The sequence below is a fragment of the Nocardiopsis yanglingensis genome, assembly GCF_045809185.1.
GTDB classification, from domain to species: Bacteria; Pseudomonadota; Gammaproteobacteria; order Xanthomonadales; family Xanthomonadaceae; genus Stenotrophomonas; species Stenotrophomonas yanglingensis.
Genome location: NZ_JBJNRH010000001.1, coordinates 59,837 through 116,647, shown reverse-complemented (window position 1 = coordinate 116,647; position 56,811 = coordinate 59,837). Strand labels below are relative to the sequence as shown.

The window sequence follows — 56,811 nt, the reverse complement described above, 5'->3', positions numbered from 1 at the left end:
CCTTGACGCCACCGAGCATGCCCTGCAGCCAGAACGAATCACGCATGCCCTGGGTGACCGTGTTGCCATCGCGGTTGGCGCCGAAGAACGGGGTGGCCAGGTCCTTGAAGAACTGCGAGCGGTCGCCGCCGGTGCCCTTGCGGATGCCGTCGAAGACCTCCAGCGGAGTACCGGCCGGGTTGGCAGCGGTCTTCAGCATCAGCGGCGGCACGGCGCCGACCAGCACCACCTTGGACACGCGCTTGCTGCCGTGGCGGCCGATGTAGTGGGCCACTTCGCCACCGCCGGTGGAATGGCCGACCAGGATCGCGTCCTTCAGGTCCAGTGCTTCGATGACTGCAGCGAGGTCATCTGCGTAGGTGTCCATGTTGTTGCCGTCCCAGGTCTGGCTGGAGCGGCCATGGCTGCGACGGTCGTGAGCGATCACGCGGAAGCCGTTCTGGCCCATGAACAGCATCTGCGGGTCCCAGGCATCGGACGACAGCGGCCAGCCGTGGGCGAACACGATCGGCTGGCCGGTACCCCAATCCTTGTAGAAGATGCGGGCGCCGTCGGCGACGGTGACGAAGTTGCTCATTGCAGGTTCCTTGGCGGAAGGGAGGGAAGGCACAGACAGTTGTGCCGGTGCCTCCGGCAGTACAGCGCAGCGCCAGACCGGCGACTTGCACAGCTGTGCTGGATTACAACGGATGTGACGCGTATCGCTCTGGCACGAAGCCGTTCCCGCATCGAGGATGGCGGCAGCCCTGTGGAGGAGCCTGCAATGTCGAAGGTGTGTTGGAGCTTGTTGTGGTGCCTGCTACTGGCCACGGGGGCGCATGCTCAGACCAACGTCTACAAATGCGTGGACGGGCCGCTTCCGGTCTATCAGCAGACGCCGTGCCAGGGGCGTGCGGAATGGCGCTGGGAGGTGCCGGCGGAGCCGCCCTCAACAGGTGCGACGGGGGCCAGGGCGGCGAGTCCAACTCCAAGCCGTCCGCGTGTGGTGCAGCAGGGGCGTGCGCGGGGGGCGCTGATACCCATCAGCACGGATCCCACCGCCTGTGAGCGTGCGCGGCAGCAACGCGGGAAGGTGCTCGCCAAGACCAAGCGCCTTGACTTCGTACAGCGGCGGCAGCTGGATGACGCGGTGTACGACGCGTGCCGCTGAATCCAGGAGTGCCAGAAGCGACAACGGCACCCAAGGGCGCCGTTGTCTGCAAATGCCAGGTGCTTGGACCTCAGCGACCGTCGCTGGCAGCCGCCGGTGCCGGCGAGGGCACGCTGTCCGGCTTGGGCAGGCTCAGCTCCGGGTTGCCCTGTTCGGCCTGCAGGATCTGGATGCGACGCTGCAGGGAATCCAGCTGGCTGTTGGTGCTCTGCACGTCGCTGCTCAGGCTGACCGCCTGCTGCTGGGCCTGCTGCAGGGCAGCGCTGACCTGGGCCGACTGTGCCTGCTGCTGTTCCATTTCCTGCTGCAGGGTGCGCAGGCGTTCCTCGTTGTAGGCCACCAGGCGCTCGGTATAGCGCTTGCCGGCTTCCAGGCGGGTGGTGTCGATGTAGACCTGGGCCAACTGCTCGGACTGCTGCGCGAAAGTGCGGTAGACACGTTCGGCGTTGTCGACGGCGTCGGTCTTGATCACCCGCCAGAAGTTCTTCTCCTGGAACAGGGCGACGTAGTAGGTCAGGGTGTTGGCATTGAACAGCAGGCTGGCGCCGTAGTTGCCGTTGTAGGTGGTCCGCAGCTCCGTCAACTGGCGGGCATCCATCAGCTGCTTGAGCTCATCAACGGTATTGCGCACTACCGGTGCGGTACGTGCGGCCGGCTCTGCGGCTGCTTCGCGGTCGCCACGGGCAGCCATCGCCGCCGGTGCCACCAGCATCATGGCCACGGCCAGCAGTGCCGCGCCGCGCGCGTGCCGGGCGAAGACCGCGCCCCCTGAAGTTTCTCGCATGTCTAGACCATCCACGGATGAGTGTGGGTTGAGATGAAGGTGGTTCCCCGCCGGGAGTCTAGCATGTGCACGGGCGCCGCCAAGGGCGCCCGTCACGGGTCAGTAGACCAGCTGCGCCGCGCTGCACTGGATCGACTGCACATTGACGTCGGTGCGGCCCAGTTCCAGGCCCAGCACGCTGGCCAGCAGGTTGGTCAGCAGGGTGCCGACGCTGTTGAGGACGGGCTTCAGCGCAGCGAGGATAGGATTCAACAGGGTACAGAGCAGGCCACTGCAGGAGACGCCGTTGCCAGGAGTGGTGACGCCCCCTCCGGAGCTGGGGTCGCCCAGACCTCCGGCCTTGGTCTGCAGGTATGACGCAAGGTTCTCCCGGACGCATTTGTTGTAGTCCAGAAGCAGGTTGCCGAGAATACTGTCGCATCGATTGACGAGCAGGCCACCCACCACAATGCTCAGCAGTTTGTCGAGCAAACCGAAACCCTCTCCCGTTACGGTCGCACGATAACTGTCCCAAACCGAACCGTCGGTCCACTTTGTTCCCAGACCACTCGGAACCGGAACACCGTTGTGCATCACCCAGTCGCCCACGGGATTCAGATTCTGGCTGGGATCACCGTTGCGGAGAAGGGGGATGACATTCTTCACGTCATAGCGCCCGCCCCCGGGGTGGGCTGCAACCAGGTACTGATTGGCCAATGCCAATGCCGTTTGCCTGCCGTCGGTGTCACCTTGTGGGGTCGACACCATGTTCGACAGCACGCGCAGCAGTTCATTGACCAGATCCGACACCGCGTCGCCCACCGCAAGCGGGTTGATCCGGGTCGAGGCAGTCTCGCCGGCAGCCAGGGTCAGGTTCTGCGAGCTGGTCAGGGCGGGAAGAGTGATCTTGTCATTGATCAAGGGTTGTCCGAGCAGCTTCAGCAGCTGTTCGTTCTTCAGGGTGGCGTCGCAGACATTGCTCTTGGAGAAGCGTTGCGCCGGGTCGACATTGCCGACACAGGCGCGCAGCACCGACGAATCGACCTGGATGGTGGCCTTGGGTGGACTGGCGCCGCACTGGATGCCGGTCAGCGTGCCCATCGCGTTGGCGACATCGACATGCAACGGCAGGTGCAGGCGTGTGCCAAGCAGATTCAGCAGCGGCCCAAGTGCGAACAGATTATTGCTGTCCACGTCCACCAGCAGGCGCACCTGCGCGTTGTACGCACGCGTGCCGACGCCGCCGATGGCGATGGACGGCGGTTCGACCACGCCTGCTTCGATATGGATGCCCAGCAGGTCCAATCCCTTGACCGCCACGCCGTTGCCGTCATTGGCGATGGAAATGGCGGTGCTGATCAGGTTGAGGACGTTGACCTTGGTTTCCAGTGCGCTGCCGACCGTGCCATCCGGCGAAACGACCTCGGCGAACAGGCCGCCGCCACCGGACTGGCTGCCCAGCACGATGTTGAGCTTGTTGATGTCCAACTGGGTGGCGACCAGGTCGGACAGGGCGCGCAGCTGCACGCCGACGGTGGTATCGCGACCAACCACGGTGGCGGTGGCATCGACCAGCTGCGCCAGCGAGATCTTGTTGACCGACAGCAGGCGATTGAAGTCGGCCACGCTGAGATTGGCGGTGACCGGGATGTTGAGCGCCTTGAGCAGGCCCGATGGGGTGATGTTGGCCTGGGCCAGACCGTCATAGGAGAGCACGGTCGCGTTGGTGACATCCAGGCCGATCATGCGCAGTGTCGACAACAGCACCGAGTTGCCGTTGGTGCGCAGCAGCTGCGAGCCCACCGCGAACACCGCTGTGGGCTCCGAGCGGCGGGCAACGGCTTGTACGCTGACGGTCGGCAGGCTGGTGTTCTGGCCGAAGAAGGGAAGCACACTGCGCTCGGCGACAACCTGCACTGCATTGCGCGGGTTGGCAGCATCGACAGTGGTGATGAAGCGGTTCGCAGTGGCGCGTGTGGCGCTCCAGTTGCCACAACGGATCTGCAGGCTCCCCGCAAACCTGTTCTGGGTGAGCGCGCTCTGCCGCGCGGCACTGTTGTCGCTGTTGTCCGAGGTACACAGCTCCAGTCGTTGCGCACCGGCCAGCGCGGCCAGGTCGGCGACTTTCTGCGCGTCACGCTTGGCCCAGAACAGGTAGCCGATCTCGATCAGGCCCAGCATCGCCAGCAATGCCAGCATGACCAGCATCATGGTGACCGACATGCCACCGCGCGGGCGGCTGAAACTGAACTGGCGTGGGCGTTTCATGGCCTACCTCAGCGTCCGGATGAGGATGTTCCCTTGGACTTGGCGACATCGGTTTCAAAGAAGTCCGGGATCTCGTGTTCGAAACTCTTGATGTAGCGGGCATAGCTCAACGTGGCCTGGTCGCCAAGGATCGGCAGGCGTTGCCCGGCCTGCTGGCCCGATGCCTGCAGGCGGAACAGGCCGCGGGCGGTATCGCCGATCTGGCTGCGTACAGGGCGGACCACTGGTGTCGCGGCATCAGTGGCGGCGATCGCCGCCGGTGCCGGCGGTGCGGGCGCGGACAGATCCACCGTCGTCAGCGCCTCGGACTGCAACGGTTGCGAGGCCGGTGCAGGGCTGCTGCCGCCGAGCATCTGCCCGGTCAGCGGCTGTTGCTGCGCCTGCGCGGCGCCTGCAAACGACAGGCAGGCCAGCACAGGCAACAGGCGTCGGGTCAGGTGCGTCGCGGTCATGGTGTGTTCCCGTTCGGGTGATCGGAGGCGCTGAAGCGTTCCAGCATCGAAGGCGGCAGGCGCTGCGGGTCGCGCTCATCGCGTGTCTGGCGACGCGGCTCGACGGCCAGCCGTGCAGCGCTGACCGTGGGGGCAGCGACGGTGCGGGCAGGCGCGGGGGCGACCACTGCTGCAGCTGCCTGTCGTTGCTGCAGGCGGGTGCGGATCTGGGTGGCCTGCTGCTGGATGCTGCGCAGGGTGTCCTCGTTGAGGCTGGCCTGCTGGGCCAGGCGCTCGGCGGTGGCGGTGTCGCCGCGCAATACGGCCCACAGGGCGAGGTTGGCAGTGGCCTTGGCGTTGCCCGGGGACAGCTCCAGGGCCTTGGCCAGCGGCTCACGTGCCTGATCGAACTGTCCGGCACGCAGGCGTGCGTAGCCGAGGTCGCCCAGATAATCGGTATTCAAGGGTTGCAGCTGCGTGGCCCGCGCCAGTGCCTGTTCACTGCCTGCATCGTCATCACGACGTGCGGCGATCAGGCCCAGGCCGTGCGCGGCGGCTGCCGCCTGCGGGCCGCTGGAAAGATCGCGGTACAAGGCGATGGCGGCATCGGCCTGCCCGGTCTCGCGTAGTGCGTCGGCCTGCAGCAGTCGTAGCGCCGGTGGGTCGCCGTAGCGCTGACGGAAGGCATCCACATGGGCCAGCGAGGCATACCAGGCACCCTGCAGCTGCATGCGCGCGATCAGCTCCAGGTAGGCATTGCGGCTGTCCTGCGGTGCCGGTTCGGGTGCGGCCAGGCTGGGCGCCCGCAGGTACTTCGGCGTGGTGGACGCACAGCCGCTGGCGACGGCGGCGAGGGCAAGCAACAGGCAGGAGGTGCGCAGGGCAGGCATCAGGGCGATCCCATCTTGGACATGGTGGTGGCCAGCGCAACCAGCGCCGGACCGGCAAGGACCAGCATCAGCGCTGGCAGCAGGGTCAACATCATCACCACGGTCATCTTCACCGAGAGCTTGCCGACCTTTTCCTTCAGGGTGTTACGGCGCTGTTCGCGCAGCCGGATGCTGAACTGCCGTAGCGGTTCCTGCACCGCGCCGCCGTGAGCGTGCACCTGCAGGATCAACTGCATCAGGCTGGTCAGGTCATCGTCGGCATAGACTTCGCTCAGGCGCCGCAGCGACTGCGCGCGGGTGCGGCCGTGGGTGTAGGCGACGTTGGCCTCCTGCAGCTCGCCACCGAGTACAGGCAGTGCATCGCGCAGCTTGTCGCCCAGCGTCTGCAGGCTCTGGTCCATGCTGAAGCCCACGCCCTGCAGCAGGCGCAGCAGATCGATCAGCAACGGCAATTCGTTCTCGACGGCGCGCCTGCGTCGCTTCACCCAGGCGGACAGGATGAACTTGGGCAGCAACAGGCCGGCAGCAAACGCGCCGATGATCACCATGATCCTGGCCAGCCCTGTGACGCTGCTGAATGTCAGCACCAGTGCCAGTACCAGCACGGCCAGCAGCAGGCGCAGGCCGAGGTAGATGGCCGTGCCGCGGCGGGTGTTCCAGCCGGCCAGGTCCAGCAGCAGGCGGTCTTCGTTGGTCAGCAACGCGGCCTCCAGACGACCGCCGCTGAGTGCCCGGCCGAAGCGCTCCAGCCAGCCCAGAGAGTCGCGCTGCGGCGCCGCTTCGCCGTCACGGGCGTCTTCCCGCGGTTGCAGGGCGGTCTTCAACGTGGCCGATGTACGGTGCTCACGATGACTGCGTACCCAGCCGCCGATACCGAGCAGGGCGACACCGGCGGCCAGCACCAGCAGGGAGAGGGCGAACCACGCGCTGGCGCTCATCGGTCGTCTCCGGAGGGGCGGGGGTGGTTCATAGCGACTTGGCCAGGCGATACAGCAGGAAGCCACCGACAAGCTCCAGGCCCAGTGCAATCAGCAGGATCTTGTGGCCGAGCGGATCATGCAGCACCGGCTGGAAGAAGTCCGGGCTGGCGATCGCCATCAGCACCGCGCAGGCCGGTGGCAGCAGGCCGAGGACCCAGGCCGACATGCGGGTTTCGGAGGTGGTTGCGGCCAGTTCCTGCTGGGCCTGTTCCAGGTCGCGCATGAAATCACCCATGCGCTGCAGGATCTGGTCGGAGCGGCCACCGATGCGTACGCTGACGCCGATCACCACTGACAGCACTTTCAGTACGTCCATCCGGTAGGGCTGTGCGGCCAGCGCCAGCGCCCTGTCCAGGTCCATGCCGCTGCGCGCGTAGCGCACCGTGGTATCCAGCAGGCCGCGCAGCGGCGCGCTGGTCTGCATCGACGCGACCTGGAACGCGGCCTGCAGGCTGTTGCCCAGTGCGGTCAGCCGTACCAGGTTGTCCAGGAAGTCGGGAAGCATATGCAGCAGCTGGGCGCGCAGTTTCGAAGTGCGCCGCATCACCCACAGCCAGCAGCCCAGCAGGTACAGCAGCAAGGTCAGCGGGAGCATCCATGCGGTGCCGAGCCGCAGCATCGCCACGACCGAAAGCGCCAGTCCAGGCACCAGCAGCATGATCGGAAGCTTCCAGCCCGTCTGCAGGCCCGCACGCTGCAGCAGGCCATCCAGCGGCAGCACACGGCGCGTGCCGCCGGCCGTTCGCGCCGGATCGTTGGCAGCGGCGACGGATGGCCCGGCGGGTGCTCCACTGCTTGCACTTCCTCGTGCGAGTTGCTGCTCGGCATGTTGCAGCGATGCCTGACGTTGTTCGCGGCTGCTGGCCGTACCCCACAGCCAGACCGCCAGCGCCAGCAGCACCGAGATGATGCTCAACATGCCCAGCAGCAGGCCGGTGCCCATGTTCAGAAGTCTCCGTACAGCGACTCGCGCAGCTGCTGGCGGAACGGCTCCAGCTTATGCGAGTGCGGATGGAAGCCCAGCCCGATCCAGCGATCCGTCTCTTTGCCGTTGCCGTCGATCTGCAGCTCGTGGCGGAACATTTCCTGGGTGGTGATCAGGTTGTCGCTGACGCCGGTGATCTCGGTGATAGAGACCAGTACACGACGGCCGCTGCCCAGTCGAGAGATCTGCACGATGAAATCGATGGCACTGGCGATCTGCCGGCGCAGGCTGTCCTCGCTGCCCTGGAAGCCGGCGAAGCCGGCCAGCATCTCGATGCGGTACAGGCAGTCACGCGGCGAGTTGGCATGGATGGTGGCCATCGATCCGTCATGGCCGGTGTTCATCGCCTGCAGCATCTCCAGCACCTCGGCGCCACGTACTTCGCCGACCACGATGCGGTCCGGGCGCATGCGCAGGCTGTTGCGGACCAGGTCACGGATGCTGACCGCACCCTGGCCTTCGGCGCCGCCGATGCGGCTCTCCAGGCGCACCACGTGCGGATGGTTGAGCGACAGTTCGGCGGTGTCCTCGACGGTGATCACGCGCTCGTTCGGGGGCACGTAACTGGCCAGTGCGTTGAGCAGGGAGGTTTTGCCGGAGCTGGTACCACCGGAGACCAGGATGTTGCAGCGGCCCAGCACCATCGCCTTCAGCAGTGCCTGCATCGGCGCATCGAAGGTGCCCTTGGCCAGCAGCTCGTCGGGCGTGAACGGATCCTTGCGGAACTTGCGGATGGACACCATCGGTCCGTCCACCGCCAGCGGCGAGATGATCGCGTTGAGGCGACCGCCGTTGGGCAGACGCGCGTCGACCATCGGATTGGAGTCATCCAGGCGACGCCCGAGCGGGGCCAGGATGCGGCGCAGGATGCGCAGCAGGTGGGTATCGTCGGTGAAGCGTTGGGTGGCGCGCTTGAGCTGGCCGCCCTGCGAGACATGCACGTCCTTGAAGCCGTTGATCAGGATGTCTTCGATGGACGGATCGTGCAGCAGATCGTCGAGCGGGCCGAATCCGGTCAGTTCCTTGACCAGACCTTCGGCAACCACCTGCATCTCTTCCTCGTTGATCGGGATTCGCCATTCCTGGATGAAGCCCACGGTCTGCACCTGCACCCACCGGGCGATGGTGTCCGAGGCCCAGGAGTCGATGTCAATGCGCTCGTCCTCGATGCTGTTGAGCAGGTGCTCATGCGCCGCCGACAGCACCTTCTGGTACTGCTCGGTCTGCGCGAACGGCACGTGCCCCGGCGGGCCGTCGGGCAGCACCGGGCGGGTGGCGGCATGCGGGAACGGGGTTACCTTGTCTTCCATTGCGATCCACCCAGGGCAAGGGAGAGTCTTTCCCGCAGTCCCTGGGCCTGGACCGGGCAGGCGGCCGGATCCAGGCGCGAAACGAGCGGGGCGAGGGCACGCAGGTAGGGGTCGCGCGGTGCATCCTGCAACAGCAGGTGACCCTGGCTGGCGGCAAGGCGCACACGCGGACGTTCAGGCAGCGTGGCCAGCAGCGGCACTTCGAAGCGGCGCGCGATCTGCTCCGGGCTCATGCCGCTGCTGTCGTCGTGGCGGTTGATCACCAGCTGCAGGCGCTTCTCGCGCTCGCGCTGCCCGGCCAGGTGCTTCAGGGCCTGGTCGAGCGACACCAGGGTGGCGATCGACGCGTCGGTGACCAGCCAGATTTCGTCCGCCTGGTCGAGCAGCAGTGGTGGCAGCTGCCGCAACGGACAGCCACCGGCATCGCACAGAACACTGGCAAACACGCCGCGCAGGCGCTGCAGCAATGCGCCGGGATCGGACGGTGGCACCGCATCGCTGCCGCTGGCGCGGTCCAGCAGCACCAGCCCGGAATCGTGACGTGCCATCGCGGTGCGGGCGAGGGTGGCATCGATGCGGCTGGCATTGCGCAGCGCGTCTTCGTAGTGGAAGCGGCTGTCCAGGTTGAGGTACAGCGCCAGATCGCCGGAGGGCTGTGCCAGCTCCATCAGCAGGCCGTCCTGCTGCAGCGCTTCGCCCTGGGCCAGTGCGCGCGTCTGTTGCGCCAGCACCGACAGGTGTGCGGCCAGGGTACTGGTGCCGACGCCGGCACGTACGCCCAGCAGTACGATCAATCGTGCCTTGTGCGCATGCTGTGCGGCGGCGGCTGGTCGTGGCGACAGCGCCCGGCGCAGCGCTGCTTCGATGCCGGTATTGTCGCTGTCCAGGTCCAGGACATCACGCAGTCCCACGCGCAGGGCCATCACCACGCCTTCCACCTGGCCGGCGCTGGTGGCGCCGACCGCAACCAGCATCAGGTCCGGCTCGGTCTGCTGCAGTTGCTGTGCAAGCAGGCTGGAGGCGGCGGCATGTTCGGGACGGAAGTCGAGCAGCACCAGGCTCTGTGGCCCGCGTTGCAGGTCCTGGGCGGAGGTCGGTGTGCTGCTGTCCTGCCAGTGCAGGGTGGTGGTCGGCGGCAGCTTGGCCGCCAGCCGGGGCAGCAGTTCGCGATCCATTCCGTACAGGACCAGATTCATCGGTGGTCCTTGCGGATGCAGCGGCTGGGCGGTGGCGTAGGGCATGGGCGTGGTATCGCAGGCATCATGGAATCAGCGTGAGAAGCCGGGCACCGGGTCCTGGCTGATCGGGCCAAGCAGCCACGCACCCCATTCGGGCAGGTTCGGCTTGGCCTCGCGCTCACCAGGCAGTGGCAGCTCGGTGTTGCGTGCCAGCGGCTGCACCAGCCGTGGCGTGACGATGATCACCAGCTCCTTGTCCTGGCGCTTGTAATCGAAGTTGCGGAAGAATGAGCCGATGATCGGCAGGTCGCCCAGCAGGGGGATCTTGCCGACATTGGAGACGACGTTCGAGCTGACCAGGCCGCCAATCACGAAGCTCTCGCCGTCGCCGAGCTCGACCGTGGTGTCGGCGCGGCGGGTGGTGATCGAGGGAATCTGTACGCCGTTGAGCGCGATGGCATTGCTGTAGTCCAGGTCGCTGGCTTCCGGCGCCACCTTCAGCGCGATGCGGTTGGGCGACAGCACCGTCGGGGTCACGGTCAGGCCGATACCGAATGGCTTGTAGGTAATGGTGGTGGTGCCCAGCCCCTGTGGCTCCAGGATGGGCAGCTCGCCACCGGCCAGGAAGCTGGCACTCTGACCGGACAGCGCAACCAGGGTGGGCTCGGCCAGCACGCGCGCCATGCCGTTGCTCTGCAGCAGGTCGACATCGGCGTTCCACAGGCCCTTGGTCGAGCCGAACACCAGACGGAACGCAGACGAGATTGGCGACTCGGCTTCATTGCCGGAGTTGCCCTCCTTCATGCCTGGCAGGATGCCGGTATTGCCCGGCAGCTGGCCGCCGGGACGCGCGAAACCATAGGCGAAGTTGCCATTTCGGTTCTGGAAGCTGATGCCGATCTGCTTCAGCGCGGTCTTGTTGAACTCGACCACCTTGACCTCGACCTGGACCACGCCGCCGCTGTTGACGGTGGAGGCATCGGCGAGCATGCCATCCTTGCCCAGCGCCATGGCGGCGGGCTTCTGCTCCTGCATGTGCGACAGCACACTGTCAGTGCGTCCCTGCAGCAGGCCCTGGTTGTCCTGCTGGGTGAACACCAGTCCGTTCGCCCCTGCATCGGCGGCGCCCTGCACCGCGCTCTGTACCCGTACCTGCAGGCGCTGTGGCTCGGTCTGCTTGCGATGCCAGAGCAGCAGCGTGGTGGTACCCGGTGCCTTGCCGACCAGCAGCGCCTGGCGCTGGCCGCGCAGCATCACGATATCGGCCACGCCCGGATCGGCAATGGCGACCCGCTCCAGATCGCCCGGCAGGGTCCAGGGGCGCTGTTCACGTGCCTGCAGTACCAGGTCGTCGGCAGCCACGCTCGTCGCCGGTGCCAGCAGCACCAGCAGCAGGGCCAGCCAGCGCTGGCGGGGGGAGGGGCGTGGACGGTGGCGACGTTCGGTCATGGATGCGCTCGATGCAGGTCAAAGGGAACCACGAGGGGCGGAGCTGTCACCGCGGATGATCTCGATACCCGACGCGCGTGGCACGCTGCGTCGTGGCGCCGGCGCGCGGGCCGGCGCGTCCGGGTTGCTGCGGGCGGGCGCGTTGCTGCGGCCGGCCAATGCATCGCCGTCGATGCCGGCGAACGCGTGATTTTCTGGCCGTTGCAGCGCAAGTTGCTGTTCTGCATCCAGGCCGCGCAGCGGATCGATCACCCCGCGTGCCTGCGGGAACAGCGCCAGATCGGGCTGGCCGGAATCGGCAGGGTTGCGCAGGGCCAGAAACAGCTTGCCCTGCTGCGCACCCAGCAGCAGGCGGTTGGCATCGGCCACCGGTACCGCCAGGACCGCGCTGCGTGCGGGTTGGGTCGTCTCGCTGCCTGTGCTCTGGCTGCTGCTGCCGGTGATGTCGGCGGCGCGTGGATCGTTGCGGGTGTCGGCCTCACTGCTGGCCACCGCAGCATCGCTGGCAGGGGCAATGTCCTGCTGGCCATAGCTGAGCACCCTCAGGCGCGACAGCAGCAGGCGGGTCTGCGCGGCTTCGCCCGGGCTGTTGACGTTGGGCTGGGCGTTGCGAAGGTTGAGGAACACGTCGACGAAGTCACCCGGCAGGATACGGTTGCCGGCGCCCACCAGTTCGTCGACCGGCACGGCCAGCGCGCGCTCGCCCGCGCGCAGCTGCAGCGAAAAACCCTGTGCGAGACTGCCAGCACTGATCGCCGTGCCTTCAGCGATATCCTGCACCGGCACCTTGCCGACGACCGCGGACATGCTGGTGGCGGCACCGGCAACCGGCGCGCTTCGCTGTGCGAGGCGCACGCCATTGGCGCTGATCGGTTCGCCGGCCGGCAGGCGCGCCACGGCTTCGACCACCGTGATTGACTGGGCCTCGCTGTGCACAACCGGGGCAACCGAGGCGGGCGCTGCTGACTTGCGCCCGATCATCAAGGCAACCAAGGCCAGCAGCACGGCCAGCCCGATCAGGGCGACGGCAGCGATGCGGGTCAACTTGAGCATGGAACCGTCTCCTTGAGTGTTCGTCAGTTGCCGCTGCCGAGGTCGAGCTGGGCGACGGCGACGCTGCGGATGGGAGCCTGCATCACCCACTTGTAGAGCGTGGCGGTGCCGGGCAGGAAGGGGTGGCTGGCGTAGTCGTAGCTGACCGTCACGGTCATGCACTGGACCGTGGCGAGGCCGGCGCAGGGCGCCTGCGCGGATACCGTGATGGCGTTGCTTCCCCCATTGCTGCAGTCGACGGGCTGACCCGAGAAGTTCAGCAGCCACTGCATCGAACTGCGTGCCGCAACGCAGGCCGCTGTACGGCGTTCATTGGCAGTGCCGTAGCGCAGCGACGCGCGCGCACCCTCGGCCGAGGCGGTTGCCAGCGTCTGCTGAGCCGCCATGATCATCACGCCGGAGAAAGTGAACAGCAGCAGTGGCAGCAGGCCCAGCATCAGCATCAGCGCAAATTCAATGCTGACCACGCCTCGTTGCAACCTTGGACGATGGATGTTCATGTCAGGCCTCCGTACGTACGGAAGAGGATCCAACCGATGGCTGCCATTGCCAGGTAGGCCGCGTAGGGAATGCCTTGGCGTCCCTGGCGGGCGCTTTGCATCCCGCGCAGCGCCGGGTGTGAATGCCATTGCGAACTCGCCCGGATCATCTGCGCCTGCAGGCCGATGGGCAGTACTGGACCCAACCGGCGTGACACCAGCACCACCGCTGCATGTGCGCCGGCTGCGATGCTGGCCGCGATCCAGATCGGCAGCAGCGCCTGCCAGCCCAGCATCAACCCCAGTACCGAAAAAAATTTGACATCGCCGGCGCCCATCCAGCGCAGCGCATAGAAGGGCAGCAATGCGACCAGGCCGAGCGCCGCGCCGGCAACGTGGGAGCTCCACGGCAGGCGCGGCGCACTGAACTGGCCGGCGATGAGCACGACAATGGTGATCGCGCTTGCAGACAGCAGCCAGGCATTGGGCACCCGACGGGCGTACAGATCGCTGATCGCGATCCGCAGGCACACACCGATGGCCAACAATCCCAGCAGTGTCATTACACACACTCCATCGTCCGTCAGTGGACGGTCAGCAGTTGCTGTTCCTCATCCAACCTGGGATGCGGCTCAGGCAGGTGTGGTGCCTGAGGCCTTGTTGGCAAGCTTGGTGAGATTATCGAAGAGCGTTTTGAAGAACTCCTTGATCTGCGTGTCGCCCAGTGCGATCAGGACACCGGCGATCACAGCGGCCAGCAACCCGTACTCCAGGGCGGTTACGCCATCTTCTTCCTTCAGGAACTTGCGGATCGATGCGTTCATGACCTTCGTCTCCCTCAACCTGTCTGCTGCAGGACACCTGTTGGGCGGTGGCCCGGCTCCGCCGGGATCGTCCGTGGGCCTCCGCACGTCCTGGCGGAGGAGGCACGGCGGGATGGACCCGCTGTGCTCAAGCGGGGTGATCGTTTCCAGGCGGGACGTCGTTCGCGCAACGACGACCCCGCGGCCAAAGGCCGGTGGTCGAAACATCGTGCGATACGTGCATGGTCATGCTGTCCCCCTGGGTGAGGCCATCGCTGGATGGCCGGATCACCGTGTTATCGACTTTGCCTGAATGGCGGCCGGCTGCAACCGGAACCTATATGCAAATTCGGCAGAAATTCGTTGGACCTTAAAACTTCAGTCGGTTTCTGTGACGAAAATCCGTTCCCGGGCAAAACGATTCATCGACGTGCAGATAATGTGATTCCAGGCTCCGGCGCATGCGAAAACCGTGCCAAACGCGACAACTTTCCGTTCACGTCTGTATCCATCTTATTCAAGTTGCGAGGGATGTTTATCCTCGTAGATTATCGGGCATACTCGCATTCAAGTATTCGCGTTTCTTTATGGGGCGAGCACGTCGTTGGCGGCGTCGCTCGTCCCGGAGATGGAAGCAATTCCATGAGAGGTGCTTGCCCTGTCAGGCAGTGGGGGCCGCATCGCACGACGGATAAACGGGGGACGACACTGTCATGGTCGATGGTGGGGTAGAAGACAGCGACGACAGCGGCCTGCGGTCGATCGACCTGGCGACGCTGAGCGGCGTACTTCGTGTGTGCGATGTCGAGCTGCTTCTGCTCGATGGCAATGGCCCCCGGGCGGCCTTCGCTTCGCGCGTGCATGAAGAGGCCTTGTTCTGCAGCATCAGCTGTGGATTCCACTGTCGTGGCCGTTTCATGCTGCCGCCGGACTGGGCGATGCTGGGCTATCTGCACGCAACGGATGAAACGCTGAGCTGGTGCCACGGTGTACCGCTTACCCCCGGCATGGCGTTGACGGTGATGCCGGAAGGCATCAGCGAGTTCACGCTGAGTCCGGGTACGCACATGACGCTGATGCTGGTGCCGGTTGCGCGGGTGCAGCGAAAACTGACCGAGTTGAGCCTTCGCAGTACGCCGCCGGCAGGCCAGGCGTTGTCGTTGTTCAATGTCGCCAGCGAAACCACTCCTCTTGCACAGCATTACCAGCAGCTGCACCTGCAACTGGGGCAGGGGGCGAGCCTGCAACCGGAAGAAACCGAGAAGCTGCTGCACGAACACGTGCAGGCCCTGCTCGGCGCCGGTGCTGCAGATCGGCCTGGATGCAGCCGTGCACGGCGCACCCATTATCTGATCGCGCAGCGGGCAGAGAATTTCATGCGGCTCAACCTGCGCCGCAATATCTACATGAATGAGATCTGCGATGCCGCTGGCGTCAGTGAGCGTGGGCTGCGCTACGCCTTCGAGGATCTGTTCGGTACATCGCCCAATCGTTACCTGTCGATGCTGCGCCTGTGCGCGGCCTGCCGCAGCCTTTCAATGGCCGATTCCAGCCGTCGCTCGGTCAAGGCGATTGCCCTCAGCTGCGGCCTCTGGGACCTGTCACGCTTCGCCGACAACTACCGCAAGGTGTTCGGTGAACTCCCGCGTGACACGCTGATGCGCGCGCCCGCGCAGATCGGCCAGCCGGCCTGAGCCAAGCGCCTCAAGGGTTTCCCGGTCGTTTCTGCCGGAATTGCATATCCGCTTGCCGATATGGTTGCCGCTTCTGCATAACCGGCTGCCGATTCCGACCGTGGATTTGCCGGAATGCGCGATTGCCGTGCCGGAATGAAGTGCGCAGCCGCCGTTGCAAACGCTGAAATGTCAGTCACCTGCCTAACGGCAAGTCCACTGACATTCCAGTTGTTCGCCTACGGGGGAAATGCTCATGAACCGCATCTACCGGCGTGTATGGAACCGCCAGCTCAATGCTCTGGTTGTGGCCTCGGAACTGGCCACCGGCGATAGCGGCGGCAGCGCTGCCCGCGACCCGCGCAGCGCCCTGCTGATGCCCACCGCCCTGGCCCTGGCCCTGCTGTGCGTGCTGGCCAGCGGGCATGCAGGAGCATCCGAGTCCAATCAGTCTCTACGTGACCTGCAGGCGCTCGCAGCCAAGTACGCGCAGCCGATGCCGGTCAAGGTCGATGCCGAAGTGGCATTGGCGGCCGCCTCGCGTCAGGCGCAGAGCACAACGGCAATCAGCGCTGATGCGCGTGTCGGCCTGCAGCTGAGCACCAACGCGTTGCCTGTGGTGCGCGACGTGCTGCCGGCGACGGTGCAGGTGAAGCTGGGTGCGAACACCGCGCCGAAGCAGGTCGCCGTTCCGACGCTGGGGGCCGATGTCCGTGCCAATGTCGGGCTGGGTCATGCGGCGTCCAATGTGGCGAAGATTGATGCATCGCTGGCGGCCAACGTTGCACCGTCTGCGCATGGGTCGCTCGGTGTGGCTGCGGATGCGCAGGCGAAGGCCAGGGTTGGCGTCGCCGGTACCCAGGTGGCCTCGGTCGATACCGGTGCCAAGGCGGCTGCCGCTGTTGCTGGCTCGCTGTCCGGCCTCAAGGCGTCGGTTGACGGCAAGGTGGATTCGCAGCTGAAGCTGGCGGGCCACCAGATCGATGGTCAGGGACAGGTCAAGGCGGCGGCAGCGGTGACGCTGCCGGCCAAGGAGGAGCTGCCGGGCGAAACCCACGATCGTGCGATCACCGCAGCCTTCGATACCGGTGTTGCCGGCAAAGTGCGCGTGCAGGCGCCGGATGGCCAGGAAGTCGTAGCCGACCGCAATCTGAAGCTGGCCGGCCAAGCGACCGTGGCAGCGCAGAACAGTGCGCTGGGCGTCGGTGGCCTGGTGGGCGGCGTTGTCGGCGCGGCAGGTGGCGCCGTGGGTGGCGTGCTTGATGGCACGGTAGGCAACACGGTTAGTGCGGTCGGCGGCGCCTTGCACGGCACGGTTGGAACGGTAGGCAGCGCAGTGGGCAGCACGCTCAATGGCGCCGTTGGTACGGTTGGCGGAGCCGTAGACGGCGCACTCAATGGCACGGTCGGTTCGGTCGGCAGCACAGTCGGCGGCGCGCTCAACGGTGCGGTTGGCACGGTGGGTGCAGTCGGCGGCACCGTGGGTGGTGCGCTCAACGGCACGGTCGGCTCGGTCGGCAGCACAGTCGGCGGTGCGCTCAACGGTGCGGTTGGCAGCGTCGGTGCCGTTGGCGGTGCCGTGGGCGGCACGCTCAACAATACCGTGGGTGCAGTGGGCAGCACCGTTGGCGGTGTGCTCAACGGCGCGACCGGCGGCAGCACCGGCGGCCTCGGCGGCCTGCTGGGCAACACGCTGGGCAACGTCGGCGGTGCCGTGGGCAACCTGCTCAACGGCAACCTCAATGGCACCATCGGCAATCTCGGGAGTGCCGTGGGTGGCCTGGTCGGTGGCACGCTGAGCGGCCTCGGCCTGACCAAGCCCTCGGCGATTCCGCCGACCAGTCCGAAGGCGCCGGCGGCGGCCGACCCGAATGCGGGTTTGATCATCGGCACCGGCGGGCTGGTTGGCAACGTCGGTCAGCTGATCGGCCCGACCACCACCAGCCTGTTTGGTGGCAACGGCTACCTGAGCAACGGCAACCTCAAGCTCAGCAACGCCAACGTGATGCAGACCTACTCGACGGTCAACGTGCTCGGCCTGCCGTTGGTCAACCTGTCGCCGGTCGGCAGCACCCTCAATGGCCTCGGTGGCGCCGTCACCGGCGGCAGCTCGCACCTGACCCTGATTGGTGGCGTCACCTCCGACAGCTACATCTACAACATCAACAACGGAAATCCGGGTGGCCTGCTGGGCCTGCTGCTGCCGAAGGACTCGCCGGCGTGGGCCGCCAAATGCCTGGACATCGCCCTGGCCGACATCTCCTGCTGGGCCGTCAACGCCGCGCAGGACTACCAGGTGCTGATGGGTGACGGCGCTTTCGCCAACGGTTCGAAGGAAGTGGTGATCGGTGCCAATGCACGGCACGAACTGCCGAAGGTCGACGCCAATGTGGCCTTCCCGGGCGCCGGTACCAATGACCCGAGCAATCCGACCGGTGTGCCGACCGCTGACTACGCGGCACGCATGGGTCATTCGGTGATCGTCGGCGACAGTGCAGTGGGTACGGCCAACGGGCAGACCCTGCTCGGTGCCGAGGCGACCTCGAACCAGGCCAATTCGGTTGCACTGGGCTATCGCTCGGCCGCGCTGCGCGGCGCCCAGGCCAGCTACACCGCTTACGGGCTCACTGCACCGCAGGTCTCCGCCGGTGAAGTGTCGGTGGGCACCGCCGGTGGTGGCGAGCGCCAGATCACCAACGTCGCTGCCGGTAGCGTCAACACCGACGCGGTCAACGTGGCGCAGTTGAAGGGTGCGATCAGCCTGATCAACGGCGTGGCCGATGCCGCAGTGACCTACGACCTGGATGGCGCCGGCAATCCGAACTACCGTCGTGTCACGCTTGGCGCGGGCACCGGCACCACCACCATCGGCAACCTGGCCGGCGGCGCGGTCACCGCCGGCAGTCTGGAGGCGGTCAACGGCGGCCAGCTGGCCGCGACCAACGCCGCCATCGCCAGCTTCTTTGGCGGCCGTGCAGCGTTTGATCCGGCCAGTGGCGCCTTCACCGCGCCGCTGTTCGAGATCAGCACCATCTCCACCGGCGGCGCCATTGCCAAGGGCCTGTATGAGAATGCCACCGATGCATTCGCCGCGGTGGACGGCTCGCTGGTCAACCTCAACACGCAGATCACCGACATCCGTAACGGTGGCACCAAGTACCTGCGGGTGAACTCGACCGGTACCGAGGCCCTGGCCAGTGGCACCGACTCGATTGCAGTCGGCACCAATGCCCGCGCCACCGCTGCCAACAGCATCGCGGTGGGTGCCGGCAGCCTGGCCGATCGTGCCAACAGCGTGTCCATCGGTGCCGCCGGTGCCGAGCGCCAGGTCACCAACCTGGCAGCGGGTACGGCCGCCACCGATGCGGTCAACGTCGGCCAGCTGCAGGCCTCGGAACAGGGTGCCCTGCGCTATGACCTCAACGGCGATGGCAGCGTCAACTACGCCAGCGCCACGCTCGGCCAGACCGGTACCGCCACCACGTTGCGCAACCTTGGCCCGGGTCAGGTGAGTGCCACCAGCAGCGAAGCCATCAACGGTGCCCAGCTGTTTGCGGCCAACCAGGCGGTGGCCACTCATCTTGGTGGTGGCGCTGCGGTCAACGCCAGCGGCGTGTTGACCGCACCGACCTACTCGATCAACAACGTCGCGGCCAACGGCACCATCACCAAGGGCAGCTACAACGACGTCGGCACTGCCTTCGATGCGGTCAGCAACTCGCTGGCCAACGTCGCCGACCAGACCGGTGAGATCGACAAGCTGGCCGTGAAGTACGACGTCGATGGCAGTGGCAACGTGCTCAACAGCGTGACGCTGACGGGTACCGGCACCGGCGCGGTGAAGATCACCAACGTCGCCGCCGGCAGCATCCTGGCCGGCAGCAGTGATGCCATCACCGGCGACCAGCTGTTCAGCACGAACAGCACCATCGCCAATTACTTCGGCGGCACCACCGCGTACAACGGCACCACCAACGTGTGGACTGCGCCGAAGTTCAGCATCTCCAGCATCGCCACCGACGGCACCTTCACCAGCGGCGACTACAACAATGTCACTGCCGCCTTTACTGCGGTGGACGGCTCGCTGAAGGTCCTCAACCAACGCATCACCAACAATAGCGGTGGCAGTGCCTACCTGGCAGTGAACTCGACCGCAGCGCCCGCAACGGCTGCCGGCGCAGAGGCGGTGGCGGTCGGCCCGCAGGCCAGTGCGGCCGGTGCCAACAGTGTGGCGGTTGGCAACGGCGCCAGCGCCAGTGCCGGCAACAGCGTGGCGCTGGGTGCCGGTTCGGTGGCCAGCGTCGGTGCACAGAGTGGCTACACCGGCGCGTATGGGCAGACCGGCGCCAGCAACTCGGCCGGTGAGGTTTCGGTCGGCAGCACCGGCAGCGAGCGCAAGATCACCCATGTCGCCGACGGTTCCGATACGTACGACGCAACCAATGTCGGCCAGCTGAAGAACGGCGTGAACTACGCCATCGACGAATCGAAGAAGTACACCGACCAGAAGATCCAGAACATCACCAACGTGGCCGGCAGCTTCCGTGCCAACAACACCAACAACCTGGCCGATCCGTCCGCCAGCGGCGCCAACTCGGCCGCCGGTGGTGCAGGCTCGACCGCGGCCGGTGCCAACTCCACCGCGCTGGGCAATGGTTCGCAGGCACAGGCCGACAACTCGGTGGCGCTGGGTGCGGGTTCGGTGGCGAACCGGGCCAACACGGTCTCGGTCGGTGCGGCCGGTGCCGAACGCCAGGTGGTCAACGTGGCCGACGGCTCGCAGGCCACCGATGCGGTCAACGTGCGCCAGCTGCAGGCCTCGCAGCAGGGCACGATCCGTTACGACACTACGGTGAACGGTGCGACCAACTACAACAGTGTCACGCTGGGCAGCACCAACAGCGGCCCGACCACGGTGCGCAACGTCGCCGCCGGCACCGCCGGTACCGACGCGGTCAACGTGGACCAGCTGAAGTCGGGCATGGCGCAGACCCTGGACTGGTCCAAGGCCTATACCGACGAGCGCATGGGCGGCTTCGAGCGCGACCTGCGCAAGACCGACAACCGCGCCTCGGCCGGTATCGCGTCGGCGATGGCCACCGCAGCCCTGCCGCAGCCCAGCGAAGCAGGCCGCAGCATGGCTTCGGTCGCCGCCGGCAGCTACAACGGCGAGTCGGGCGTGGCGGTCGGTATCTCCGGTGTCTCCGAGGGGGGGCGCTGGATCTACAAGTTCAGCGGTTCGACCAACAGCCGTGGCGAGGCCGGTGTGGCCGTGGGTGCCGGTATCCAGTGGTGATCGCCGCCGCCGGGCCGCAACCGCGGCCCGGCAGCGCGGAAACGTCCATAGGGGGAATGACATGAAACAGCATCGCATCGCCCGTAGCGGCCAGATGGCCGCCATGCTGGGCCTGGCTTTGGGGATGGGACTGCTGGCCGCCTGCCGCAGCCATGCGCCGGCCGCCGAGGGTCCTGCCGAAGCCACCGCCGTGCACTTCCCGGAGGCCTCCAAGGCCTCGCTGAAGGAAGGCATCTATCCCGACGTCGCCGACCTGCGCCGCTTCGCGCCGGGCATGAGCAAGCGCCAGCTGTACACGCTGCTGGGTACGCCGCACTTCAACGAAGGCATGTGGGGCGTGCGCGAGTGGAACTACCTGTTCAACTTCCGCACTGCGCAGGGCGCGGAGTATTTCACCTGCCAGTTCCAGGTGCGATTCGACAACAAGGGCATCGCCCAGGGCGGCTACTGGAAGCCTGAATCATGTGCGGCGGTGCTGGAGCCGCCGCGGCCGCCGGCCCCGCCCGCACCGGCGCCGTTGCCGGAGCAGCCGCTGCGGCTGTCCGCCGATGCGCTGTTCGGCTTCGACAGTGCGGTACTCAGCGCTGAGGGCCAGCAGGCGGTGCAGGGCATCCTGGCGCAGGTACGCGAGGCTGCGCAGGTGCAGTCGATCCGGGTGACCGGCTACACCGATCGCATTGGCAGTGCCAGCTATAACCAGACGCTGTCGCAGCGACGTGCCGAAGCGGTGCGCATGGCGCTTGTGCAGGGTGGAGTGCCTGCTGCCAGCATCAGTGCCGAAGGACGTGGCGCGGCGGAGCCTGTCGTGCAGTGCGACCAGCGCAATCGTCGCGAACTGATCGCCTGCCTGGCACCGAACCGGCGGGTGCAGATCGCCGGGGTAGCGCAGCCACGCTGAGTTTCCTGCGCCGGGGCAGGGCCCCGGCATCCCGAGTCCCCCCTGACCGTCGGCAGGACGTGGTTACGTCTCCCCCGTTGATCACGCCTGCCGGCGGCTCAGGTTTTCCATGGTGCACGCGATGAACGCCCAATTCCTGCCTCTTTCCATGAAGACGGAAACCACACTGAGTGTGTACGGCCAGCTTGGCAACCACGCGGTGGTGCGCATTCCCGGGCGGCGCCTGCCGGGGTTGATCCTGCAGGCCGATACCGTGGCAGGGTTCCTGGCCCAGCTGCAGGAAGCCCAGGCCTGCCTGCGCAGCGGCCGCGCGCAGCGCACCGACGCCGAACTGGACATGCTGATCGACGTGCTGCAGCAGTGGTATGCGCTGATCGAGTCGCGTCTGGCAGACGCTGGCGAGGCGCTGTAGAAGAAAAAGGGGACGGAGGGGATCAAGTCGTTTCCGGCACAGCCTGGGCAAGAACGACTTAATCCCCTCCGTCCCCTTTTTTCTAGGCGCGGGCGCGCACCAGCCAGCAGGCGGCATCCACGCGTACCCGGTCGCCTTCGATGAACGGGCTGAATGCCGCCAGCGCCGTGTTTCGGAGCGAGGTGGCCCGTTCTTCGGGCAGGTTCCGCAGCGCCAAGCCCAATGGGCCCAGCTCTCCCACGTAGGTCGGCAGCGCATCGCGCGCGATCGAACACGGAAGGTCCACCGCAACCACCTCCACATCCTTCCAGCCGGCGGCCTGCAACAGACGCTGCACGCGTTGGCCATCGGCGAAGGCGAATTGCCCCGGGGCGCCAGGTACGCGCGGCGGAAGCTCCAGTGCATCGCCGATCGCGCGCTCGGCCGTGGTCATGAATGGATTCTCGTCAGCGCTGCGCCAAGCGATGAAACGCAGGCCGGCACCGGGCCGTGCGGCGCGGTGCAGGTTGGCGAAGGCCGCGCCGGTATCCTCGAAGAACATCACACCCAGCCGCGACTGGATCCAGTCGAAGTGCGCGGACGGCAGCGGATGCTGCTGCGCGTCGGCGCCGATGAAGTCCGCGTCCAGTCCCGCCGTTTCAGCGCGCTGCCGAGCCAGAGCCAACATCGGCGCGGAGATGTCCAGGCCGGTGCTGTGCGCGGCAGGGCGAGCGGCGGCTGATGCCAGCAGGCTGGCGCCGGTGCCACAGCCGATATCGAGCAGGTGCGTGACGGTTTGCGGCAGCTCGGCCACCAGCAGGTCGGCCATCGGCTGGAACAGGCCATCGAGGATGGCCTGCTGGGCGACCCAGATCTGGCCGCCAGGGCCATTCCAGAGCGCATTCTGATCAACGGGGGATGTACTGGCCATGGCCTTGTCCTGCCGGGAAGTTGCCCATAGGTTGATGCTTGAAGGCGACTTGAGGTCAAGCCCATGCGTGAACTGGATATCGGCGAGGTGGTCAAGCGCAGTGGCGTGCCGGCCTCGACCCTGCGCTACTACGAGCAGCTCGGGTTGTTGCAGTCGCTGGGCCGTCGCGGCCTGCGCCGGCAGTACGACGAGCAGGTGCTGGAACGACTGGCGTTGATCGGCCTCGGCCAGGCGGCGGGGTTGTCGCTGCAGCAGATCGGGTTGTCGCTGCCGCCCCAGCGCGGATGCATTACGCTGGATCGCGAAGCATTGCTGGCGCAGGCCGAGGTACTGCAGCGGCAGATCACCCAACTGCAGCGGGTGCGCCGGCATCTGCAACGCGCGGCGGCCTGCCCGGAAGCGCAGGATGCGCGGCAGTGCGGTTCATTCCGCAAGTTGCTGCGCGCGCAGCAGCGGATGGCTGGGTGAGGGAAGCGCATCCACGCATGGCGTGCCCGCTCAATCGCGGGTACTGACTTCCCAGGTGGCGTGCAGCACGCCCGGCACGTGCTCCATCCGCGCCAGCACCACGTCCAGCTCATCGGCACTGACGGCGGTACTGACCAGCACCGCAATCACATCGGTGGGCGCATCGGCATGCTCGACCACCTGCACATCACCAACCGGGTACTGCGCCGCTTCCAGCGCATCGACCAGGCGCTCGCGCACCCGCGGCACGGCTTCGGCATCCACGCTCAGGCGCACTTCGTAGGTGGCTTCGGTCGCCGCCTCGTTGATCGGGATGCGGTTGATCGCATTCACCAGCGGCCGCAGCAGCGTGTTGCCGGCGATGATCAGCACGGTCAGCAGCACGCCTTCGGCCAGCATGTCCGCGCCCGTACAGCTGCCCACCGCCGCCGAGCACCACAGGGTGGCGGCGGTGTTCAGGCCGCGCACGTTCATGCCTTCCTTCATGATCACGCCGGCGCCGAGGAAGCCGACGCCGGAGACCACGTAGGAGATCACCCGCACCGCCTCGGCACTGCCGGCGATGCGCATGCCCAGGTCGACGAAGGCAGCGGCGCCGACAGCTACCAGCACGTTGGTGCGCAGGCCGGCGGTGCGTTGCCGGTACTGGCGCTCGGCGCCGATCAGCGTGCCCAGCACGAAGGCAGCCAGCAGGCTGACCACGGTGTCGGCGAAGGGGCCGGCCTGGAAGGTTTCAATGAAGCGCATGGTCGGAGTCTACCCGGTCGAAGTGACAGTAGATCCACGCCATGCGTGGATTTCCAGCGTGCCAGAAACGACTTAATCCCCTCCGTCCCCTTTTTGCAGGATCAGTCGGTGTCCTCGACGCGCTCGCCCATCAGTTCGCGCTGGCGCTTGTCCAGTTCCTCGGCGTAGCGCTTGCGTACGAAGGCTTCGGAGACCACGCCCAGCACCTGGCCGTCGGCGGCGACCACGGCCAGTTCGTCGGCCTGGGTCTGGTCGAAGCGCTGCATCACGCTGACCACGTCCGCGGCTGGCGACAGCGACACGTCCCGGTTCTCGGCCAGCTCGCCGATCATGGTTTCCGGCTTCACGCCGTCGCCGTAGACGCGCGGAATCTGCACGATGCCGGCGTAGTGGCCCTCGCTGTCGATCAGGATCACCCGGCTGCCCGAGCCCAGCGGGAAGCGCTGGCGGAACGCGGCGGCGTCGAGGTCGGCCGGCGTCGTGGCCACGCCTTTGCGCATCAGCCGGCCGGCATTGAGGTTCTGCACCCAGCCGACATCGCGTGCGCTCTTGATGGTCTCGCCACGCAGGTGCATGCGCCAGGTCGAGAACGAATAGCCGAACCACTGCCGCACCAGCGTGCTGGAGACCAGCACTGCACTCATCACTACGCTGGTCAGCAGGAAGTCGTGGGTGCCTTCCAGCACCAGCATGGCCATGGTCATTGGCGCACCGACCACGGCGGCGGCCAGCGCCGCCATCCCGGCCAGTGCGGCCGAGGTGGCGTCGATCACCGGCACGCCGGTGGCCATCGCCAGCAGGCCGGCAAACAGGGCGCCGACCAGGGTGCCCATGAACAACGAGGCGAAGAACAGGCCGCCACGAAAACCGAACCCGAGCGAGATGCCCGAGGCCAGGCACTTCAGGGTCAGCAGCCCGCCGATCCAGATCAGCGGCAGATGCGTGGTCAGGTCCAGGTGCAGCGCGCCATGGCCGGACGACAGCACCTGCGGGCTGGCCAGTGCCAGCGGAATCAGCAGCAGGCCGCCCACCACCGGCCGGCCCCACAACGGCAATGGGCTGCGCTTGACCGTGCCCTCGATCGAGGCGATCAGCCGCATCACCGCGATGCCGACCATCGCACAGCAGCAGCCGAGCAGGCCATAAATGGCGTAGTCCGCCGCACGCACGTCGATGGTCGAGGCGGCAGGCAGCAGGTAGGCCTCGATGCCGGCCTGGTCGGCCACGAACGCGCCGGCCAGTGCAGCGACCGCCACCGGCGCCAGTGCGGCCGGGGTATAGGCGCCAATGACAATCTCGAAGGCATAGAACGCACCGGCCAGCGGTGCACCGAAGGCGGCGGCGATGGCACCGGCGGCACCGGCGCCGACCAGGATGCGCACATCATTGCGGCGCAGGCGCATCACCCGGCCCAGCTGCGAGCCGCTGCCCGCTCCCATCTGCGTATAGGAAGCCTCCAGCCCGACCGAGGCGCCGCAGCCGTTGGACAGCAGGGTCTGGGTCAGCACGATCAGGTTGTCGCGCATCGACATGCGGCCGCCATGCAGGGCGTTTGCTTCCACCGCATCGAGCAGGGGCCGCTTGAGCCGGGTCGCGGCCAGGCTGACCAGCCCGACCAGCAGCCCACCGAGCGGCAGCACCAGCAGCGCGGTCCAGGTCAGCGAGGGCAGGGAGCTCAGGCGCATGCCTTCGTCCAGCCCGTACAGGGCGCCCTGCAGCCAGCGTGCGATGCCGGACTGCAGCAGGGTCAGGTAGCCGGCGATCAGGCCGACCAGCAGGGCAAGCGCGATGAACCACAGGTCGCTGCCGCGCAGGCGCAGGCGCAGGCCCTGGAAGGCCAGATGCAGGCGCGATGGCGAAACAGGCAATGACATGGTGGCGGCATGATACGCCGCCACCGTGATCGCCGCCGTCACTGCATCGGGCGGTTACTGCGTCAGAAGCGGTAGCGGCCCTGCACGTAGAAGGTGCGCGGCGCGGCCACCATGCGGCCGGCATTGCCATCGACGTTGCGGGTGTACCAGCGCTTGTCGGCCAGATTGTTCACGCCCAGCGCGATCTCGCTGTCGCCCAGGCCTGGCACCTGCCAGGCCACCTGCGCATTCCACAGGCGTACGCCCGGCACGCGGCCCACGCGTGCATCGGCGGTCTCATCCCAGGTGTTGGCCGCATCGGAGAACTGGCCGCTCTGGTGGGTGCTGGAGACATTGAAGGTCCAGCCGGCCAGCGCGTAGCGGGCACCGACGCTGTCGGTGTCGCGCGAGTAGAACTGCACGTCCAGGCCGCGGTTGTCACCGGACTGCTGGATCGCCTTGGTCCAGGTGTAGTTGGCATACAGCTCCAGTCCGGCCAGTGCGCTGTCCTCGGCGAAGTGGTACTCCAGCGCGCTCTCCACGCCCTTGTGGTCGGTGGCGCCGATGTTCTGGAAGGTCGGCGGGGTGATGCCCGGCACCTGCAGGATCTGGTTGTCGAAGCGCATCTTGAACACGGTTACTTCCGCGCGCAGTGCGCCGTCCTGCCAGCGCGCACCGAGTTCGGTGGTCTTGGCGATTTCCGGGTTCAGCGGGTTGCTGGCGGTCTGCGAATTCAGCTGGATGTTCTGCACCGGCCCGAACGAGGTGGTGTAGTTGCCGAACACGGTCAGCTGCGGAGTCAGCAGGTAGGCGATGTTGAGCGAGGGCAGGGCCTTGTCGTTGCGGCTGCTGAAGGTTGCCGTGCCACCCGCCTGGCGGCGGTCCATGTCGATCCACTCCATGCGCATGCCCGGGGTGACCCGCCACTGGCCGATCGCAATGCGGTCGTCGATGTAGAAGGCATGTGCGTCGGTGGCGTTGTCGAAGCGGGTGGTGGTGCTGGCCGCGCCGGTGCGGCGGGTGACGGTGTAGCTGCGGTCGTTGCCGCGCTCGCGCAGGAAACGGTAGCCGGCGGTGATGTCGTGCACGCTGGCGCCCCAGTGCAGGCGCTGGGTGTAGCGCGGCTCGATGCCGAGCACGCGGTAGTCGCGCGGCTGCACGGTCAGCTGGGTATTGGCGGCGTTGATCAGCGAGCTGGCACGGCTGCTTTCGTTGTAATAGGCCAGCACCTCGAACTCGCTGTTGGCCGACAGCGTGTTGGTGTAGCCCAGGTCGATGCCGGTGCGGTGGCCCTTCCAGAAATCGGTGGGGCGGGTGTTCTGGAACGGGTCGGCCTCGTACTGCGTGCGGGTCAGGCCGCCCGGGGTCAGCGAGCGCACATCGTAGTAGGACAGCTTGGCACGCAGTTCCTGCTGTTCGTCGATGGCATAGGCGAACTTCAGCGCCAGGTCGTTGAAGCGGTCATCGCTGCCCTGGCGCCAGCCGCGGCCGTCCTGGCCGGAATACAGCAGGGCCGCGCCCAGGCCGTTGTCGCCGGTACCGCCGAGGAAGGCGTTGTACTGGGTGCTGTCACTGCCGCCATGGTCGTAGGCGGTATAGCGCACGCCGGCTTCGCCGTGCAGGCCGGCACCGGTGGGAATGGCACGGGTGCTGAAGTTGATGATGCCGCCCACGTTCTGCGGCCCATAGCGCACCGCGCCGCCACCGCGCACCACGTCGATCGATTCGATGTTGGACAGGCTGGTCGGCGCGAACGACAGCTGTGGCTGGCCATACGGCGCCACCGCCAGCGGCACGCCGTCCAGCAGTACGGTCGAGCGCGGCGAGTAGCGCCCGGTCAGGCCACGCACGCCGATGTTCAGCGACACCGAGCTGCCGGCGGTGCCGGAGTTGTCGGTGACCTGCACGCCCGGGATGCGGCGCATGGCATCGCCGATGCTGGCCGCGCCACTGGCCTCGATGCGCTGGCGGTCGACCACCGTGCGCGCGCCGGCGAAGCTCTTGACGCTGTCATGCAGGCCGGTGCCCAGCCAGCTACCGGAGACCTGGATGCTGTCCAGCGTGGTGGCGCCGTCCTGGGCGAATGCGCCGGTGGCCGGGAGCAGGCACAGGGCGAGGGCGGCGGCCAGGGGCAGGCGGGCCGGTTGCAGGGCGTGGATGGGCATCGGTGCGGGCTGTGGAAGGTCGTAAATGAGAATTATTGCTGATTCCATTCGCTATTGGAATGCGTCTGCGGTTCATGCCGAGGCCCCGGTGATAGAGTGTCCGATTGCTTCCTGACTCGCTGAGATCCGCCATGTCCCAAGCCGCTTTCTATCCCGTCGGAACCCCTGGCCAGCCGTGGGGAGCGGCGGAACGGGAGCTGTGGCGTGGCCGCCAGCAGCGCCTGCGTCGCTATGACGAGGAGGTGCTGCCGCGCATCGAGGCGCTGGCCTCGCGCTTCGACAAGGTGGCCTATGGCCAACTCGACTACGCTGGCGAGACCTACACCCTGTTCGCCCTGCGCAGCCGCGACTGGAACCCGGCGCTGCCGGCTGCCCTGGTCACCGGTGGCGTGCACGGCTACGAGACCAGCGGCGTGATGGGCGCGCTGGAATTCTTCGAAAAGCACGCCGCCGACTACGCCGGCAAGGCCAACCTGCTGGTGGCACCGTGCGTGAATCCGTGGGGCTTCGAGCGCATCAACCGCTGGAACTTCGATGCAATCGACCCGAACCGCAACTTCCACGCCGATGGCCCGGCCCGTGAATCGACCGCGCTGATCGAGCTGATCACCCCGATCAAGGACCAGTTTGTACTTCACATCGACCTGCACGAGACCACCGACAGCGACGAAAGCGAGTTCCGCCCGGCGCTGGCCGCGCGTGACGGCAAGCCGTTCGAGCCGGGTCTGATTCCCGATGGCTTCTACCTGGTGGACGACAGCGAGAATCCGCAGGCGGCGTTCCAGCAGGCAGTGATCGCCGCGGTGGAGAAGGTCACCCACATCGCCCCGGCCGACGACAAGGGCGAGATCATCGGTTCGCCGGTGGTGGCCCATGGCGTGATCGAGTACCCGCTGGTGAAGCTGGGCCTGTGCGCCGGCATTACCGGCGCGAAGTACACCACCACCACCGAGGTCTACCCGGACAGCCCGCGGGCGACCCCGCAGCAGTGCAACGACGCACAGGTGGCGGCGGTGTGCGCGGGCGTGTTTTCGGGGCTCGCCCATCGCTGATCGGTTCGGTAGTGCCGGCCGCTGGCCGGCAGCCACTGGACAATGAAATTGCCGGCCAGCGGCCGGCACTACCTCACCCCAGCGCGTCGGCCCACCAGAGTGCGGCCGGTCCCGGCGGCGTATCACGGCGCCACAGCAGGTCGCTGTGGATGCGCCGCGGCCAGCCGGGCAGTACCAGTTCCACCAGCCGGCCACGGTCGTAGCGCTGTACCAGCGCCCGCGGCAGTTCGGCCCAGCCGATGCCGTCCTCGGCCATTTCCATCACCATCAGATAGTCGGTGGCGGTCCAGGCCAGGCCAGTGACCACGCGGGATTGATCCACTTCCGCGCTCAGGCGCACCTGCCGGTGCCGCGCCAGCTGTGCGGCGGCGCGACGCCCGGCACTGGCCAGCGGGTGTTCGCGCGCCACGTACACCGACAGTTCGCTGTGGTGCGCCAGCGGCCGTGCCACCAGTCCGTCCGGATAGTGTTCCTGCCGTGGCAGCAGACCAAGCGCGGCGCGACCACTGCCGACAAGCTCCAGTACGTCCTCGCCCTCGGCATCCAGCCATTCCAGTTCGATCTCCGGGAACGTCTCGGCGAAGCGCTGCAGAATCCGTTGCTCGGGATCGAGCTGGTAGACATCGGAAAACACCACGGTCAGCCGCGATTCGACCGGTGCGGCCAGACGCACGCTCAGCTGCTGCAGGCGGGCATCGGCCGCGAGGATCTCCTGCGCGTGGCCCAGCACCTGGCGCCCGGCCTCGGTCAGCTGCGGGTAGCGTCCGCTGCGGTCGAACAGGCTCATGCCCAGGTCGGCTTCCAGATGGGCAATGGCGGTGCTGACCGTCGACTGGGTCTTGCGCAGGCGTCGCGCCGCCGCCGAGAACGAGCCCAGCGCCGCGGCCTCCACGAAGGCCTGCAGGGATTCAGGGGAGTAGGGCATTGATCCATCGCTCCTATCGATGGTATCCATTTTGATACCACCGTAAAAGGCGATGATACTGGCTTCCGTCGCCCCCGTCTGCGGGGCGTTCCGGATCCTCCACGCACGGCGTGGATCTATTGAAAAGGCGGCGCGGTCCCCGCCCTGCAAGGAGCTTCACATGTCCCGTACTGTTCCCGCCCGTGGCGCGCTGGTCGCCTGGGTCTGCCTGACCGTGGCGATCGTCGCCGAAGTGGTCGGCACCTCGTTCATGGCCCATGCCGCCCGCGATGGCGGCTGGACCGGTTACCTGATCATGGCCGGCGCGCTGGCGCTGTCCTACTTCTTCCTCGCGCAGTCGGTGCGCCGCATCGCCGTCGGCGTGGCCTATGCGGTCTGGGAAGGCCTCGGCCTGACCCTGCTGACCGTGGTCGGCCTCACCGTCTTCGGTGAAAGCCTGTCGCTGCAGCAGCTGGCCGGCCTGGTGCTGGCGGTGGTCGGCATCGTCTGCGTCACCCTCGGGGAGGCGCACTGATGAATACCTTGGCGTTGTTTTTCGTGATCTGTTCGGCCTTGATCGATGTCGCCGCCAACATGATGGTAGCCAAGTCGGAAGGCTTCCGCCGCTGGCGCTGGGGCGTCGCCGCGATCGTCCTGGTCTGGATCGCCTTCGCCCTGTTGGGCCAGGCGGTGCGCTACATGGACCTGGCCACGGCCTATGCGATGTGGGGTGCGATCGGCGTGATCGGTACCGCCACCTGCGGCCGCCTGTTGTTCGGCAACCGCCTGCGTCCGATCGGCTGGGTCGGCATTGCGCTGGTCACTGCTGCAGTGCTGCTGCTGAGTACCGCGAAGTGATGCATCGTTGCGCCAACCAAGGTTGGCGCCTACCAGAACCACGGTTGGCCCCTTCCAGAGCGTGAGCGGCCGCAAGCAAGCGCCCCGGGGATGATCTCCCCGGGGCGTTGCTGTTTCTGAAGCACTCAGAAGCGTGCGGTGAAGTTCAGCCGCGTGGTGCGCCCTGGGCCCGGCATCAGGCTCATCGCCAGCGTGTCCATGTAGTAGGTGTTGCGCAGGTTGCTGACCACCAGCTCCACTTCGCTGCGCGGCGTGAACTGCCAGCGCGCATAGAAGTCATAGATCGCGGTCGGCAGGTAGATGTTCTGCAGGCCGGTCGAGCCGGTGGTGTTCCAGGGCTTGTCCAGTTCGTGGGTGGGGCCGCTGTTGTAGGTGCGGCGGATGCCGGTATCCAGTCGCTTGTCGAACAGGCGGAAGCCCAGCGTGCTGTGAATCGAGTACTTCGGTGGGTTCTGCGCGTTGACAAACGAGGTGCCGAAGCCGCCGTCCACGCAGTCCGGCGTGGTGTCCAGCTTGCTCCACTTCGCATAGGGGTCTTCGCGCAGGCGCTTGGCGGTGGCCGCATCGCAGGTACGCGCGCGCTGGTAGTAGCTGGCCGACAGGTCCAGGTAGGCGATGCCGGCGTCATAACCGGATTGCAGCTCATAGCCAGACACCGTGTAGTTGTCGACGTTGTCGACGTAGAACGCCCAGTTGCTGGAATCGAAGCGACGGGTGATCGCGTTGTCGATATCGTTCTTGAACCAGGCGACCTTGAACGCCAGGCGATCACCGTCACGCCAAAGGTCCTGCTTGAGCAGGCTGAAGCCGATGTCCCACGAGCGGTTCTTCTCCGGCTTCAGGTCAGCCACCGGTGCCGAGGTGCTGTTGCCCAGCGTCGACTCGAACAGGCTGGGCATCTTCCAGCCCTGCGCGTACTTCACGTAGAAGAACATGTCCTCGTCGAGGTTGAAGCGTGCTTCGGCATAGGGCGCGAAGCCGTGGCCGGAGCGCCGGATCGCCGGCTTGTAGCCCCAGGCAGTGGGAATCTGCTTGGTATAGAAGCCGTTGGCACCGCGCGGATCAGGAATGAAGCCGTCGAAATCGTAGGCCTGGCCCAACGTGCTGTCGCCATAGGGCGTGGCGCGCAGCGAGTCATAGGTGTAGTTGCCCTGTGCATCCGGGTACCACTCCTTGTACCAGCCCGGCAGCAGCTGGCCGCCCTTGCTCAGCCGCGCGAAGGTGTAGCGCAGGTCGCGCGATTCACTGACGAAGGCCACGCGGTTGCGGTCGCGGGTGCGGTAGTCGGTGAAGCGGCCGCCTGCGGTCAGCGACAGCCAGTCCCACGGCTGCCATTGCAGCGAGGCGACAACGCTGGCCTCGCGGCGCGTGCCCGAGCGCAGGTAACGGTTGTTGTTGAAATCCACCGGCAGCACCGGTGAGTTGGGCGCGGTGTCCTCGTGCTGGAAGGACGCGCCATAGCGCAACGTCCATTCGCCCAGATCATTGCTGAAGCGCGTGGTGTTGCTGCTGTCCACGCCCCAACGCTGGGTCTTCACGTCCGACTGCAGGCCCGGGCCATAGGTTTCGCCCAACGTGTCCGGCATCTGGTCGTTGGGCACGTCCTTGAACAGCGGCGTGTTGGCGATATTGCTGTTGAACATGCGGCTGGTGGCGGTGGTGAACCACAGGGTGCTGCTCAGATCCAGCCACGGGTGCGCCTCGGGCCGGTAGCGATGGCGCAGCGAGGTGGCGTTGACCCGCATTTTCCCCGGCTCGAACTGGAACATGGTGTTGGCCTTGTCCACGTAGGTCACCCATTCGTTGGACTCGCCCACGCGGCCGATCGCCGACGGCATGATCTCGCCGAAACTCGAATTGAAGTAGCGGTGGCTCAGCTCCAACCGCTGGTCCGGATTGGGCGTCCAGGTGAATTTCAGCAATGCCGATTCGTTGTCGGTATGCGTGTTGAGCACTTCATCGCCTGGATGGAAGAGCTTGGATACGGCCTGGCTGGACATGCCGGTGCCGCCGCTGGACAGGTGCTGGTTGTCGTAGCGATGCGCACCGTTGCTGCCGGCGAAGAAGTTGCCCTGGCGGCGCCGCGCATAGGCCGCGACCAGCTGCCAGTCTTCGCCACGCTGGGCGAAGGCCACGCTGCCATTCCAGTCGCGCGGGTCGCGCAGGCTGTTGCGGTTGTCGCTGCCACGCGCGATCTGCTTGAAGGTGCGGGTGCGGTCGATGCTGTTGTCGGCCACGCCGCCGCGCATGCGCAGGCCCCAGGTCTGGCCATCATCGAGGATGTCATCGACCTTCAACGTTTCCATGTAGACCACGCCGCCGATCGCGCTGGCGGCGTTGGCGGCCAGGCTCGGCCCCTTCTCGATGCTGACCGCACTGATCAGATCGGGGTCGAGATAGCTGCGCTGCTGCACGCCGGCATAGCCGCGGTACACGTCGATGGCCTGCTGGCCGCCGTCGATGATCACCGGCACCCGGTTCTGGCCCTGCAGGCCGCGGATGTTGACGTCCAGCGCACCGCCGTTGCGAACGTCAGCGGTGTGCACGCCGACTGCGCCGGCCAGCACATCGCCAATCGACTGGCCGCGGAAGCGTTCCAGCTGCTGACGGTCCAGGTGCACGCGCGAGCCGCTGTCGCGGTAGACGGCGTCGGCATCGGCCAGGCCCCACGGTGACGCACCTTCGCTGGCCTGGCCGGCTACACGCAGGGTGCCGATCTGGCGCACGCCGGCTTCAGCGTTGGGTGCCGCCTGCAGCACCACGCCATTGGCATCACGCTGGAAGGTCATGCCGGTGCCGGCCAGCAGCTGCGCCAATGCGGCGTCCATGCCGAGCGTGGCCTGTACGCCGTTGCTGTGGCGGCCGCGGGTCAGGCGCGCATCGGCAGCGATGGACAGGCCAGACTGCTGGCCGAATGTGGTCAAGGCCTGGTCGAGCGGTCCGGCCGGAATCTGCCAGCGAACGGCGGCAGCGGTGTCCTGTGCATGGACCGTGACAGGCAGCAGGCAGGGGGTCGCCAGGGCCATGCACAAGGCGATGACCAGGGGACGAGGGGAAGGGCAGGGCAGTTTCATGGGGGCGGCAACATCCGCAATGGGTTCCCTTGTAGTGCCCGGTGAGCGCGCAGAAAGGGAACCGCGATTTCAAAGCGGACGCACGATGGTCCACCACGGCCAGCGCTGCTCGATGCGGACCGGCAGGGCACGGGCCAGCAGTTGCAGGGCCTGCAGGCTGTCCAGGCGCGGCAGCACCGCCGTGACTTTCAATGCAGCAAGCGCCGGATCACAACCGAGATAGCCCTGGTGGTGACGGGCCAACTCGTCGATGATCCGTATCAAAGGTGTGTCCTGCACCTGCAGGCGTCCCTCCTGCCAGTCACCGCGCAACGGATCCGCAGCCACCGGGGAGAGTCCACCCATCGGGCCGAGCTGCACCGCACCGCCGGCGGGCACGTCCAACGATGCGCCGAACAGCGGCAGGCAGCGCACCACACCCTCGAACACATCCAGGCGGCTGCCCTGCGCCTCGCGACCGACCGCGAAGCGGGTGCCGATCGGCTGCAAGCGTGCGCCCGGCACATGCACGGTCAACGGCTGGCCGGCGAACGCAGGGTGGTGGCCGGTCTGCAGCAGCAGTTCGCCACGCAGCAGATGCAGGGCGCGGCGGCCGCTTCCGATGTCGATGGTGACTTCGCTGTCGGCATTGAGCCACAACTGGCTGCCATCCATCAGCGTCCAGTGCCCGGTATGTCCGGCAGCGGTGCGCTGTGTCTGCAGGCCGCGTTGTTCGCGCAGCCCGTGCAGGCCGAGGAGGGAGACCGCACCGATGCCGAGGGCGCCACCGAGACTGCGAAGCGCGCGACGGCGGCGACGTCCGGCAGCATCCAGCGCCGTGGCAGCAGCCGGTGCCGACAGGGGAGCAAAAGACTGCCAGACCGTCTCGACCCGGCGCCACGCGTCGGCATGATCGGCATCGGCCTGCAGCCAGGCGTGCCAGCGCTGCTGGTCGCCGTCGCTCCAGCCCTGCTGGCGCAGCGCGAACCATTCGGCAGCCTGTTCCAGGGCCGGGCCAGCCAATGCCGCACTCATGCCGCCGCGTCGCCGGACAGGCGCAGGCAATGCAGCATCGCCTGCGCCATGTACTTCTTGACCATGCGCTCGGACACGCCCAGTTGTTGGCCGATCTCCGCATAGCCCAGGCCAGACAGCCGTGCCAGCAGGAACGCACGGCGTGGGCGTTCGGCCAGGCCGGACAGCATGTCGGCGATGGCGTGCAGCAGCTGCAGCGCCTGCGTGCGTTCTTCCGCCGATGGATGCACTGGCTCCGGTTGCGCAGCCAGTGCGGCCAGGTAGGCACGCTCCAGGTCCGCGCGCTGCCAGTGGTTGACCAGCAGGGCGTGCGCGATGGTGCTGAGGTAAGCGCGCGGCAGCCGCAGTTCGGATGGATCGACGCGACGGCTGAGCAGGCGCAGGAAGGTGTCCTGGGTAAGGTCGGCGGCGCAGTCGGCGTTGTGGGTGCGGCGGCGCAGCCAGCCCAGCAGCCAGCCATGGTGTTCGCGGTAGAACCCCGCCAGCGCAGTGCTGGAGGCGGCGGGCACGGCCATCGGCATCGATCATTAATGAGAATGATTCCCATTATAGGGTGATCGAGCGGCGCACGACAAACCCTGCGCGCGCAGCAGCAGGCCGGAGGCGTGCATTTGCGATGCCCGCCGCGCTCGCCGACACTGCGGTTTTCCACAAGGAGTGCCCGCATGTTCAGCCACATCACCGTTGGAACGAACAACATGGACGTCGCGCATCGCTTCTACGATGCCCTGTTCACTGCATTGGGCGCCCGTCCGGGTGTCTTCGATGACAAGGGGCGGCTGGTGTACTTCAAGGACGGCCGCATGTTCATCGTCACCGCACCGATCGACGGTCAGCCCGCATGCCATGCCAACGGCGGCACGATTGGTTTCACCCTCGACAGCGCCGAGGCCGTGCGCGGCTGGCAGGATGCGGGCGTGGCCCATGGCGGCACCGCCATCGAAGACCCGGCGGGCATCCGCACCATGGCCGGCCGCCAGCTGTTCCTGGCCTACCTGCGCGACCCGGATGGCAACAAGCTGTGCGCGGTGCATGTGATGTCGTGATTGGACAGTAAGCGCGTGGCCGCGTCGCAGGCGGTCCGCGCGTGGCTGCGCTTGCAGGCACGCACCGGCGCGCGCGTGATAACACGGATTGGTGGGCCGGGCCTGTGACCGCAGGCCGCAACTTCATGCTCTGTCCACTGCGGTTCAGCCAAAATCGGTCGGCTAACCCTTTGATCTACCGGAGAACGCCGCCCCATGGAAGCACTGGAGCCGCAACAATCCCCGGTGCGCACCCTTCGACCTGTGTTCGCCTTCGCGGCGATCGTTGTCGTGGCGTTCGCGCTGTTCGTCAGTCTGTTCCCGCTCGGTGCGGGCCGCCTTCTGGTCAAGGCGCAGGACTGGGCCGCACTCAATGTCGGCTGGTACTACCTGCTGGCCATGACCCTGTACCTGGTGTTCGTGGTCGGCGTGGCGCTGTCCAAGTACGGTGGCATCAAGCTCGGTGCCGACCATGACGAGCCGGAGTTCAGCTATCTCTCCTGGGCCGGCATGCTGTTCGCCGCCGGCATCAGCATCACCCTGTTCTTCTTCTGCGTCTCCGAACCGCTGACCCATTACCTGCAGCCGCCGCAGGGCGACCCGGCTGCGGGCGAGGCCGGTGCGCGCCAGGCCATGCAGCTGCTGTTCCTGCACTGGGGCCTGCATGGCTGGGGCGTGTTCGCACTCGCTGCGATGGCGATGGCCTACTTCGCCTACCGCCACAACCTGCCGCTGGCGCTGCGTTCGGCGCTGTACCCGCTGATCGGCAAGCGCATCAACGGCCCGATCGGCTACACCGTGGACGCGCTGGGCATTGTCGCCACCGTGTTCGGCATCGGCGCCGACATGGGCTTCGGCGTGCTGCACCTCAACGCCGGCCTGTCGCACCTGTTCAACATCCCGCACTCCAACCTGGTGCAGATCATCCTGGTGGTCAGCATGATGGGTGCGGCGGTGGCCGTGGCCGTTTCCGGGGTGGAGAAGGGCGTGCGCTGGATGGCCAACATCAACATGCTGCTGGCGATCGCGCTGGTGCTGTTCATGTTGTGCGCCGGCCCCACCCAGTATCTGCTCAGCACGCTGATGCAGAATCTGGGCGACTACCTCGGCAGCGTGGTCGGCAAGAGTTTCGATGTATACGCCTATGGCGGCCGACCGGAATGGCTGGGCGGCTGGACGGTGTTCTACTGGGCCTGGTGGATCGGCTGGGCGCCGTTCGTCGGCCTGTTCATCGCGCGCATCTCGCGTGGCCGCACCATCCGCGAATTCGTGTTCGGCGTGCTGCTTATCCCGCTCGGCTTCACCCTGGCCTGGCTGTCGATCTTCGGCAACAGTGCGCTGGACCAGGTGCTGCATCACGGCCAGCAGCAGCTGGCACAGCTGGCGGTGGATGATCCACCCACCGTGCTGTATGCCCTGCTGGATGGGTATCCGTGGAGCAAGGCGGTGATCGCGGTGACGGTGTTCGTCAGTTTCATTTTCTTCGTGACATCGGCTGACTCCGGCGCGGTGGTGCTGTCCACGCTGTCCTCGCACGGCGGTGCGCCGGAGGATGATGGTCCGCGCTGGCTGCGCGTGTTCTGGGGCACGGTGATCGCGGTGCTGACCGCCGGGCTGCTGCTGGCCGGCAGCATCGATGCGCTGAAATCGGCGGTGGTGCTGGCGTCGCTGCCGTTCTCTGCGGTGCTGCTGCTGATGATGTGGGGCCTGACCCGCGCCTTCAGTGACGAATCGCACCGCAAGCGCGCGCTGCAGTACCGGCCCTCGCCGCTGATCGGCGATGACCGCCACCACCAGGGCTGGCGCCAGCGCCTGAGCCAGGCCATGCACTTCCCGGTGCGCGACCAGGTCTACCGCTTCATGGACGACACGGTGAAGCCGGCGATGGAAGCGGTGGCCGAACAGCTGCGCGGGCAGGGCTGGGATGTGGCGACGCGCTTCGAGGCGGGCGACATGGAGCTGACGGTGAACCACGGCGAGCAGCAGGACTTCCTGTACCGGGTGATCCTGAGTGGCTACCTGACGCCGTCGTTCGCCGCGCAGCAGCTGCGCAACCAGCGCTACTACCGCGCTGAAGTGCACCTGTTCGAAGGCAGCCAGGACTACGACCTGGTCGGCTACAGTCGCAAGCAGATCATCAACGACATCATCAGCCAGTACGAACGGCACCTGCAGTTCCTGCACCTGAGCCGCTGATGCACGACCGCCGGGCTTGGCCCGGCGGTCGGTGGTAGTGCCGGCCGCTGGCCGGCAGCACAAATGGGGCGGCGCGTCACCGCCGCCCCGATATCGCGTCAGAACCGGTAGCGCGCCCCCAGCGAGACGAACTGCCCGCGCAGGTTGTACTGGCTGATATCGAAGCCATTGGAGCCGCCGGCCGGATCGAACGGCGGGTCCTTGTCGGTCAGGTTCAGCACAGACAGCGACAACGTGGTGTTGGGAATACCGTCGTAGGCCACGTACAGGTCCAGCTGGTGATACGGCTTGATGCGGTCGCGCAGCCCCGGGTTGCTGGTGGCCGTCGCCACGCGCTGATCGTAGCCGCTCACGTATTGCAGGCTCAGCGTGCTGCTCCAGTCGCCCACCGCCCAGTTCAACGACGTGGTGCCGCGGCTGCGCGGCAGCGCGCCGTGGCGGTTGTTGCCGGCTCCCTCGTACGGGGCCTGGCCGGCCACCAGCGGCTGCTTGAAGCTGAGCAGATGGGTCCAGCTGCCGGCGACGGTGAAGTTGCCCCAGCCCTCGGTGCGGAAGGTGTGGTTGGCGTCCAGGTCCAGGCCCGAGGTGGTCAGCTCGCCCTGGTTGGCATACTGGTTGGTGATGAACTGGATGCGTCCCTGTGCATCGCGCTGCACGCGCCCGGGGAACAGCGTCGGGTTGTCGACGATGAACTGCGCGCTGTCCGGCTTGACCAGGTTGTCCTGCTCGATGCGGTACCAGTCCAGGCCGATGCTGGTGTCGCCATCCGGCGACCACACCGCGCCCACGTTGAAATTGCGCGAGCGTTCGGCCTTCAGGTCCGGGTTGCCGGTGCGGATGTTGGTCACTCCACGGCTGCCGCCGGGCTGCAGCGGATCCAGCGGATCGATCACCGAGCCGTAGCTGACGGTCTGGCCCGGCGCGATTTCCGGCAGCGACGGCGCACGGAAGCCACGCGAGAACGAGCCGCGCAGCAGCAGGCTGTCCAGCGGCTGCCAGCGCAGCGCCACCTTCGGCGAGAACGCCTTGCCGAAATCATCGTAACGGTCGCCGCGACCGGCCAGCTGCAGTTCCAGCGTGCGGTGCAGCGGTACGCTCAGCTCGGCGTAGGCAGCGCTGACCTGCCGTTCGCCGTTGACCACGTTGATCGCCGGGCGTAGCTCGGTGCCCGACAGCACCTGTGCACTGGTACGCGCGTCCAGTGATTCCTTGCGGAACTCGGCACCCCAGGCGAAGCCGACCGCACCGGCCGGCAGCTCCCACAGCGAGGTCGAGGCCTTCACATTCAACGAGTGCAGCTTGTACCAGCCCGGGCGCTTGGTCTGCAGGCGCAGTGCATCCAGCGCCCCTGGCGTGCTGGACGGGTTGAGGAAGTTGTAGCTGCCATCGCGCAGGATCTGTTCGAACGCGTAGCGGTTGACGAAGTTGTCCACGTATTCGCGCTGCGCGCTCTGCGAGGTCAGCGCCGCCACTTCCCAGTCCCAGCGCTCGCCGCTGCCGCGCACGCCGGCCAGGGCGCGGTAGAAGACCTGCGTATTGTCCTTCAGGCGCGGGCCGAGATCGAAGAAGGTGTACTCGAACGGCAGCGGCGTGTTGCCCGGGTTGTTCGGGTGGCCGACCGGCAGCACCGCCGGTACGTCGATCAGGGTGCCGGTGGCCGGGTTGTAGGCACGTAGGCCGGGTCCGACGGTCAACGGCGCGCTGAAGATCTGGTCAGCCTTGTTGTGGCTGTACAGCACGTCGGTGAAGGCCTCGACGCTGTCGTTGAAGCGGTAGGTCGCACTCAACGACGCCTGCAGGCGCTCGGCGCCGGGCTGCAGGGTCTTGAACGGTTGCGCGTTGAAGGCGCAGGCCTGGCCGGGCAGGGTGCTGCCGAAGTCGCTGTAGGGGCGCAGTTGGCTGCCGTCTGGGCAGTTGGCGAACGGCTGCGGTGCGCGTGGGTTGGACAGCCAGTTGCCACCGGCAGTGGACCAGCCGGCCAGGCGGCCACCGGGCTTGTCGCGGAAATCGCCGCTGCGGGTATAGGCGCGGTCGTCGCCATCGAGGCGGTCGCGCTTGAGCAGGTCCAGCCCGAACAGCACGTTCCAGCCCTGCTGTTCGAGGTCGCCGAAGCCGGCCAGCAGGTTGGCCTTGCGCTCGTCCAGGCCGCCCTGGGTGGCGGTACCGAAGCCGCCGCCCACTTCCACGCCCTGGAAGTTCTTGCGCAGGATGATGTTGATGACGCCGGCAATGGCATCGGAGCCGTACACCGCCGAGGCGCCATCCTTCAGCACTTCGATGCGCTCGACCGCGCTGATCGGCAGTGCGTTGAGGTCGACGAAGGTGTCCTGGGTATTGAGTGCAAAGCCGAAGTTGGAGACTCGATAGCCGTTGACCAGCACCAGCGTGTTCTTTGGCGACAGGCCGCGCAGGCCGATCGACGCCGAGCCGGCGGCGAAGCTGCCGGTGTACTGCTCGTCGAAGCTGTTGCCGGCATTGGCCGACAGGTTGCGCAGCACGTCGGTGAGGGTGGAACGACCGGTCTGTTCGATCTGTTCGCGGCTGACGATCTGCACCGGGTTGGGCCCGGCGGTATCGCTGCGCTTGATGTTGGAGCCGGTCACCAGCACGGTGCCCAGGGTGGTGCTGTCCTTGCCGGAGTCGGCGGTTTCAGCGGCGCCGGCAGCGCCGGCGGTGAGGCCCAGCGCGATGGCGCCGGCAAGCAGGTTCAGGGTGGTGCGGTACATGGAAGCGACAACGCCGAACGGGGGAGGAGTCGTCAGTACCGCACGCAGCCACGTGCGCCTTCCAATGACGAAAGCGCATTCAGTTATACATCACAGGTTCTTAACGAAATGATTGGCCCTGTTATCGACCGGTGCGGTGGGGGCGGACCGATCTGTGGTGGGTGCCGACTGGTCTGTGGTGGGTGCGGACCGTTGGTCCGCACGCTCCTGTAGAGCCGAGCCTACGCTCGGCTCCGCACACTGACCGGAAAGCAGCCGAGCATGGCTCGGCTACAGAAGGCAATGCCAGCCCATCAAGGCCGCAGCAGCACCTTGCCATTGCGGCCTGAACCGGCACCGGCCTTCGCCGCCTTGGCGATGTCGTCCAGTGCGAAGACCTGCTCCACCGGCAGCGTCAGCTCGCCACTGGCCGCGCGCTTGAGCAGCTCGCCAACCAGCCGGCGCTTGTCCTCCACCGCCATCGCCTGGCTGACCTTGCTGCCCCAGAAGCCCTTCACCGTGGCTTCCTTGTAGATCAGGCCACCGGCGGGAATGCGCATGGGTTCGCCGCTCATCACACCGAACGACACCAGGGTGCCGTGGTGGCCGAGCAGGTCGACCAGATCGCCGCTGGCGTCGCCGCCGATCGAATCCACCGCAGCAGCCGCCTGCGCTTCGCCGGTCGCTTCACGCACGCGATCCTTCCAGCCGTCCACCGAAGTGTCGAACACATGATCGATGCCCAGCGCTTCCAACTGCGCGACCGCATCGGCATTGCGCACCAGGTTGGCCACATGCACGCCACGCGCACGCGCCAGCATCGCCAGCGACTTGCCCACTGCGCCGTTGGCGGTGTTCTGCACGATCCACTGGCCCGCTTCGACGTGCAGGAATTCCAGCAGCATCAGCGCGCTCAGCGGCATCGCGATCAGCTGTGCGGCCATTTCGTCGGGGATCGCCTCCGGCATCGGAATCACCATGCGTGCCGGCGCGATGAAGACTTCAGCCCAGGTACCGTGCACCGAGGCGGCGGCAACCCGCTGGCCGATCTGCAGACCGTCGACGCCATCACCGAGTGCATCGACCACGCCCAGCGCTTCACTGCCACCAATCGCCGGCAGCGCTGGCTTGTAGCCATACAGGCCGCGCACGGTCAGCAGGTCGTGGTTGTGGATCGAGGCCAGCACGGTGCGGATGCGCACCTCGCCGGGGCCGGGCTCGGGCAGGGGCGCTTCGGCAATGGCAAGGACCTCGGCCGGGTCGCCGAAGGAGGGGTATTGGGCAGCGCGCATGGGCGGTGTTCCGGGGAAAGTTGATGTTGTATCGAACTGGGGACGCAGGCGCTGTCGACAAGGCGCCGCAGGTGCAACACGGCATCCTGCGACTGATCGTCGCGACATGTGCTGATTACCGCATCTTGTGTTGACGAGTTCCGATATCCCCACTATGTTGTGGCCGTCACTCCCGGTCAGCCGCCGCCGCCGGACATGCAGCAAACGTCCCGCGGCCCGCCCCTGAAGGCTTGCCGTGTCGACGCGGCCGCCATCGTGCGGACCCAGATCGCCCCCACGGCCCGGATACCGGCCGCAGGCGCAGGCTGTTGCCGACGATCTGGTGTTCCCGCGCTTTGGCATCCCACCCCGACCGCCCCGTGCGCCGGTATCGCGTGCAGGGCCGCCATGGCATCGACCGCCAACGCGCGTGCGAGCCTGGAGTTTCACCACCATGACCGACAGTACCTTCCGCGTGGCCGATCTGGCCGGCGCTGGCGACGCCTTGCGCGCCGGTGGCGAGCGCGTGCCGACCTGGATCACCAAAGAGGCCGGCAACCGTCGCCTGCCGTTCGAGGCCGAGCGCCTGCAGCGCAGCATCGACGCCGTGCATGCCGAGTTCCCGCAGCTGGATGTGAGCGACTACCGCCGCGTGGTGCAGGCGATGGTCGAGCGCAAGCCCAGTATCAGCGCCGATGATCTGGTCGATCTGCTGATCCGTGAGGCCGAGTCGCGGGTGGACCTGGTCGCGCCAGAGTGGGAACAGTTTGCAGCGCGCATCTACCTGCGCCGCCTGTACAAGCGCGCCAGCCGCAACCGCTTCTACGATGTCGGCCTGAAGTACGGCTCGTATGTGGGCCTGCAGGAAAGCCTGGCCGACCGCGGCATCTACAGCAACGACATCCTGCGCTGCTATTCCAAGGAAGAGCTGCAGCAGGCCGGCGAGATGATCGACCCGGAACGCGACCGCCTGTTCGCCTACAACGGCCTGTACCTGTTGGCCACGCGCTATCTGGCCAGCGACCGCAGCCGCGAAGTCTACGAACTGCCGCAGGAGCGCTGGCTGACCATCGCGCTGTACCTGATGCAGGAGGAAAAGCCGCGCGAGCGGCGCATGCAGCTGGTCGGCGAGGCCTACTGGGCGCTGTCCAACCTGTACATGACGGTAGCCACGCCGACGTTGGCCAATGCGGGCAAGGTGGGTGGGCAGCTGTCCAGCTGCTTCATCGACACGGTGGACGACAGCCTGCAGGGCATCTATGACTCCAACACCGATATCGCCCGCGTGTCCAAGCACGGCGGCGGTGTGGGTGCCTACCTGGGCTACGTGCGCAGCAGCGGCGCGCCGATCCGGGGCGTAGCCAATTCCTCCGGTGGCGTGGTGCCGTGGATCAAGCAGCTCAACAACACTGCGGTGTCGGTCGACCAGCTTGGCCAGCGCAAGGGTGCGGTGGCGGTGTACCTGGACATCTGGCACCGCGACATTGAAGCCTTCATGGACCTGCGCCTCAACAACGGCGACCAGCGCCTGCGCGCGCACGATGTGTTCACGTCGGTGTGCGTGCCCGACCTGTTCATGGAAGCGGTCGAGCGTCGCGCCGACTGGTACCTGTTCGATCCGCACGAGGTGAAGCAGGCCAAGGGCTGGTATCTGCAGGACTTCTACGACGAGAAGCGTGGTTCGGGCAGCTTCCGTGACCGCTACGCCGAGCTGGTGGCCGATGAGCGCATCAGCCGCCGCACGGTGAAGGCCATCGATCTGTTCAAGCGGATCATGCTCAGCCAGCTGGAGACCGGCAACCCGTTCCTGTTCTACCGCGACGAGGTCAACCGCCGGAACCCGAACAAGCACGCGGGCATGATCTATTCCAGCAACCTGTGCACCGAGATCCTGCAGAACATGAGCCCGACGCGGATGATCCAGGAGATCGTCAGCGGCGACCAGATCGTGACTACGCGTCGCGCGGGCGACTTCGTGGTCTGCAACCTGTCCTCGATCAACCTCGGCCGTGCGATCAGTGCACCGGATGACCTGCTGGCCACCGACGTGCTGGAGCGCCTGATCCCGATCCAGGTGCGCATGCTCGACAACGTGATCGACCTCAATGCGCTGCCGGTGCCGCAGGCCACCATCACCAACCGCAAGTACCGCGCCATCGGTCTGGGCACCTTCGGCTGGCACCACCTGTTGGCGCAGCAGGCGATCCAATGGGAATCACCGGATGCCGAACAGCTGGCCGACCGCCTGTACGAGCGCATCAACTTCCTGACCATCCAGGCCAGCGCGCAGCTGGCGAAGGAAAAGGGCAGCTACCCGATGTTCGCCGGCAGCGACTGGCACAACGGCCGCTACTTCAGCGATCGCGACTACAGCGGCGCGGCCTGGGACAGCCTGGCCCGCGAGGTCGCCACGCACGGCCTGCGCAACGGTTGGCTGCTGGCCGTGGCGCCGAACATGAGCACCGCACAGATTGCCGGTTCCACCGCTTCGATCGACCCGATCTACAGCGCGTTCTACTACGAGGAAAAGAAGGACTTCCGGCGGCCGGTAGCAGCACCGGGGCTCTCGCTGGAAACCTGGCCTTACTACGAGAAGGGCGCCTACAAGGTCGACCAGTTCGCCAGCGTGCGCCAGAACGCGCGCCGCCAGCGCCACGTCGACCAGTCGATCAGCTTCAACCTGTACGTGCCCAGCACCATCCGCGCCAGCACGCTGCTGGAGCTGCACCTGAGTGCCTGGCGCGAGGGCCTGAAGACCACCTACTACGTGCGCTCCAACGATATCGACATCAGCGAATGCGAGTGGTGCTCCAGCTGACCGTCGGCGATCCACGGTAGTGCCGGCCGCTGGCCGGCAACACGATAGAAAGAGAACGAAGGCAGAAAACCATGGCAACCCCTCTCGACCGCATCAAGATCCTCGAACCACGCCATCCCAACCGCAGCACCGGCATCATCAACGGCCGCACCAGCGGCATCCTCAACTGGAACGACATCCCGTACCCGTCGTTCTATCGGGCCTACAAGGAGCTGTCGACCAACTTCTGGATTCCCGACGAGGTCGACATGAAGCTGGATGCCCGCCAGTACGGCGAGCTCAACGCGCGTGAGAAGAACGCCTACGACTCGATCATCGGCCTGCTGGCCACGCTCGACTCACCGCAGACCCGCTTCATCTACAACGTGGCCGAGTACATTACCGACCCGGCCGCGCATGCCAATGCGGCGATCATCGGCCAGCAGGAAGTGATCCACAACGAGAGCTACAGCTACGTGCTGGCCTCGATCACCGACCTGCCGAACCAGAACCGCATTTTCGAGATCGCCCGCACCCACCCGACCATCATCAAGCGCAATGCACCGATCATGGGTGCGTACGACGACTTCATGCGCGAGAAGACCGCCGAAACCCTGCTGAAGTCGCTCATTCAGTCCTCGATCCTGGAGGGCATCAACTTCTATTCCGGGTTTGCGTACTTCTACAACATGGTGCGGCAGAACCGCATGAACGGTACGGGCAAGATCATCAGCTTCATCAACCGTGACGAGCTGGCGCATACCAAGTTCATCAGCGAGCTGATCCGCGCCATCATCGGTGAGAACCCTGAGCTGCAGACCAACGAGTTGACCGCCTACGTACACCAGTCGTTCGAACATGCGATCGAGCTGGAGACGCAGTGGTCGTCGGAGGTGCTGGACGGCATCGATGGCATCGACGTGGACGAGATGGTGCGCTACGTGAAGTACCGCGCCAACAAGATGGCCGGCATGCTCGGCATCGAGCGCCTGTACAGCGACACCACCGACAACGTGATGCCGTGGATCAAGGCCTACGCCGACAACTTCACCGAAACCAAGACCGACTTCTTCGAGATGCGCAATGCAAGTTACAAGAAGACCAACGTCGACAACGGCTTCGACGACCTCTGAGTCGGGTGAAGCGCTGAGCATTCTGCTGGTGGTGGCCTCGCTGAGTGGCAATACCCGCGAGCTCGGCCGGCAGATCGCCGAGCGCTGCCGCGCTGCCGGCCATGCGGTGCACTGGCAGGAGGCCGACGACCTGCGCCAGGCACCGCCGCTGGCGGCCGACGAGGCTGACCTGGTGCTGCTGGGCTGCTGGACCGACAACGCCGGCCGCACGCCTTCGGAGATGAAGGCGTGGGTGGCCGGTATTGCCGAGCGCGGCGAGCGGCCACGGCAGCTGGCGGTGTTCGGCACCGGCGAAACGCAGTGGGGGCAGGAGTACTACTGCGGTGCCGTGCACCGGCTGGTCCGCTATTTCCGCAGCGACTATCCGCCGCTGGAGATCGAACAGATGCCGCATGGCCAACGCCATGCCGGGGCCATCGAGGCCTGGACCGATGCGGTCCTGGCCCATTACTGGAGCAACTGCGATGCAGATCATCGACGCCACCACGCCTGAGCAGTTCCAGCAGCTGCTGGCCGAACACCCGCGGGTGCTGGTGGATTTCCACAAGGACCAGTGCCCGGGGTGCCGGATGCTGGAGATGTCGCTGCATCGCGTGGCGACCAGCAGTGCAGGGCAGGGGACCACCCTGCTGCGCGTGCAGCTGGAAGTGCTGGGCGAGGCGTTCTTCAAGGAACTGGGTCTGCGGCAGACGCCGACGCTATCCCTGTTCCGTGACGGCGACGAACGCACCCGCCTGGCCGGATTCCAGTCGCCGCAGCAGATCGAGGCCGCGATCGCGCTGCATCTGTAGCGCGGAGGTGGCGGGGTCAGAGCCCTTGCCAGAGGCAAGGGCTCTGACCCCGGCATTGGCGTCACCCGCCGGCGAAGGTATCCACCAGCAGTTTCACGTTCAACACCACGATCACCAGCGCGATCACCCAGGCGATCGCGCCCAGCCAACGCGGTGCGACCAAGGCTCCCATGGTCACTTTGTCGGTCACGATCCGCACCAGTGGGATGATCGCGAACGGCAGCTGCATCGACAGGACCACCTGGCTCAGTACCAGCAGCTTCACCGCGCCCTGGTCGCCGAACAGCATGATCACCACCACCACCGGAATGATTGCCAGTGCGCGCGTGATCAGCCGCCGCAGCCACGGTGGCAGGCGCAGGTGCAGGAAGCCTTCCATCACGATCTGGCCAGCCAGCGTGGCGGTCACCGTCGAATTCAGGCCGGAGGCCAGCAGGGCCACCGCGAACAACGTCGCCGCTGCGCCCACACCCAGCATTGGTGCCAGCAGCTGGTGCGCCTGCTCGATGTCTTCCACGTCGAAACGGCCATTGGCATGGAACACCGCCGCCGCCAGGATCAGGATGCTGGCATTGATGAACAGCGCCAGGGTCAGTGCAATGGTGCTGTCGGTCACCGCCCAGCGCAGCGCGCTGCGGCGGCCTTCATCGGTACGCGGGTAGGCGCGGGTCTGCACGATGGAGGAATGCAGGTACAGGTTGTGCGGCATCACCGTGGCGCCAATGATGCCGATGGCGATGTACAGCGCATGCGGATCGGTCACCACCTGTGCGCGCGGTATGAAGCCGCCCAGCACCGCCATCACCGGCGGCGCCGCCATCGCGATCTGCACCACGAAGCACGCGAAGATCACCATCAGCAGCGCGATCACGAAGGCTTCCAGTGCACGGAAACCTCGGTTCATCAGCAGCAGCACCAGCAGCGTATCCAGCGCAGTGATCACCGCGCCCCACAGCAGCGGCAGGTCGAACAACAGCTTCAAGGCGATTGCGGTGCCGATCACCTCGGCCAGGTCGCAGGCGATGATTGCCGCCTCGCACAGTGCCCACAGCGCCAGGTTCACCGGCTTCGGGCAACGCGCGCGGCAGGCCTGCGCCAGGTCCATGCCGGTGGCGATGCCGAGCCGCGCCGACAGCGCCTGCAGGATCACCGCCATCAGGTTGGAAATGAGGATGACCGACAGCAGCAGGTAGCCGAAGCGCGAACCGCCGGCGAGGTCGGTGGCCCAGTTGCCCGGGTCCATGTAGCCGACCGAGATCATGTAGCCCGGGCCGAGGAAGGCCAGCAGGCGGAACCACCAGTGTCCCTTGTCGGGCACCGCGACCGAGGCGTTGAGCGCACCGAGGCTGGCCGGAGTGGAGGCCGAAGGGTCGCGGGGCACCAGGGTGTTCATGGGTCCGAATATAGCTCCTGCTATAGTCATTAGCAATGTGAAACAATCGTCTTTATCGCGTTACTGGTCCAGAATTCAGGTTCAACACCGGAGTACACCGGAAGGACAGGCGCAGGCGTGGGCAAGACCGACGATTCGACATCGCTGAAAAGCACCCCCTTGATCGAGGCCGAGCGCCAGGTCGAGAGCTTCCGGCAGGTACGCGAGGCGCACCGGATGGAGCTGGTGGAGGACTATGTCGAGCTGATCTCGGACCTGCTGGCCGACGGCGGCGAGGCCCGCCAGGTCGACATCGCCACCCGCCTCGGCGTGGCCCAGCCCACCGTGGCGAAGATGCTGCGGCGGCTGGCCCGTGACGGCTGGGTGGTGCAGCGGCCCTACCGCGGTGTGTTCCTGACCCCGGAAGGCGAGGCGCTGGCCCATGCCAGCCGTCAGCGCCACCAGACCGTGGAGCGTTTCCTGCTGGCGCTGGGTGTGGACCCGGATACCGCACGGCGCGATGCCGAGGGTATCGAACACCATGTAAGCGAACAGACGTTGGCGTTGTTCGAAGCGTTCGTGCGCAAGGCCGAGGGCGGGGCGCCGTAACGGTAGCGCCGGGCCATGCCCGGCGGGTGTCCGTGTGGTGGCGGAATCAGGTGTTCTGTAGAGCCGAGCCATGCTCGGCTGCCGTTCGCGCGGTGATGGAATCAGTCGAGCATGGCTCGACTCTACAAATGCATCCACGCATGGCGTGGATCTACTTGCGGAATCTGCTTTTGTTCGCGCGACCCTACAATCCAGGCGGACATCGCGCCTGCTGCTGCGCGCACGCCCGTTTCGTCCATTCCTTCAACACCGGCTGCAGGCCATCGTAGCGGCGGCCGTGCCAGCCATTGGCAAGTACATTCCCGTCGGCATCGATCAGCACCAGGTTCGGCGGTGCCAACCCGGCCAGGGCCTGCAGCGCAGGCATGCGCGCGGCGCGGCGCGGGTCCAGCACCGGCCACGGCATCTCCTGCGCATGCATGTAGCGGCGCAGCGCGGCCTCGCTCTCATCCAGGCTGACGTAGACCACTTCGGTATCGGCGCCTGCCTCGCGCAACGCGTCACGCACGCTGCGCAGTGTGGGTACGAAGGCATGGCAGGGGGCGCACCAGTCGGCGCCGAAGTACAGCGCCACCAGTTTCGGCGGAGGTGACCACTTCATCGGTCGCAGCGAGCGCTGTTCCGGCCGCATCAGCGAGGACGAGACCTGCGCGTGCAGGTCCGCAGCCGTCGCCGGTGTGGCCAGCAGCACGGCACAGGCCAGCAACAACGCCCGTAGTGGCTTAGAACGCATAGCGCAGGTTGACGTACCACGAGCGCGCGAAGCGCGGCCCATAGACATAGTCGCTGTCACGCAGCGCACCTACCTCCAGATCCTTCTGGCGCTGGTCGAACACGTTCTTGACGCCTGCGGCCACTGACACTTCCTGCTGCGCATGCGCGCCCAGGTGACGGTGCCAGCGCGCACCGAGGTCGGTGACCAGGAACGAACGCGTGCGGTGCAACTCGCCCAGGCGGTTGTTCAGCACTGACATCGGGCCGGTGTGGCGCAGCGCGACGAAGGTCTCCCACGGCTCGGCGGGCATCCAGCTGAGCTGGGCCAGGCCGGTCCAGCGTGGGGTCTTCAGGTAGTCGCGGCTTTCAATGACGGTGTCGCCGCCGTCGCCGGTGTCGTCAAAGATGCGCTGCGGTTCACGGAAGCGCGAGCGGTACCACGAGGCACCGGCGGTCAGGCGCCACTGTGGCGACGGCTGCCAGCTGAGGTTGGTTTCCGCGCCCAGCACGTTGGAGCCGGAAGCGTTGTAGCGCAGCTGGCTCAGCTGGCCGTCATCGCCGCGCTGGATCTCGCCCAGCGCGAAGGTGTCGCGGATGCGCGCATACGAGGCGGTGGCATCCCAGCTCCAGACCGGATTGGCCGGGTCCGATCGCCAGTCGAAGCCGAACAGGGTGGTCAACGCGCGCTCTTCCTTCAGGCCATCGGTGTTGCGCACGCGCACCTGTTCGCCGCCGAGGGTATCGACATGCACATCCTCGACGAAGATCTCCGGTGCACGGAAGCCGGTGGCGATACCGGCGCGCCATTTCAGGCTCGGGGTAGCCTGCCAGGCCAGCGCGATGCGCGGCGAGAACACCGCGCTGTCCAGCTCCGAGCTCTTGTCCACGCGTGCGCCCAGCACCAGGTCGACGTCGTCGCGCAGGCTCCATTCGTCCTGGATGAAGGCCCCCAGGTTGTGGAAGGTAGCGTCCTCCAGCACCGCAAGGCGCTGGCCGTCACCGGTGCGATTGTCGTCGCGCAGCGCCTCGTGCTTGTACTGCACGCCAAAGGCCAGCGCGTGTGCGCCCAACCGCCAGTTCAACTGGCTGTCGATATAGTGCAGCGGGTTGTGGGTGCGCCCGTACTGGCGCCACGAACGCGAGGCCGCGCTGCCGGCGACGTTGGGGTCCAGCTGCGACGGGTCATAGCCGGGCGCGGACGGATCGGTGACCACGTCGCCAAGACCGCCATAGAAACTGTCGCGGTCGATGTCGGCGAAGGCATAGGCCAGGCGGAAATCGACGTCAGCATTGATCTCCTGATCCCACGACACGCTGCCGCGCCGGTACTTCGTATCCAGCGATTCGGCGATGTTGGCCAGGTATTCGGGCTGGTCCAGGCGGTTGCCGCCGCGGCGGGTTTCATCGGTCACCTGCAGGTCCAGGCGCAGCCGTGTGCCCGGTGTGGGCGCATACCAGGCCTGCAGTCCGCCGACCTTGAGGTTCTTGCGGGTGATCTCGGTGTAGCCGTCACCGTTGTAGTCGATGCCGCTGTTCCAGTTGCGTTGGGCAATCACCGACAGCCCGGCGTCTGCGTCCTTGGCCACCAGGTCCAGCCGCACGTCGGCGTTCTTCTGCGGCGTGCCTTTCAGCACATCCACGCCGGCCTGCACGTGGCCACCGCTACGCGCCGGCAGCGGCGGGATCAGGTTGATCACACCGGCCACCGCGCCCGGTCCATACAGCGCCGAACCACCGCCCTTGACCACTTCGATGCGGTCGACGAACCCGGCCGGAATCTGTTCCAGGCCGTACACGCTGCCCAGCGTGGACAGCAGCGGGATGCCATCGAACAACAGTTGGTTGTAGGCGCCGGGCAGGCCCAGCAGCTGTACCTCGCTGGTGTTGCAGTTCTGGCAGTTGCTCTCCACGCGCAGACCGTTGATCAGCTCGGCGGCGCGCGAGAAGTCGGTGGCCGCACGCAGCGCGATGTCTTCCTTGCGCAGCACTTCGGTGCGGATCGGGACATCGGACAGCAGGCGTTCGCTGCGGGTGGCAGTGCTGACCTTGACCTGCACACGGTCCAGCTCGGTCGGCTTCGGAGTGGCTGCCACTGCGGGCAGTGGCAGGGTGAGGGCAATGGCGGCAGCCAGTGGCAGGCGGCGAAGGAGGGAAACGGGCATGAGGCGTCGTCCTTGGGGGAAGAAAGGCGGCGAGGGCGACCTGGCTGATGCATATGAAAGCAGCGGCTTATTAATATAGCAAGTGCTATATAACGAAGCCGCAGCAATTCCGTGTGGAGCGCTGGTCGAGTCAGATCATGAGCGTGTTATAACATTACATATAACGACCACAACCCTGCCGGTGGTCATGTACGGAGAATGGCGTTGCCGTGGCGGGCAGGGGAGATGGGGTCAGAGCCCTTTCCTTTGGAAAGGGATCCGACCCCGGAACGGATCGTCAGCCGCGGCGGAATGCGGCGGGGGTACGGGCGCCGACGATGATCATGCGGATCATCGTGGAGATCTGCTCGACCAGCTCCGGATCCTTCTCCGGCGGCAGGTCCATGGCGGTGGCGCCCATCGCGAACACCAGCCGGGTGATGGCCTTGGCCACCAGTTCCGGCGCATGCAGGACCGCGCCGTCCAATGCAGCCAGGCGCACCAGGTCGTGCTGCAGCTCTTCCTCGAAGTAGTGCAGCTCGCGTTCGACCGCGTGCTTGAAGTCGTCCGAGCCGACCGCGCCTTCTCGCAGCAGTACGTGCAGCAGCTTGTCGTCGGCGCGCAGCTGCTCCATGAAGGTCTCCACCGAGACCCGCACTACGCTGGTGGCGGTGGAGGTGGCGCGCTGGCGGGCCTCGCCGATGATGGTGCGCAGCGAGCGGCCGGCTGCATCGATCAGCGCCACGGCCAGTTCGTCCATGTCGCGGAACTGCCGGTAGAAGCTGTTCGGCGCGATGCCGGCCTCACGTGCCACTTCGCGCAGGCTGAGCGTGGACAGGCTGCGGTGCGGCCCGATCAGTTTCAGGGCGGCGGCCAGCAGATCCTCGCGGCTCACCGTACGGCGGGCCGGGCTGTTGGCATCTTCGGGCGTCGACAAGGCGGTGGCGGCGGCCATGGGGGTTCCGGTGGGGCGAGGCTGAATCATACCCAATCCGGTTCAATATACACATGTATACACAGGTGTATGTGCGCCCGTATAGTTCACTCATGAGCGCTGTCGTCCGTCCGTCCCTGTTCTCTCCGTACCGCTGGGTCTCGCCGTCGCTGTTCGATTTCTGGGCGGGCCAGCTCAATCCCCTGTGGACCCTGCGCGAGCCGGTGGCCTGCCTGGTCCGGCGCGAGCCGGCCGGCGAGGGCGCGGCGACCCTGGTCCTGCGCACCAACCGGCACTGGGCCGGCATGCGTGCCGGCCAGCACGTCACCCTCGGTGTCGAGATTGAAGGACGCCTGTGGCAGCGCAGCTACAGCCCCACCGCACTGGGGCGGCGCGAGCTGACGATCACCGTCAAGGCGGTCGATGGCGGCAGGGTCAGCCAACACTTGGTCAACCATGCGCAGCCGGGCGAACTGTTCCGCCTCGATGCCGCCTTCGGCGAATTCCATATGCCTGCCGCCGCGCCGGTCTTGCTGCTGGCGGCCGGCAGTGGCATCACGCCGATGCGCAGCCTGTTGCGCGACGCCTGCCAGCGCCCGCTGGCAGCACCGGTTGACCTGTTCTATTGGGAGCGCACGGCTGCCCATCTGCAGTTCCGTGATGAACTGCAGGCGCTGGCTGCGGCACATCCGAACCTGCGCGTGCATCTGCTCACCACCCGCGAGGGTGAGGCGCCGGCCGCGCGAATCGATACCCATGATCTGCAGGTGGCCGGTGATGACACGCCGCTTGCGCAGCGCCATGTGCTGGCCTGCGGCCCGGACGGCTTCGTTGCAACTGCGCGCGAACGCCTGGCGCACCAGGTGGCCGGCTTCCAGGCCGAAGCCTTCACCCCGCCGGCGCCGCTGCGCGATGCCAGCAGCGAAGGCGAGGTGTCGCTGACGCTTGCGCGCAGTGGCCGCCAGCTGAGCGTGCCGCGTGGCCGCTCGCTGCTGGAAAGCCTCGAGGCCCATGGCATCAAGCCCAAGCACGGCTGCCGCATGGGTATCTGCAACAGCTGCAGCTGTGACCGCGTCAGTGGCGCCACCCGCCACCTGCGCACCGGCGACCTGCAGTCCGAATCGGCACAGCCGGTGCGGATCTGCGTGAGCGCACCGACCACCGACCTGACCCTGGATCTCTGAGGACGCCTGCCATGACCCGCGCTACCGACCGTGCCCTGAGCACCGCCGAGATGCATGCCTTCGGTGAGGAGCTCGATGCGATCCGCGACCGTGTGATCGGCAGCCTCGGCGCCTCCGATACCCGCTACATCCGCCGCGTGGCTGCCGCCGTGCGCTGGTTCGGCGTGGGCGGCCGTGGCCTGCTGTTCCTGGCGGCATTCTCGCCGCTGTTCTGGATGCCGCTGCTGTGGCCGGCCGCGATCACCGGCACGCTGCTGCTGGCGCTGTCGAAGATCCTGGAGAACATGGAGCTGGGCCACAACGTCATGCACGGCCAGTTCGACTGGACCGGCGACCCCAAGCTCAACGGCAACACCTACGAGTGGGACATCGTTGCCACCGCCGACAACTGGCGCAAGACCCACAATTTCCGCCACCACACCTACACCAACGTGCGTGGCATGGACGATGACATCGGCTACGGCCTGCTGCGCATCTTCCCGGAACAGCGCTGGAAGCCGTTCTACCTGCTGCAGCCGATCATCGCGCCGATCTTCGCGCTGCTGTTCCAGTGGGGCGTTGCCGCGCAGGACCTGCGCCTGGGCCGTTGGCTGAAAGGTCGCATCAGCGGCCGTGCGATGTGGATGCAGACCCGCCCGGTGGCGCGGAAAATGGCCCGCCAGGTGCTGAAGGACTACGTGTTCTTCCCGCTGCTGGCCGGCCCGTTCTTCCTCACCGTGATGCTGGGCAACATGGTGGCCAATGGCCTGCGCAACATCTGGACCTACGTGATCATCTTCTGCGGCCACTTCACCGCCGAATCGGAAACCTTCCCGAAGGAGTGCCTGCGCAATGAGTCGCGCGGCCATTGGTACCTGCGCCAGCTGCGCGGTTCGTCCAATATCAGCGGCGGCTTCCTGATCAACGTGCTGTCGGGCAACCTCAGCCACCAGATCGAGCACCACTTCTACCCGGATCTGCCGGCCAACCGCTATGCAGCCATCGCCAAGGAAGTGAAGGATATCTGCCGTCGCTACGGCCAGCACTACAACAACGGCTCGCTGCCGCGCCAGTTCGGGCAGGTGGTCTGGCGCATCCTGCGCCACGCATTCCCGAGCAAGCCGCGCCGCCTGCCGATGTCGGACATCATGTCCGCACCGGCATCGGCCAACGCGGGCTGATCGACTCAGCCCGCTTTCGCCAGGTCCGTCTGCTCGCGGTCCAGGCGTCGCAGGAACACCTGCATTTCCTTGCGTGCCTGCTGGTCGCCCTTGCTGCCGGCCACGCTCAGCCCGCGCTGCCACGCTTCGCGCGCCGCCTGCGGTTGGCCACTGGCCAGCCAGGCCTTGCCCAGCAGCTTCCAGGCTGCCGAGTACTGCGGATCAAGCACCACGCAGCGGCCCAGATGGGTGGCCGCGCGCACCGGGTTGCCGGCATCCAGCCAGCCTTTGCCCAGGCCGAAGCGCAGCAGTGCGCCATCCTTGCCGCTGGCAAGCATGCATTCCAGGGCCTCGATGTTCACCCGCGCACCTCCACCAGCAGTTCGGCCGGTCCGGGCTGGAAACGGCCACGGTGGAACAGCAGCGGCGCACCACCGTTCTCGTGTACCGCGATGATGCGACCGGCCAGCAGCAGGTGATCACCCACCGGCCACTGCGCGTGGCGGGTACAGGTGAGATGCGCCACCGCACCGGCGATGCGCGGTGGCGCGTCTTCGTCGTCGTCCAGCAGTGGCAGGTCGTCGAAGCGGTTGCGTACCTGCGGATCGGCGAAGCGCCGTGCCAGTGCTTCCTGGTCCGCAGCCAGCACGCTGATCGCAAAGCGGGTGGCGCGCTGGAAGGTGGACAGGCTCTGTGCGTGCAGCGCCAGGTTCCACAACACCAGCGGCGGCTGCAGCGACACCGGTACGAATGAGTTGATGGTCAGGCCGACCGGTTTTCCCTGCGCATCGCGCGCGCAGACGATGGCCACGCCGGTCGGGAAATGGCCGAGCAGCCGCCGCAATGCACGCGGCGGCATCTCGACCGACGGCACCGGGGCCGGGGCGGGGAACACCCCCGCCCACGGCCCGGCGTACGGCAGTGTCTCGCCGCTCATGAGGCCCGGGCCTGGCGGTAGCGCCGGCCGACCTCGGCCCAGTTGATGATGTTGAAGAACGCACCGATGTAGTCCGGGCGGCGGTTCTGGTAGTGCAGGTAGTAGGCGTGTTCCCAGACGTCCAGTGCGAGGATCGGGGTATTGCCCGACAGTCCGACCGCTGCACCCATCAGCGGGCTGTCCTGGTTGGCGCTGCTTTCGACCTGCAGGTGGCCATCGCGATCGCTGGTCAGCCAGGCCCAGCCACTGCCGAAGCGGGTCTGCGCAGCCTTGGTGAAGGCGTCCTTGAAGGCGTCGAAACCGCCGAGGTCACGGTCAATGGCCGCGGCCAGCTCGTCATCGGGCGCGCCGCCGTTGGTGCTGAGCACGGTCCAGAACAGGCTGTGGTTGGCGTGCCCTCCACCGTTGTTGCGGACCGCGCCGCGCTGCGCCTCGGGCACGGCATCGAGGTTGGCGATCAGCGCCTCGACCGGTTGCTCGGCAAGGCCGGCCTGCTCGATGGCGGCATTGAGGTTGTTGACGTAGGTCTGGTGGTGCTTGCTGTGATGGATCTCCATCGTGCGCGCATCGAAATGCGGCTCGAGGGCGTCGTAGGCATAGGGCAGCGGGGGAAGCGAGTACGACATCGAAGCAATCTCCGTGGGGATGGCCAAGGGGCTGGCCGTGGGGAGACTGTTATCGCACCTCAACAATGGTTGAGGTCAAGAGATCAAGAGGTCAAGACGGAGACATGGTAGTGGCGGGCGCGGGGCGGCCATAAAAGACCGGGGGGGTGGCCGGCCCCGGGCGGCCCAACCCAA

Annotated in this window: 48 protein-coding genes (1 of these 48 running past the window's edge); 17 read left to right on the top strand and 31 right to left on the bottom strand. The window is 66.6% G+C overall.

Annotated elements, in window-relative coordinates; genetic code table 11:
* The 14 genes from ACJ7C5_RS00520 to ACJ7C5_RS00455 form a co-directional block, all read right to left on the bottom strand.
* On the bottom strand, nt 1-577 hold the 5' portion of the coding sequence (locus tag ACJ7C5_RS00520) for an alpha/beta fold hydrolase (RefSeq protein WP_412702765.1). 248 nt of this gene lie to the left of the window's left edge; 577 of the gene's 825 nt are visible here — the first part of the coding sequence; it begins with the start codon at nt 575-577; its stop codon lies beyond the left edge, outside the window.
* Nucleotides 578-1,220: 643 nt separating this feature from the next.
* Nucleotides 1,221-1,934: a DUF2968 domain-containing protein gene (locus tag ACJ7C5_RS00515; RefSeq protein ID WP_043402505.1), complete on the bottom strand. Its 714-nt coding sequence runs from the start codon at nt 1,932-1,934 to the stop codon at nt 1,221-1,223.
* A gap of 99 nt (nt 1,935-2,033) precedes the next feature.
* Nucleotides 2,034-4,181, bottom strand: coding sequence for a TadG family pilus assembly protein (locus ACJ7C5_RS00510; RefSeq protein WP_412702764.1), 2,148 nt, complete (start codon nt 4,179-4,181; stop codon nt 2,034-2,036).
* An 8-nt stretch (nt 4,182-4,189) separates the two neighbouring features.
* A complete protein-coding gene (locus ACJ7C5_RS00505; protein ID WP_412702763.1) occupies nt 4,190-4,633 on the bottom strand; it encodes a DUF3613 domain-containing protein in 444 nt (147 codons plus the stop codon).
* Complete coding sequence (locus tag ACJ7C5_RS00500; RefSeq protein ID WP_412702762.1) at nt 4,630-5,502, bottom strand: tetratricopeptide repeat protein; 873 nt, start codon at nt 5,500-5,502, stop codon at nt 4,630-4,632. Before ACJ7C5_RS00500 ends, ACJ7C5_RS00505 begins: the two co-directional genes overlap by 4 nt.
* The gene (locus ACJ7C5_RS00495; RefSeq protein ID WP_412702761.1) at nt 5,502-6,440 is read right to left on the bottom strand and encodes a type II secretion system F family protein; all 939 of its coding nucleotides are present in this window, start codon (nt 6,438-6,440) and stop codon (nt 5,502-5,504) included. The genes ACJ7C5_RS00500 and ACJ7C5_RS00495 overlap by 1 nt, the downstream gene beginning before the upstream one ends.
* Nucleotides 6,441-6,468: 28 nt before the next feature.
* Nucleotides 6,469-7,425 carry a type II secretion system F family protein gene (locus tag ACJ7C5_RS00490; RefSeq protein ID WP_088026275.1) on the bottom strand — a complete coding sequence of 319 codons (957 nt, stop codon included), beginning with the start codon at nt 7,423-7,425 and terminating at the stop codon, nt 6,469-6,471.
* A gap of 2 nt (nt 7,426-7,427) precedes the next feature.
* Entirely contained in the window at nt 7,428-8,777 is a 1,350-nt protein-coding gene (locus ACJ7C5_RS00485; RefSeq protein ID WP_412702760.1) for a TadA family conjugal transfer-associated ATPase, read from the bottom strand.
* Nucleotides 8,762-9,973, bottom strand: a complete 1,212-nt coding sequence (locus tag ACJ7C5_RS00480) for a CpaE/TadZ family protein (protein WP_254919688.1) — start codon at nt 9,971-9,973, stop codon at nt 8,762-8,764. Before ACJ7C5_RS00480 ends, ACJ7C5_RS00485 begins: the two co-directional genes overlap by 16 nt.
* Nucleotides 9,974-10,045: 72 nt before the next feature.
* The gene (locus ACJ7C5_RS00475; RefSeq protein ID WP_412702759.1) at nt 10,046-11,404 is read right to left on the bottom strand and encodes a type II and III secretion system protein family protein; all 1,359 of its coding nucleotides are present in this window, start codon (nt 11,402-11,404) and stop codon (nt 10,046-10,048) included.
* 18 nt (nt 11,405-11,422) lie between these two features.
* Complete coding sequence (gene cpaB, locus ACJ7C5_RS00470; protein ID WP_097047798.1) at nt 11,423-12,457, bottom strand: Flp pilus assembly protein CpaB; 1,035 nt, start codon at nt 12,455-12,457, stop codon at nt 11,423-11,425.
* 23 nt (nt 12,458-12,480) lie between these two features.
* On the bottom strand, nt 12,481-12,957 hold the full coding sequence (locus ACJ7C5_RS00465; RefSeq protein ID WP_088026270.1) for a TadE/TadG family type IV pilus assembly protein: 477 nt from the start codon (nt 12,955-12,957) through the stop codon (nt 12,481-12,483).
* Complete coding sequence (locus tag ACJ7C5_RS00460; RefSeq protein WP_412702758.1) at nt 12,954-13,499, bottom strand: A24 family peptidase; 546 nt, start codon at nt 13,497-13,499, stop codon at nt 12,954-12,956. The genes ACJ7C5_RS00465 and ACJ7C5_RS00460 overlap by 4 nt, the downstream gene beginning before the upstream one ends.
* A gap of 69 nt (nt 13,500-13,568) precedes the next feature.
* Nucleotides 13,569-13,760 carry a Flp family type IVb pilin gene (locus ACJ7C5_RS00455; RefSeq protein ID WP_088026268.1) on the bottom strand — a complete coding sequence of 64 codons (192 nt, stop codon included), beginning with the start codon at nt 13,758-13,760 and terminating at the stop codon, nt 13,569-13,571.
* 692 nt (nt 13,761-14,452) lie between these two features.
* Here ACJ7C5_RS00455 and ACJ7C5_RS00450 point away from each other — a divergent pair.
* The 4 genes from ACJ7C5_RS00450 to ACJ7C5_RS00435 all read left to right on the top strand — a co-directional run bounded on the left by ACJ7C5_RS00450 (nt 14,453) and on the right by ACJ7C5_RS00435 (nt 22,018).
* On the top strand, nt 14,453-15,433 hold the full coding sequence (locus ACJ7C5_RS00450) for an AraC family transcriptional regulator (protein ID WP_412702757.1): 981 nt from the start codon (nt 14,453-14,455) through the stop codon (nt 15,431-15,433).
* 235 nt (nt 15,434-15,668) lie between these two features.
* A complete protein-coding gene (locus tag ACJ7C5_RS00445; protein ID WP_412702756.1) occupies nt 15,669-20,708 on the top strand; it encodes a YadA-like family protein in 5,040 nt (1,679 codons plus the stop codon).
* Nucleotides 20,709-20,769: 61 nt separating this feature from the next.
* Nucleotides 20,770-21,606 carry an OmpA family protein gene (locus ACJ7C5_RS00440; RefSeq protein WP_097047794.1) on the top strand — a complete coding sequence of 279 codons (837 nt, stop codon included), beginning with the start codon at nt 20,770-20,772 and terminating at the stop codon, nt 21,604-21,606.
* Between the two features lie 121 nt (nt 21,607-21,727).
* A complete protein-coding gene (locus ACJ7C5_RS00435; protein ID WP_019659952.1) occupies nt 21,728-22,018 on the top strand; it encodes a DUF6959 family protein in 291 nt (96 codons plus the stop codon).
* 82 nt (nt 22,019-22,100) lie between these two features.
* On the opposite strand, the gene ACJ7C5_RS00430 is transcribed toward ACJ7C5_RS00435, so the two are convergent.
* Entirely contained in the window at nt 22,101-22,928 is an 828-nt protein-coding gene (locus tag ACJ7C5_RS00430) for a class I SAM-dependent methyltransferase (RefSeq protein ID WP_412702755.1), read from the bottom strand.
* Nucleotides 22,929-22,991: 63 nt separating this feature from the next.
* Here ACJ7C5_RS00430 and ACJ7C5_RS00425 point away from each other — a divergent pair, with 63 nt between their 5' ends.
* On the top strand, nt 22,992-23,396 hold the full coding sequence (locus ACJ7C5_RS00425; protein WP_094000810.1) for a MerR family transcriptional regulator: 405 nt from the start codon (nt 22,992-22,994) through the stop codon (nt 23,394-23,396).
* 30 nt (nt 23,397-23,426) lie between these two features.
* Here ACJ7C5_RS00425 and ACJ7C5_RS00420 read toward each other — a convergent pair whose 3' ends face one another.
* The 3 genes from ACJ7C5_RS00420 to ACJ7C5_RS00410 all read right to left on the bottom strand — a co-directional run bounded on the left by ACJ7C5_RS00420 (nt 23,427) and on the right by ACJ7C5_RS00410 (nt 28,161).
* On the bottom strand, nt 23,427-24,143 hold the full coding sequence (locus tag ACJ7C5_RS00420) for an MgtC/SapB family protein (protein ID WP_005409984.1): 717 nt from the start codon (nt 24,141-24,143) through the stop codon (nt 23,427-23,429).
* Nucleotides 24,144-24,244: 101 nt separating this feature from the next.
* On the bottom strand, nt 24,245-26,017 hold the full coding sequence (locus ACJ7C5_RS00415) for a chloride channel protein (RefSeq protein ID WP_254919687.1): 1,773 nt from the start codon (nt 26,015-26,017) through the stop codon (nt 24,245-24,247).
* A gap of 62 nt (nt 26,018-26,079) precedes the next feature.
* Nucleotides 26,080-28,161, bottom strand: coding sequence for a TonB-dependent receptor family protein (locus ACJ7C5_RS00410; protein WP_412702754.1), 2,082 nt, complete (start codon nt 28,159-28,161; stop codon nt 26,080-26,082).
* A 131-nt stretch (nt 28,162-28,292) separates the two neighbouring features.
* Between ACJ7C5_RS00410 and ACJ7C5_RS00405 the strand changes: the two genes are divergently transcribed.
* Nucleotides 28,293-29,213, top strand: coding sequence for a M14 family metallopeptidase (locus tag ACJ7C5_RS00405; RefSeq protein WP_412702753.1), 921 nt, complete (start codon nt 28,293-28,295; stop codon nt 29,211-29,213).
* 73 nt (nt 29,214-29,286) lie between these two features.
* On the opposite strand, the gene ACJ7C5_RS00400 is transcribed toward ACJ7C5_RS00405, so the two are convergent.
* Entirely contained in the window at nt 29,287-30,138 is an 852-nt protein-coding gene (locus ACJ7C5_RS00400; RefSeq protein WP_412702752.1) for a LysR family transcriptional regulator, read from the bottom strand.
* A gap of 160 nt (nt 30,139-30,298) precedes the next feature.
* On the opposite strand from ACJ7C5_RS00400, the gene ACJ7C5_RS00395 reads away from it, so the two are divergent.
* Both ACJ7C5_RS00395 and ACJ7C5_RS00390 read left to right on the top strand, forming a co-directional pair.
* Nucleotides 30,299-30,652, top strand: a complete 354-nt coding sequence (locus ACJ7C5_RS00395; RefSeq protein WP_097047789.1) for an SMR family transporter — start codon at nt 30,299-30,301, stop codon at nt 30,650-30,652.
* Entirely contained in the window at nt 30,652-30,975 is a 324-nt protein-coding gene (locus tag ACJ7C5_RS00390) for a DMT family transporter (protein WP_412702751.1), read from the top strand. The genes ACJ7C5_RS00395 and ACJ7C5_RS00390 overlap by 1 nt, the downstream gene beginning before the upstream one ends.
* Before the next feature lie 125 nt (nt 30,976-31,100).
* On the opposite strand, the gene ACJ7C5_RS00385 is transcribed toward ACJ7C5_RS00390, so the two are convergent.
* From ACJ7C5_RS00385 to ACJ7C5_RS00375, 3 genes are all read right to left on the bottom strand, one after another.
* Entirely contained in the window at nt 31,101-34,001 is a 2,901-nt protein-coding gene (locus ACJ7C5_RS00385; RefSeq protein ID WP_412702750.1) for a TonB-dependent receptor, read from the bottom strand.
* A gap of 117 nt (nt 34,002-34,118) precedes the next feature.
* On the bottom strand, nt 34,119-35,063 hold the full coding sequence (locus ACJ7C5_RS00380) for a FecR family protein (protein WP_097047787.1): 945 nt from the start codon (nt 35,061-35,063) through the stop codon (nt 34,119-34,121).
* Complete coding sequence (locus ACJ7C5_RS00375) at nt 35,060-35,578, bottom strand: sigma-70 family RNA polymerase sigma factor (RefSeq protein ID WP_014037503.1); 519 nt, start codon at nt 35,576-35,578, stop codon at nt 35,060-35,062. The genes ACJ7C5_RS00380 and ACJ7C5_RS00375 overlap by 4 nt, the downstream gene beginning before the upstream one ends.
* A gap of 150 nt (nt 35,579-35,728) precedes the next feature.
* Here ACJ7C5_RS00375 and ACJ7C5_RS00370 point away from each other — a divergent pair, with 150 nt between their 5' ends.
* Nucleotides 35,729-36,109: a VOC family protein gene (locus ACJ7C5_RS00370; protein WP_094000802.1), complete on the top strand. Its 381-nt coding sequence runs from the start codon at nt 35,729-35,731 to the stop codon at nt 36,107-36,109.
* 195 nt (nt 36,110-36,304) lie between these two features.
* Entirely contained in the window at nt 36,305-38,284 is a 1,980-nt protein-coding gene (gene betT / locus ACJ7C5_RS00365; protein ID WP_088026253.1) for a choline BCCT transporter BetT, read from the top strand.
* 98 nt (nt 38,285-38,382) lie between these two features.
* Here the strand turns inward: betT and ACJ7C5_RS00360 are convergent, their stop codons facing one another.
* Together ACJ7C5_RS00360 and ACJ7C5_RS00355 are read right to left on the bottom strand one after the other, a co-directional pair.
* Entirely contained in the window at nt 38,383-41,010 is a 2,628-nt protein-coding gene (locus ACJ7C5_RS00360; protein ID WP_412702749.1) for a TonB-dependent receptor, read from the bottom strand.
* A gap of 293 nt (nt 41,011-41,303) precedes the next feature.
* Complete coding sequence (locus ACJ7C5_RS00355) at nt 41,304-42,281, bottom strand: zinc-binding dehydrogenase (RefSeq protein ID WP_412702748.1); 978 nt, start codon at nt 42,279-42,281, stop codon at nt 41,304-41,306.
* Nucleotides 42,282-42,714: 433 nt separating this feature from the next.
* Here ACJ7C5_RS00355 and ACJ7C5_RS00350 point away from each other — a divergent pair, with 433 nt between their 5' ends.
* The 4 genes from ACJ7C5_RS00350 (at nt 42,715) to ACJ7C5_RS00335 (ending at nt 46,981) form a co-directional block, all read left to right on the top strand.
* Nucleotides 42,715-45,078, top strand: a complete 2,364-nt coding sequence (locus ACJ7C5_RS00350) for a ribonucleoside-diphosphate reductase subunit alpha (protein WP_412702747.1) — start codon at nt 42,715-42,717, stop codon at nt 45,076-45,078.
* Nucleotides 45,079-45,149: 71 nt separating this feature from the next.
* Nucleotides 45,150-46,190: a ribonucleotide-diphosphate reductase subunit beta gene (locus ACJ7C5_RS00345; protein WP_024957408.1), complete on the top strand. Its 1,041-nt coding sequence runs from the start codon at nt 45,150-45,152 to the stop codon at nt 46,188-46,190.
* A 28-nt stretch (nt 46,191-46,218) separates the two neighbouring features.
* Nucleotides 46,219-46,683 carry a flavodoxin gene (locus tag ACJ7C5_RS00340; protein WP_412702746.1) on the top strand — a complete coding sequence of 155 codons (465 nt, stop codon included), beginning with the start codon at nt 46,219-46,221 and terminating at the stop codon, nt 46,681-46,683.
* Entirely contained in the window at nt 46,655-46,981 is a 327-nt protein-coding gene (locus ACJ7C5_RS00335) for a thioredoxin family protein (protein ID WP_094000797.1), read from the top strand. Before ACJ7C5_RS00340 ends, ACJ7C5_RS00335 begins: the two co-directional genes overlap by 29 nt.
* Nucleotides 46,982-47,042: 61 nt before the next feature.
* On the opposite strand, the gene ACJ7C5_RS00330 is transcribed toward ACJ7C5_RS00335, so the two are convergent.
* Nucleotides 47,043-48,374 carry an Nramp family divalent metal transporter gene (locus ACJ7C5_RS00330; RefSeq protein ID WP_412702745.1) on the bottom strand — a complete coding sequence of 444 codons (1,332 nt, stop codon included), beginning with the start codon at nt 48,372-48,374 and terminating at the stop codon, nt 47,043-47,045.
* 117 nt (nt 48,375-48,491) lie between these two features.
* Here ACJ7C5_RS00330 and mntR point away from each other — a divergent pair, with 117 nt between their 5' ends.
* Entirely contained in the window at nt 48,492-48,962 is a 471-nt protein-coding gene (gene mntR, locus ACJ7C5_RS00325) for a manganese-binding transcriptional regulator MntR (RefSeq protein ID WP_014037494.1), read from the top strand.
* Nucleotides 48,963-49,146: 184 nt separating this feature from the next.
* On the opposite strand, the gene ACJ7C5_RS00320 is transcribed toward mntR, so the two are convergent.
* From ACJ7C5_RS00320 to fabR, 3 genes are all read right to left on the bottom strand, one after another.
* The gene (locus ACJ7C5_RS00320; RefSeq protein ID WP_412702744.1) at nt 49,147-49,695 is read right to left on the bottom strand and encodes a thioredoxin-like domain-containing protein; all 549 of its coding nucleotides are present in this window, start codon (nt 49,693-49,695) and stop codon (nt 49,147-49,149) included.
* The gene (locus tag ACJ7C5_RS00315) at nt 49,685-51,838 is read right to left on the bottom strand and encodes a TonB-dependent receptor plug domain-containing protein (protein WP_412702743.1); all 2,154 of its coding nucleotides are present in this window, start codon (nt 51,836-51,838) and stop codon (nt 49,685-49,687) included. The genes ACJ7C5_RS00320 and ACJ7C5_RS00315 overlap by 11 nt, the downstream gene beginning before the upstream one ends.
* Before the next feature lie 277 nt (nt 51,839-52,115).
* On the bottom strand, nt 52,116-52,772 hold the full coding sequence (gene fabR, locus ACJ7C5_RS00310) for an HTH-type transcriptional repressor FabR (protein ID WP_005409961.1): 657 nt from the start codon (nt 52,770-52,772) through the stop codon (nt 52,116-52,118).
* A 92-nt stretch (nt 52,773-52,864) separates the two neighbouring features.
* On the opposite strand from fabR, the gene ACJ7C5_RS00305 reads away from it, so the two are divergent.
* Together ACJ7C5_RS00305 and ACJ7C5_RS00300 are read left to right on the top strand one after the other, a co-directional pair.
* Nucleotides 52,865-53,935, top strand: a complete 1,071-nt coding sequence (locus ACJ7C5_RS00305) for a ferredoxin reductase (RefSeq protein WP_412702742.1) — start codon at nt 52,865-52,867, stop codon at nt 53,933-53,935.
* Between the two features lie 11 nt (nt 53,936-53,946).
* Nucleotides 53,947-55,095, top strand: coding sequence for a fatty acid desaturase family protein (locus ACJ7C5_RS00300; protein ID WP_005413710.1), 1,149 nt, complete (start codon nt 53,947-53,949; stop codon nt 55,093-55,095).
* A 5-nt stretch (nt 55,096-55,100) separates the two neighbouring features.
* Here ACJ7C5_RS00300 and ACJ7C5_RS00295 read toward each other — a convergent pair whose 3' ends face one another.
* The 3 genes from ACJ7C5_RS00295 to ACJ7C5_RS00285 are packed head-to-tail and all read right to left on the bottom strand — an operon-like array spanning nt 55,101 to nt 56,637.
* Nucleotides 55,101-55,436, bottom strand: coding sequence for a tetratricopeptide repeat protein (locus ACJ7C5_RS00295; RefSeq protein ID WP_082051077.1), 336 nt, complete (start codon nt 55,434-55,436; stop codon nt 55,101-55,103).
* Nucleotides 55,433-56,011 carry a flavin reductase family protein gene (locus tag ACJ7C5_RS00290; protein WP_097047777.1) on the bottom strand — a complete coding sequence of 193 codons (579 nt, stop codon included), beginning with the start codon at nt 56,009-56,011 and terminating at the stop codon, nt 55,433-55,435. Before ACJ7C5_RS00290 ends, ACJ7C5_RS00295 begins: the two co-directional genes overlap by 4 nt.
* A complete protein-coding gene (locus ACJ7C5_RS00285; RefSeq protein ID WP_088026242.1) occupies nt 56,008-56,637 on the bottom strand; it encodes a superoxide dismutase in 630 nt (209 codons plus the stop codon). Before ACJ7C5_RS00285 ends, ACJ7C5_RS00290 begins: the two co-directional genes overlap by 4 nt.
* Between the last annotated feature and the right edge of the window lie 174 nt (nt 56,638-56,811).

Coding starts and splice junctions, on each gene's coding strand:
- ACJ7C5_RS00515 (WP_043402505.1), bottom strand. CDS start 1,934: ATGCGAGAAACTTCAGGGGGCGCGGTCTTCGCCCGGCACGCGCGCGGC.
- ACJ7C5_RS00510 (WP_412702764.1), bottom strand. CDS start 4,181: ATGAAACGCCCACGCCAGTTCAGTTTCAGCCGCCCGCGCGGTGGCATG.
- ACJ7C5_RS00505 (WP_412702763.1), bottom strand. CDS start 4,633: ATGACCGCGACGCACCTGACCCGACGCCTGTTGCCTGTGCTGGCCTGC.
- ACJ7C5_RS00500 (WP_412702762.1), bottom strand. CDS start 5,502: ATGCCTGCCCTGCGCACCTCCTGCCTGTTGCTTGCCCTCGCCGCCGTC.
- ACJ7C5_RS00495 (WP_412702761.1), bottom strand. CDS start 6,440: ATGAGCGCCAGCGCGTGGTTCGCCCTCTCCCTGCTGGTGCTGGCCGCC.
- ACJ7C5_RS00490 (WP_088026275.1), bottom strand. CDS start 7,425: ATGGGCACCGGCCTGCTGCTGGGCATGTTGAGCATCATCTCGGTGCTG.
- ACJ7C5_RS00485 (WP_412702760.1), bottom strand. CDS start 8,777: ATGGAAGACAAGGTAACCCCGTTCCCGCATGCCGCCACCCGCCCGGTG.
- ACJ7C5_RS00480 (WP_254919688.1), bottom strand. CDS start 9,973: ATGAATCTGGTCCTGTACGGAATGGATCGCGAACTGCTGCCCCGGCTG.
- ACJ7C5_RS00475 (WP_412702759.1), bottom strand. CDS start 11,404: ATGACCGAACGTCGCCACCGTCCACGCCCCTCCCCCCGCCAGCGCTGG.
- cpaB (WP_097047798.1), bottom strand. CDS start 12,457: ATGCTCAAGTTGACCCGCATCGCTGCCGTCGCCCTGATCGGGCTGGCC.
- ACJ7C5_RS00465 (WP_088026270.1), bottom strand. CDS start 12,957: ATGAACATCCATCGTCCAAGGTTGCAACGAGGCGTGGTCAGCATTGAA.
- ACJ7C5_RS00460 (WP_412702758.1), bottom strand. CDS start 13,499: ATGACACTGCTGGGATTGTTGGCCATCGGTGTGTGCCTGCGGATCGCG.
- ACJ7C5_RS00455 (WP_088026268.1), bottom strand. CDS start 13,760: ATGAACGCATCGATCCGCAAGTTCCTGAAGGAAGAAGATGGCGTAACC.
- ACJ7C5_RS00450 (WP_412702757.1), top strand. CDS start 14,453: ATGGTCGATGGTGGGGTAGAAGACAGCGACGACAGCGGCCTGCGGTCG.
- ACJ7C5_RS00445 (WP_412702756.1), top strand. CDS start 15,669: ATGAACCGCATCTACCGGCGTGTATGGAACCGCCAGCTCAATGCTCTG.
- ACJ7C5_RS00440 (WP_097047794.1), top strand. CDS start 20,770: ATGAAACAGCATCGCATCGCCCGTAGCGGCCAGATGGCCGCCATGCTG.
- ACJ7C5_RS00435 (WP_019659952.1), top strand. CDS start 21,728: ATGAACGCCCAATTCCTGCCTCTTTCCATGAAGACGGAAACCACACTG.
- ACJ7C5_RS00430 (WP_412702755.1), bottom strand. CDS start 22,928: ATGGCCAGTACATCCCCCGTTGATCAGAATGCGCTCTGGAATGGCCCT.
- ACJ7C5_RS00425 (WP_094000810.1), top strand. CDS start 22,992: ATGCGTGAACTGGATATCGGCGAGGTGGTCAAGCGCAGTGGCGTGCCG.
- ACJ7C5_RS00420 (WP_005409984.1), bottom strand. CDS start 24,143: ATGCGCTTCATTGAAACCTTCCAGGCCGGCCCCTTCGCCGACACCGTG.
- ACJ7C5_RS00415 (WP_254919687.1), bottom strand. CDS start 26,017: ATGTCATTGCCTGTTTCGCCATCGCGCCTGCATCTGGCCTTCCAGGGC.
- ACJ7C5_RS00410 (WP_412702754.1), bottom strand. CDS start 28,161: ATGCCCATCCACGCCCTGCAACCGGCCCGCCTGCCCCTGGCCGCCGCC.
- ACJ7C5_RS00405 (WP_412702753.1), top strand. CDS start 28,293: ATGTCCCAAGCCGCTTTCTATCCCGTCGGAACCCCTGGCCAGCCGTGG.
- ACJ7C5_RS00400 (WP_412702752.1), bottom strand. CDS start 30,138: ATGCCCTACTCCCCTGAATCCCTGCAGGCCTTCGTGGAGGCCGCGGCG.
- ACJ7C5_RS00395 (WP_097047789.1), top strand. CDS start 30,299: ATGTCCCGTACTGTTCCCGCCCGTGGCGCGCTGGTCGCCTGGGTCTGC.
- ACJ7C5_RS00390 (WP_412702751.1), top strand. CDS start 30,652: ATGAATACCTTGGCGTTGTTTTTCGTGATCTGTTCGGCCTTGATCGAT.
- ACJ7C5_RS00385 (WP_412702750.1), bottom strand. CDS start 34,001: ATGGCCCTGGCGACCCCCTGCCTGCTGCCTGTCACGGTCCATGCACAG.
- ACJ7C5_RS00380 (WP_097047787.1), bottom strand. CDS start 35,063: ATGAGTGCGGCATTGGCTGGCCCGGCCCTGGAACAGGCTGCCGAATGG.
- ACJ7C5_RS00375 (WP_014037503.1), bottom strand. CDS start 35,578: ATGGCCGTGCCCGCCGCCTCCAGCACTGCGCTGGCGGGGTTCTACCGC.
- ACJ7C5_RS00370 (WP_094000802.1), top strand. CDS start 35,729: ATGTTCAGCCACATCACCGTTGGAACGAACAACATGGACGTCGCGCAT.
- betT (WP_088026253.1), top strand. CDS start 36,305: ATGGAAGCACTGGAGCCGCAACAATCCCCGGTGCGCACCCTTCGACCT.
- ACJ7C5_RS00360 (WP_412702749.1), bottom strand. CDS start 41,010: ATGTACCGCACCACCCTGAACCTGCTTGCCGGCGCCATCGCGCTGGGC.
- ACJ7C5_RS00355 (WP_412702748.1), bottom strand. CDS start 42,281: ATGCGCGCTGCCCAATACCCCTCCTTCGGCGACCCGGCCGAGGTCCTT.
- ACJ7C5_RS00350 (WP_412702747.1), top strand. CDS start 42,715: ATGACCGACAGTACCTTCCGCGTGGCCGATCTGGCCGGCGCTGGCGAC.
- ACJ7C5_RS00345 (WP_024957408.1), top strand. CDS start 45,150: ATGGCAACCCCTCTCGACCGCATCAAGATCCTCGAACCACGCCATCCC.
- ACJ7C5_RS00335 (WP_094000797.1), top strand. CDS start 46,655: ATGCAGATCATCGACGCCACCACGCCTGAGCAGTTCCAGCAGCTGCTG.
- ACJ7C5_RS00330 (WP_412702745.1), bottom strand. CDS start 48,374: ATGAACACCCTGGTGCCCCGCGACCCTTCGGCCTCCACTCCGGCCAGC.
- ACJ7C5_RS00320 (WP_412702744.1), bottom strand. CDS start 49,695: ATGCGTTCTAAGCCACTACGGGCGTTGTTGCTGGCCTGTGCCGTGCTG.
- ACJ7C5_RS00315 (WP_412702743.1), bottom strand. CDS start 51,838: ATGCCCGTTTCCCTCCTTCGCCGCCTGCCACTGGCTGCCGCCATTGCC.
- fabR (WP_005409961.1), bottom strand. CDS start 52,772: ATGGCCGCCGCCACCGCCTTGTCGACGCCCGAAGATGCCAACAGCCCG.
- ACJ7C5_RS00305 (WP_412702742.1), top strand. CDS start 52,865: ATGAGCGCTGTCGTCCGTCCGTCCCTGTTCTCTCCGTACCGCTGGGTC.
- ACJ7C5_RS00300 (WP_005413710.1), top strand. CDS start 53,947: ATGACCCGCGCTACCGACCGTGCCCTGAGCACCGCCGAGATGCATGCC.
- ACJ7C5_RS00290 (WP_097047777.1), bottom strand. CDS start 56,011: ATGAGCGGCGAGACACTGCCGTACGCCGGGCCGTGGGCGGGGGTGTTC.
- ACJ7C5_RS00285 (WP_088026242.1), bottom strand. CDS start 56,637: ATGTCGTACTCGCTTCCCCCGCTGCCCTATGCCTACGACGCCCTCGAG.